This window comes from Paraburkholderia sp. RL17-373-BIF-A, assembly GCF_046030175.1.
In the GTDB taxonomy this organism is placed as follows: Bacteria; Pseudomonadota; Gammaproteobacteria; order Burkholderiales; family Burkholderiaceae; genus Paraburkholderia.
Window position 1 is genome coordinate 171559 of record NZ_JARESO010000005.1, and the last position, 57357, is coordinate 228915.

53 protein-coding genes (2 of these 53 cut by a window edge) are annotated in these 57357 nt (G+C 63.4%); 12 read left to right on the forward strand and 41 right to left on the reverse strand.

The annotated features are described in order from the left end of the window. The 5 genes from hisS to ndk form a co-directional block, all read right to left on the reverse strand. Window positions 1–1164: the 5' portion of a histidine--tRNA ligase gene (hisS, locus tag P0D80_RS08220; protein ID WP_408282708.1), read on the reverse strand. It extends 177 nt beyond the left edge of the window; the window shows 1164 of its 1341 coding nt (coding positions 1–1164); its start codon is at window positions 1162–1164; the stop codon falls past the left edge of the window. Between the two features lie 20 nt (window positions 1165–1184). Beyond that, window positions 1185–2501, reverse strand: coding sequence for a flavodoxin-dependent (E)-4-hydroxy-3-methylbut-2-enyl-diphosphate synthase (gene ispG / locus P0D80_RS08225; RefSeq protein WP_408175879.1), 1317 nt, complete (start codon window positions 2499–2501; stop codon window positions 1185–1187). Between the two features lie 86 nt (window positions 2502–2587). Then, window positions 2588–3679 carry a RodZ domain-containing protein gene (locus P0D80_RS08230; RefSeq protein ID WP_408282710.1) on the reverse strand — a complete coding sequence of 364 codons (1092 nt, stop codon included), beginning with the start codon at window positions 3677–3679 and terminating at the stop codon, window positions 2588–2590. Between the two features lie 217 nt (window positions 3680–3896). Next, a complete protein-coding gene (rlmN, locus tag P0D80_RS08235; protein WP_408175877.1) occupies window positions 3897–5048 on the reverse strand; it encodes a dual-specificity RNA methyltransferase RlmN in 1152 nt (383 codons plus the stop codon). Window positions 5049–5209: 161 nt separating this feature from the next. Beyond that, window positions 5210–5635, reverse strand: coding sequence for a nucleoside-diphosphate kinase (gene ndk, locus P0D80_RS08240; RefSeq protein ID WP_012433533.1), 426 nt, complete (start codon window positions 5633–5635; stop codon window positions 5210–5212). 296 nt (window positions 5636–5931) lie between these two features. On the opposite strand from ndk, the gene P0D80_RS08245 reads away from it, so the two are divergent. After that, a complete protein-coding gene (locus P0D80_RS08245; protein WP_106279488.1) occupies window positions 5932–6630 on the forward strand; it encodes a Bax inhibitor-1/YccA family protein in 699 nt (232 codons plus the stop codon). 127 nt (window positions 6631–6757) lie between these two features. On the opposite strand, the gene P0D80_RS08250 is transcribed toward P0D80_RS08245, so the two are convergent. The 10 genes from P0D80_RS08250 to P0D80_RS08295 form a co-directional block, all read right to left on the reverse strand. Next, window positions 6758–7531: an MBL fold metallo-hydrolase gene (locus tag P0D80_RS08250; RefSeq protein ID WP_408282714.1), complete on the reverse strand. Its 774-nt coding sequence runs from the start codon at window positions 7529–7531 to the stop codon at window positions 6758–6760. 7 nt (window positions 7532–7538) lie between these two features. Then, window positions 7539–8678 (reverse strand): NlpB/DapX family lipoprotein, encoded by a 1140-nt coding sequence (gene bamC / locus P0D80_RS08255; protein ID WP_408175874.1) that lies wholly within the window; start codon window positions 8676–8678, stop codon window positions 7539–7541. A gap of 133 nt (window positions 8679–8811) precedes the next feature. Beyond that, window positions 8812–9726, reverse strand: a complete 915-nt coding sequence (gene dapA / locus P0D80_RS08260) for a 4-hydroxy-tetrahydrodipicolinate synthase (protein WP_408175873.1) — start codon at window positions 9724–9726, stop codon at window positions 8812–8814. Between the two features lie 43 nt (window positions 9727–9769). Next, the gene (locus P0D80_RS08265) at window positions 9770–10369 is read right to left on the reverse strand and encodes a class I SAM-dependent methyltransferase (protein ID WP_408282719.1); all 600 of its coding nucleotides are present in this window, start codon (window positions 10367–10369) and stop codon (window positions 9770–9772) included. Between the two features lie 14 nt (window positions 10370–10383). Then, a complete protein-coding gene (locus P0D80_RS08270; protein ID WP_132373851.1) occupies window positions 10384–11586 on the reverse strand; it encodes a tryptophan--tRNA ligase in 1203 nt (400 codons plus the stop codon). A gap of 6 nt (window positions 11587–11592) precedes the next feature. Next, window positions 11593–12255 (reverse strand): site-2 protease family protein, encoded by a 663-nt coding sequence (locus P0D80_RS08275; protein ID WP_408282722.1) that lies wholly within the window; start codon window positions 12253–12255, stop codon window positions 11593–11595. A gap of 47 nt (window positions 12256–12302) precedes the next feature. Continuing rightward, window positions 12303–12938, reverse strand: a complete 636-nt coding sequence (locus P0D80_RS08280) for an L-threonylcarbamoyladenylate synthase (RefSeq protein WP_132373849.1) — start codon at window positions 12936–12938, stop codon at window positions 12303–12305. 141 nt (window positions 12939–13079) lie between these two features. Continuing rightward, window positions 13080–13910 carry a 3',5'-nucleoside bisphosphate phosphatase gene (locus tag P0D80_RS08285; protein ID WP_132373848.1) on the reverse strand — a complete coding sequence of 277 codons (831 nt, stop codon included), beginning with the start codon at window positions 13908–13910 and terminating at the stop codon, window positions 13080–13082. A 118-nt stretch (window positions 13911–14028) separates the two neighbouring features. After that, a complete protein-coding gene (locus P0D80_RS08290; protein WP_132373847.1) occupies window positions 14029–14913 on the reverse strand; it encodes an alpha/beta fold hydrolase in 885 nt (294 codons plus the stop codon). A gap of 82 nt (window positions 14914–14995) precedes the next feature. Continuing rightward, window positions 14996–15898: a ferritin-like domain-containing protein gene (locus P0D80_RS08295; RefSeq protein WP_408282724.1), complete on the reverse strand. Its 903-nt coding sequence runs from the start codon at window positions 15896–15898 to the stop codon at window positions 14996–14998. A 326-nt stretch (window positions 15899–16224) separates the two neighbouring features. On the opposite strand from P0D80_RS08295, the gene P0D80_RS08300 reads away from it, so the two are divergent. From P0D80_RS08300 to P0D80_RS08310, 3 genes are all read left to right on the forward strand, one after another. Next, window positions 16225–16749 (forward strand): gamma carbonic anhydrase family protein, encoded by a 525-nt coding sequence (locus P0D80_RS08300; RefSeq protein WP_132373845.1) that lies wholly within the window; start codon window positions 16225–16227, stop codon window positions 16747–16749. Window positions 16750–16811: 62 nt separating this feature from the next. Further along, window positions 16812–17762 carry an Hsp33 family molecular chaperone HslO gene (gene hslO, locus P0D80_RS08305; protein ID WP_132373844.1) on the forward strand — a complete coding sequence of 317 codons (951 nt, stop codon included), beginning with the start codon at window positions 16812–16814 and terminating at the stop codon, window positions 17760–17762. A 195-nt stretch (window positions 17763–17957) separates the two neighbouring features. Next, window positions 17958–18347, forward strand: coding sequence for a hypothetical protein (locus P0D80_RS08310; RefSeq protein WP_408175869.1), 390 nt, complete (start codon window positions 17958–17960; stop codon window positions 18345–18347). Window positions 18348–18480: 133 nt separating this feature from the next. Here P0D80_RS08310 and ftsB read toward each other — a convergent pair whose 3' ends face one another. From ftsB to P0D80_RS08360, 10 genes are all read right to left on the reverse strand, one after another. Beyond that, window positions 18481–18918, reverse strand: coding sequence for a cell division protein FtsB (gene ftsB, locus P0D80_RS08315; protein WP_408251319.1), 438 nt, complete (start codon window positions 18916–18918; stop codon window positions 18481–18483). A gap of 107 nt (window positions 18919–19025) precedes the next feature. Further along, window positions 19026–20309: a phosphopyruvate hydratase gene (gene eno, locus P0D80_RS08320; RefSeq protein WP_054038196.1), complete on the reverse strand. Its 1284-nt coding sequence runs from the start codon at window positions 20307–20309 to the stop codon at window positions 19026–19028. A 176-nt stretch (window positions 20310–20485) separates the two neighbouring features. Then, a complete protein-coding gene (gene kdsA / locus P0D80_RS08325) occupies window positions 20486–21340 on the reverse strand; it encodes a 3-deoxy-8-phosphooctulonate synthase (RefSeq protein ID WP_091792904.1) in 855 nt (284 codons plus the stop codon). Beyond that, window positions 21337–23010 (reverse strand): CTP synthase, encoded by a 1674-nt coding sequence (gene pyrG / locus P0D80_RS08330; protein ID WP_342960367.1) that lies wholly within the window; start codon window positions 23008–23010, stop codon window positions 21337–21339. Before pyrG ends, kdsA begins: the two co-directional genes overlap by 4 nt. A gap of 140 nt (window positions 23011–23150) precedes the next feature. Further along, entirely contained in the window at window positions 23151–23954 is an 804-nt protein-coding gene (locus P0D80_RS08335) for an alpha/beta fold hydrolase (RefSeq protein WP_132373839.1), read from the reverse strand. Window positions 23955–24071: 117 nt separating this feature from the next. Continuing rightward, window positions 24072–26795, reverse strand: coding sequence for a DNA internalization-related competence protein ComEC/Rec2 (locus P0D80_RS08340; RefSeq protein ID WP_408282728.1), 2724 nt, complete (start codon window positions 26793–26795; stop codon window positions 24072–24074). A gap of 111 nt (window positions 26796–26906) precedes the next feature. After that, on the reverse strand, window positions 26907–27695 hold the full coding sequence (locus P0D80_RS08345; protein WP_408282729.1) for a TatD family hydrolase: 789 nt from the start codon (window positions 27693–27695) through the stop codon (window positions 26907–26909). Window positions 27696–27751: 56 nt separating this feature from the next. Further along, complete coding sequence (lolD, locus tag P0D80_RS08350; RefSeq protein ID WP_106279458.1) at window positions 27752–28495, reverse strand: lipoprotein-releasing ABC transporter ATP-binding protein LolD; 744 nt, start codon at window positions 28493–28495, stop codon at window positions 27752–27754. After that, entirely contained in the window at window positions 28488–29741 is a 1254-nt protein-coding gene (locus tag P0D80_RS08355) for a lipoprotein-releasing ABC transporter permease subunit (protein ID WP_132373836.1), read from the reverse strand. The genes lolD and P0D80_RS08355 overlap by 8 nt, the downstream gene beginning before the upstream one ends. 376 nt (window positions 29742–30117) lie before the next feature. After that, window positions 30118–30363 carry a hypothetical protein gene (locus tag P0D80_RS08360; RefSeq protein WP_132373835.1) on the reverse strand — a complete coding sequence of 82 codons (246 nt, stop codon included), beginning with the start codon at window positions 30361–30363 and terminating at the stop codon, window positions 30118–30120. Window positions 30364–30508: 145 nt separating this feature from the next. On the opposite strand from P0D80_RS08360, the gene P0D80_RS08365 reads away from it, so the two are divergent. From P0D80_RS08365 to P0D80_RS08385, 5 genes are all read left to right on the forward strand, one after another. Beyond that, a complete protein-coding gene (locus tag P0D80_RS08365; RefSeq protein ID WP_408282733.1) occupies window positions 30509–31627 on the forward strand; it encodes a regulator in 1119 nt (372 codons plus the stop codon). A gap of 28 nt (window positions 31628–31655) precedes the next feature. Further along, window positions 31656–33362 (forward strand): single-stranded-DNA-specific exonuclease RecJ, encoded by a 1707-nt coding sequence (recJ, locus tag P0D80_RS08370; protein ID WP_408282735.1) that lies wholly within the window; start codon window positions 31656–31658, stop codon window positions 33360–33362. Between the two features lie 179 nt (window positions 33363–33541). Then, window positions 33542–34646, forward strand: a protein-coding gene (gene prfB / locus P0D80_RS08375) for a peptide chain release factor 2 (protein WP_132373832.1) whose coding sequence is annotated in 2 segments (ribosomal slippage) — window positions 33542–33622 and window positions 33624–34646 — 1104 coding nt in all. Because the reading frame shifts where the segments join, the coding sequence is not laid out codon by codon here. Window positions 34647–34768: 122 nt separating this feature from the next. Beyond that, a complete protein-coding gene (lysS, locus tag P0D80_RS08380) occupies window positions 34769–36355 on the forward strand; it encodes a lysine--tRNA ligase (protein WP_408283002.1) in 1587 nt (528 codons plus the stop codon). A gap of 321 nt (window positions 36356–36676) precedes the next feature. Then, a complete protein-coding gene (locus P0D80_RS08385; RefSeq protein ID WP_408282738.1) occupies window positions 36677–37450 on the forward strand; it encodes a glycine zipper 2TM domain-containing protein in 774 nt (257 codons plus the stop codon). A 127-nt stretch (window positions 37451–37577) separates the two neighbouring features. On the opposite strand, the gene iscX is transcribed toward P0D80_RS08385, so the two are convergent. From iscX to P0D80_RS08435, 10 genes are all read right to left on the reverse strand, one after another. Continuing rightward, window positions 37578–37775 (reverse strand): Fe-S cluster assembly protein IscX, encoded by a 198-nt coding sequence (gene iscX, locus P0D80_RS08390; RefSeq protein ID WP_007181290.1) that lies wholly within the window; start codon window positions 37773–37775, stop codon window positions 37578–37580. A gap of 15 nt (window positions 37776–37790) precedes the next feature. Continuing rightward, window positions 37791–38132: an ISC system 2Fe-2S type ferredoxin gene (gene fdx / locus P0D80_RS08395; protein ID WP_097389705.1), complete on the reverse strand. Its 342-nt coding sequence runs from the start codon at window positions 38130–38132 to the stop codon at window positions 37791–37793. Window positions 38133–38282: 150 nt separating this feature from the next. Next, window positions 38283–40154, reverse strand: a complete 1872-nt coding sequence (gene hscA, locus P0D80_RS08400) for a Fe-S protein assembly chaperone HscA (RefSeq protein ID WP_408282739.1) — start codon at window positions 40152–40154, stop codon at window positions 38283–38285. 127 nt (window positions 40155–40281) lie between these two features. Continuing rightward, on the reverse strand, window positions 40282–40809 hold the full coding sequence (gene hscB, locus P0D80_RS08405) for a Fe-S protein assembly co-chaperone HscB (protein ID WP_408282742.1): 528 nt from the start codon (window positions 40807–40809) through the stop codon (window positions 40282–40284). A gap of 149 nt (window positions 40810–40958) precedes the next feature. Beyond that, window positions 40959–41282: an iron-sulfur cluster assembly protein IscA gene (gene iscA, locus P0D80_RS08410; RefSeq protein WP_012433565.1), complete on the reverse strand. Its 324-nt coding sequence runs from the start codon at window positions 41280–41282 to the stop codon at window positions 40959–40961. Between the two features lie 167 nt (window positions 41283–41449). Beyond that, entirely contained in the window at window positions 41450–41863 is a 414-nt protein-coding gene (iscU, locus tag P0D80_RS08415) for a Fe-S cluster assembly scaffold IscU (protein ID WP_028199493.1), read from the reverse strand. A gap of 73 nt (window positions 41864–41936) precedes the next feature. Further along, a complete protein-coding gene (locus P0D80_RS08420) occupies window positions 41937–43160 on the reverse strand; it encodes an IscS subfamily cysteine desulfurase (RefSeq protein WP_132373828.1) in 1224 nt (407 codons plus the stop codon). 75 nt (window positions 43161–43235) lie between these two features. Further along, window positions 43236–43766 (reverse strand): Fe-S cluster assembly transcriptional regulator IscR, encoded by a 531-nt coding sequence (gene iscR, locus P0D80_RS08425; protein ID WP_094783140.1) that lies wholly within the window; start codon window positions 43764–43766, stop codon window positions 43236–43238. 133 nt (window positions 43767–43899) lie between these two features. Further along, a complete protein-coding gene (locus tag P0D80_RS08430) occupies window positions 43900–44397 on the reverse strand; it encodes a low molecular weight protein-tyrosine-phosphatase (protein ID WP_132373827.1) in 498 nt (165 codons plus the stop codon). 162 nt (window positions 44398–44559) lie between these two features. Beyond that, window positions 44560–44799 (reverse strand): hypothetical protein, encoded by a 240-nt coding sequence (locus P0D80_RS08435; protein ID WP_132373826.1) that lies wholly within the window; start codon window positions 44797–44799, stop codon window positions 44560–44562. 268 nt (window positions 44800–45067) lie between these two features. Here P0D80_RS08435 and P0D80_RS08440 point away from each other — a divergent pair, with 268 nt between their 5' ends. After that, window positions 45068–45625: a hypothetical protein gene (locus P0D80_RS08440; protein ID WP_408282746.1), complete on the forward strand. Its 558-nt coding sequence runs from the start codon at window positions 45068–45070 to the stop codon at window positions 45623–45625. A gap of 216 nt (window positions 45626–45841) precedes the next feature. Here the strand turns inward: P0D80_RS08440 and P0D80_RS08445 are convergent, their stop codons facing one another. Both P0D80_RS08445 and P0D80_RS08450 read right to left on the reverse strand, forming a co-directional pair. Continuing rightward, complete coding sequence (locus tag P0D80_RS08445) at window positions 45842–47257, reverse strand: lactate utilization protein B (RefSeq protein WP_408282749.1); 1416 nt, start codon at window positions 47255–47257, stop codon at window positions 45842–45844. 89 nt (window positions 47258–47346) lie between these two features. Next, window positions 47347–48069, reverse strand: coding sequence for a (Fe-S)-binding protein (locus tag P0D80_RS08450; protein ID WP_408175848.1), 723 nt, complete (start codon window positions 48067–48069; stop codon window positions 47347–47349). Between the two features lie 178 nt (window positions 48070–48247). Between P0D80_RS08450 and P0D80_RS08455 the strand changes: the two genes are divergently transcribed. Continuing rightward, on the forward strand, window positions 48248–49054 hold the full coding sequence (locus tag P0D80_RS08455) for an IclR family transcriptional regulator (protein ID WP_132373822.1): 807 nt from the start codon (window positions 48248–48250) through the stop codon (window positions 49052–49054). Between the two features lie 102 nt (window positions 49055–49156). Here the strand turns inward: P0D80_RS08455 and pbpG are convergent, their stop codons facing one another. Further along, complete coding sequence (gene pbpG / locus P0D80_RS08460) at window positions 49157–50341, reverse strand: D-alanyl-D-alanine endopeptidase (RefSeq protein ID WP_408175847.1); 1185 nt, start codon at window positions 50339–50341, stop codon at window positions 49157–49159. Between the two features lie 772 nt (window positions 50342–51113). Here pbpG and P0D80_RS08465 point away from each other — a divergent pair. Continuing rightward, the gene (locus tag P0D80_RS08465; RefSeq protein WP_095418901.1) at window positions 51114–51686 is read left to right on the forward strand and encodes a phasin family protein; all 573 of its coding nucleotides are present in this window, start codon (window positions 51114–51116) and stop codon (window positions 51684–51686) included. A gap of 358 nt (window positions 51687–52044) precedes the next feature. On the opposite strand, the gene lpdA is transcribed toward P0D80_RS08465, so the two are convergent. The 3 genes from lpdA to aceE all read right to left on the reverse strand — a co-directional run. Next, the gene (gene lpdA, locus P0D80_RS08470; RefSeq protein ID WP_408175846.1) at window positions 52045–53841 is read right to left on the reverse strand and encodes a dihydrolipoyl dehydrogenase; all 1797 of its coding nucleotides are present in this window, start codon (window positions 53839–53841) and stop codon (window positions 52045–52047) included. A 262-nt stretch (window positions 53842–54103) separates the two neighbouring features. Then, a complete protein-coding gene (aceF, locus tag P0D80_RS08475) occupies window positions 54104–55753 on the reverse strand; it encodes a dihydrolipoyllysine-residue acetyltransferase (RefSeq protein WP_408282751.1) in 1650 nt (549 codons plus the stop codon). Window positions 55754–55839: 86 nt separating this feature from the next. Further along, window positions 55840–57357 carry the 3' portion of a pyruvate dehydrogenase (acetyl-transferring), homodimeric type gene (gene aceE / locus P0D80_RS08480; RefSeq protein ID WP_132373818.1) on the reverse strand. It continues 1179 nt past the right edge of the window, so only the last 1518 of its 2697 coding nucleotides appear in the window; the start codon falls outside the window, past its right edge; its stop codon occupies window positions 55840–55842.

Here is a 57357-nt window from a genome sequence, read left to right on the forward strand (position 1 = left end):
CGCGCCGCTTGCGTCGGCACGTTTCATCTGCGATTTGAAGCTGGCCGACTGACCGTCGGCACTGCAATGCAGGATCACGTCGAGGCCGGTGTCGCGCAGACGCTCGGCGATGATGAAGGCCTGCTCTTGCGCCGCGTCGCCCTGATGGACCACGTACACGTCGCAACCTTCATCTTCCGGCACGAGCTGCTCTTCTTTCAGCAATTCGAGAATCCGCTCGACGCCCATGGCCCAGCCGCATGCCGCCGTGGGCTTGCCGCCGAGTTGCTCGATCAGCGGATCGTAACGGCCGCCGGCCGCGACGGTGCCCTGCGCGCCGAGCTTGTCGGTCACCCATTCGAACACGGTCAGATTGTAATAATCGAGACCGCGCACGAGACGCGGATTGATCGTGAACGGAATGTTGTTCGCCTTCAGAATGCGCTGCAAACCTTCGAAGTGCGCGCGCGATTCTTCGCCGAGAAAATCGATCAGCTTAGGCGCGTTTTGCGCGACTTCCTGCATGGCCGGATTCTTCGTATCGAGCACACGCAGCGGGTTCGTGTAGAGACGGCGCTTCGCTTCTTCGTCGAGCACGTCCATGTGCTTTTCGAGGTGCGCTATCAATTCCACGCGGTGCGCCGCGCGTTCTTCCGCGAGGCCCAGCGAGTTGATTTCGAGCTTGATGCCCATCAGGCCGAGATCGTCCCACAGACGCTGGCACATCATGATGATTTCAGCGTCGGCGTCCGGACCGGCAAAGCCGAGCGCTTCCACGCCGACCTGATGAAACTGGCGATAGCGGCCGCGCTGCGGACGCTCATGGCGGAACATCGGGCCGATGTACCACAGGCGCTTCGGGCCGTCGTACAGCATGTTGTGTTCGATCGCCGCGCGCACCACCGCTGCCGTATTTTCCGGGCGCATGGTCAGATTTTCACCGTTCAGCGCGTCGGTAAAGCTGTACATCTCTTTCTCGACGATGTCAGTCACTTCACCGATACCGCGCTTGAACAGCTGCGTATGCTCGATGATCGGCGTACGAATATTCTGGTATCCGTACGAACGCAGCATTGACTTGACGGTCGTTTCGAAAAATTCCCACAGCCCGGCTTCCTGCGGAAGGATGTCGTTCATGCCCTTCACGCCGGAGAGCTTTTCGAGCTTTTTCTTCTGTTCGTTCATCTGTCTTCGATAGCCGATGTTTAGTTGAGCGCTTCGGCGCGGCCATAGCGGCGCTCGACGTAGTCACTCACGATTTGCTGGAATTCTTGCGCGATGTTTTCGCCACGCAGCGTCTTCACCTTCTCGCCGTCGATGAACACCGGCGCGGCCGGGTTCTCGCCCGAACCCGGCAGGCTGATACCGATATTCGCCTGCTTCGATTCGCCCGGACCGTTGACGATGCAACCCATCACCGCGACGTGCATCTTCTCGACACCAGGATATTGATCGCGCCACACCGGCATCTGCGTGCGCAGATAGGTCTGGATTTGCGACGCCAGTTCCTGGAACAGCGTGCTGGTGGTACGGCCGCAACCCGGACACGCGATCACCATCGGCGTGAACGAGCGCAGACCCATGGTCTGCAGGATTTCCTGACCGACGATCACTTCGCCGGTGCGCGAGGCGCCCGGTTCCGGCGTGAGCGAGATGCGGATCGTGTCGCCGATGCCTTGCTGCAGCAACACGGACAACGCCGCCGTCGATGCCACGATGCCCTTCGACCCCATGCCCGCCTCGGTCAAACCGAGATGCAGTGCGAAGTCGCAACGGCGCGCCAGTTCGCGGTACACGGCGATCAGATCCTGCACGCCGCTGACCTTGCACGACAGAATGATCTGATTGCGCGACAGACCGAGTTCGACCGCCCGCTCCGCCGAGCCGATCGCCGACTGAATGAGCGCTTCGTACATCACGCTTTGCGCTTCCCACGGCGTGGAACGCGCGGCGTTCTCGTCCATCATCTTCGCGAGCAGGTCCTGATCGAGACTGCCCCAGTTGACGCCGATACGCACTGGCTTGTCGTACTTCACCGCGGCTTCGATCATCTGCGCGAACTGCGTGTCGCGCTTTGCACCGTGGCCCACGTTGCCCGGATTGATCCGGTACTTGGACAGCGACTCCGCGCACGCGGGGTAATCGCGCAACAGCAGATGGCCGTTGTAATGGAAGTCCCCGACCAGCGGCACCGACACACCCATGCGATCGAGCTGCTCGCGCACGGCCGGCACGGCCGCAGCCGCTTCCGGCGTGTTCACCGTGATACGCACCAGTTCCGAGCCGGCTTGCGCCAGTTCCTTGATCTGGATCGCGGTGCCGATGGCGTCCGCGGTATCCGTGTTGGTCATCGACTGGATGCGCACGGGTGCGTCGCCACCGATGGTGACGAGCTGGCCGCCCCAACGGACGTCGACCGCGTGCGACTTGCGCCGCGCGGCCTGCCCGCCGAACACCGGCTCGTTGGAAACGATCTTGCTACTGGATTGGGATTGAGCTTCGGATTGCATCGAAAAACCCATTTACGCCGCATGCGCTACACAAAAGACGTAGCGCCTGAATTGAAAAAGCGCCGCGGACCGGTTGGCCGCGGCGCATACCGTATCTGTCAAGGCAGCGCGAAGCGCGCCACGTTGCCTTTGGCCGCCGCATATTTTGCGGGATCGACCGGCTGGCCATCGAGCGTCAGCGAGTCGAGACCGGCCCTGTTGCCGACCGTGACCTTGAACGGCGCTTCGCCCGTTACTTCCTTGGTATCGCCCGCGTGCACGAGGCCGGAAAACACTTCCTTGCCATCTTTGCCACGCACGCTGAACCAGCTGTCCTGTTTTACGCTCAACGCAACGATCGACTGACCTGCAGCCGGCGTCACCGTTGCCGCCGACGCCCCCGCGACCACCGTCGGCGTGCTCGCGCCCAGCGTGGCGGCAGCCTTAGGCGCGGCCGCCATTGCCGTGACTGCCGGCGCCGACGAAGGCGCCGCGCCGGTGGCGAGCGGCGCGGGCATCGGCGTAGCCGACGCTGCGTTGTCTGCTGCTGCCTGCGTGTCCGGCGCCGAAGCAGCCACTTCCGCGGTGGCTTCCGAACCTGCCGATTGACCCTGCGCCACCGCGCCCGATGCGCCGGTCGCGCCGCCAGCGGCACCGCTCGCGCTCGCTTTCAATCGTGCAAGCCACGCCGACGAATCGCCGCCATTGGTATGCCACATGCCGAGCGCAATCACCGCGACGATCACCGCCGCCACACCCCACAACCATGAGCGGCTCTTCTGCCCACTGCCGCCCAGCGAGAGCGATACCTTGCCGCGCGGCAAATCTCTACCCGACGATGCCGGCATCGACAGATCCGGCGCGGGCACACCCTTTTCGCGGCGCAATGCCGCCGTGAACGGCGTGGGATCGGCGCCGAGCATCTTCGCGTAGCTGCGCACCACGCCCAACGCGAAGGTCGTGTCCGGCAAGTGGCTGATGTCGCCCGATTCGAGCGCGCGCAGCTTGATGGCGGACACCTTCAGACGCGCTGACACGTCGTCGATCGTCCAACCTTTCGATTCACGCAATTGGGTCAAGCGCGCGCCAGCCGCCGCCAACGAATCCATGCCCGGCTGCACAACAGGCTGCACCGCCGCCCGTGCGACTGGCGCCGGATGGCCTTCGTTCGTGTCTGTGTCCTGCGGCTGCGGGTGCTGCGGCTCACTCATCCCAAATCCTTTCGCGTCGATTCTTTTTCACTTGTGCAACCCGGACGGCCTCAAGCCTCACGTCCGAATCGCAGACCGTTTATAACAAAATGTGCGGCCTTGTGCGCCGCTTCCGATCGCTTCTGCAAACTTTCTTTTCAATCGACACCGGCACAGCAGGCTGTCGCACGTTCGCGGAGCTTTCTCCGAACGCCGGCACCCTGCCATCCCCGCACGATTACACGGCGCGAACCTCGATGATCTTCGCTGCCTTCCCGGTGCGCTCAGCGAGCCGTGTGCGGTCTTTCACCGCGCCGGCCAACTGACCGCAGGCAGCGTCGATATCATCGCCGCGTGTCTTACGCACCGTGGTGACGACGCCCGCGTCCATCAACACTTGTGCAAACCGTTTGATCTGTTCCGGCTTCGAGCGGATGAGGCCCGATTCGGGGAACGGATTGAACGGAATCAGGTTGAACTTGCACGGCACGTCGCGCGTGACAGCGAGCAATTCGCGCGCTTGCGCTTCGCTGTCGTTCACGCCGTCGAGCATGCAATATTCAAACGTAATGAAGTCGCGCGGCGCGACCTTCAGATAGCGCTGGCAAGCCGCCATCAGTTCGCGCAGCGGGTACTTCTTGTTCAGCGGCACCAGCATGTCGCGCAGCGGATCGCTGGGCGCATGCAAGGAGACCGCGAGCGCCACCGGCAGATCGGCGCCGAGCCGGTCCATCATGGGCACGACGCCCGAGGTGGACAGCGTGACACGGCGGCGCGACAGGCCATAGGCGTTGTCGTCGAGCATCAGGCGCATGGCCGGCACGACCGCGTCGTAATTGAGCAGCGGCTCGCCCATGCCCATCATCACGACGTTCGTGACGACCCGCTCACCCTTGCCGTCGCCACCCGTGGCGCGGCCGCCGTCCACGCCGCGCGATGCGCGCAGCGCGAACTCAGCCATGCGCAGCTGGCCGATGATTTCGCCGGTGGTGAGATTGCGGGAGAAACCCTGTTTGCCGGTCGAACAGAAACGGCAGTTGACCGCGCACCCGGCCTGCGACGACACGCACAGCGTGCCGCGCGTTTCTTCGGGAATGTAGACGGTTTCAACCGCGTTGCTGTTGCCGACGTCGATCAGCCACTTGCGTGTGCCGTCGGTCGAAATATGGTCGCTGACGATGCCCGGCATCGAGATCGCGGCGCGCCCCTTTAGCTTTTCGCGCAAGGACTTCGCGAGATCGGTCATGCCGTCGAAGTCGGCAGCGTTGTATTGGTGAATCCAGCGCTGCAATTGCTTGGCGCGAAACGGCTTCTCGCCCAGGCTGTCGCAGTAGGCGACCAGCCCTTGGGCGTCGAGGTCGAGAAGGTTGACGGTGGGACTGCTCGTCATATCGAATCCTGCCATTTCAGTGCGAGACTACGTTCATGCAACAAGCTGCATGAACGCAATGCCGTTCGCGCCCATTCCTGCTGCTTTTACCTTACTACTTTGCCGGGCGATTCGTGCGATAAATCCAGTCGGCTGCACGAATCGCGCGAGGCAAGTCCTGCTTAACGCGAGTAGACGTTCACTTGCGGGAAGAAGAACGCGATTTCGACGGCAGCCGTTTCAGCCGCGTCGGAACCGTGCACTGCGTTCGCGTCGATGCTGTCGGCGAAGTCGGCGCGGATCGTGCCCTTTTCCGCCTTCTTCGGGTCCGTTGCACCCATCAGGTCACGGTGCTTCAGGATGGCGTTTTCGCCTTCGAGCGCTTGCACGACGACCGGGCCCGAGATCATGAAATCGACCAGGTCCTTGAAGAACGGACGTGCTGCGTGCACGGCGTAGAACTTCTCCGCGTCGGCGCGCGACAGGTGAACCATGCGCGAAGCCACGATCTTCAGACCAGCGTTTTCGAAACGGCTGTAGATCTGGCCGATCACGTTCTTGGCCACTGCGTCCGGCTTGATAATCGACAGGGTGCGTTCGATCGCCATAAAAACTCCAAAAAATTAAGAGGTTACAGATTCAAATGAATCCGCTATTGTAGCATGTTCCCGTGTATGATTGCGATTGAACCCTTACAACATTGAAAGACTCCAAGCAGGAGTTTCCGAATACTGGTAGCGTAGGCGGTGTCGGTATTTTCCGGGCATTGAAACTCCCTGCCCGCGCGCCAATCTTAGGGATGAGAGCGCCGCGGCCGGCGACAGACATTCCCACCGGCGCAGCCCGACTCGCCACAACCCGCTTCACAACCATACGCATCACGCTTCTGAGGTAAGGAGAGACCATGAACGAACATCCGTATAGCTTTGGCCGCAATGGCGCGGTCAGCACGGTCGAAACGCGTAACCGCGTGCTACGGAACACCTACTGGCTGCTCGCGCTGTCCATGATTCCGACAGTGCTTGGCGCGTGGGTGGGCCTCACCACCGGTTTCTCGCTGTTCGCCGCCACGAGTCCGGCCATGAGCATGCTGGCGTTCTTCGCGATCGCCTTCGGCTTCATGTTCGCCATCCAGAAGACCAAAGACAGCGCGGCCGGCGTGTTCGTGCTGCTCGGCTTCACGTTCTTCATGGGCCTGATGCTGTCGCGCATCCTGAGCTTCGTGCTCGGTTTTTCGAACGGCCCGTCGCTGATCATGCTCGCCTTCGGTGGCACTGGTGTGATCTTTGCGTCGATGGCGACCATCGCCACGGTCAGCAAGCGTGATTTCTCGGGCCTCGGCAAGTGGCTGTTCATGGGCGTGATCGTGCTGCTGCTCGCATCGGTCGCGAACGTGTTCCTGCATCTGCCGGCGTTGATGCTGACGGTCTCGGTCATGGCCATCGTGATTTTCTCGGCCTACATGTTGTTCGACGTTCAGCGCGTCGTGAACGGCGGTGAGACGAATTACATCACCGCCACGCTCGCGATCTACCTGGACCTGTACAACGTGTTCGTCAACCTGCTGGCGCTGCTCGGTATCTTCGGCGGCAACCGCAACTAAGCTTGCTTCGGGGGGCGGCGTTCGAACGTCTCGCCCTGAAAGAAAAAGCCCATAACGAGCGATCGTTATGGGCTTTTTTCATCCGCCGCGGCGTCAGAAGCGCCGGAAATCGAGCATCAGACGCGGATCACACGCTCAGCCACGCAAACCCCTCATCCTGCGACGCCACCACCACTTCCGTCGGCGCCGCGCCCAGCACACCGGCCATGGCGGCTTGCGCCAGCTCTGGCAAATTGTTCTGCTGGCTCAGATGCGCGGCAACCAGATGGCGCAACCGCGATCGATCAAGCGAGGCCAGAATGTCAGCCGCCGCGTCGTTGTTCAGATGCCCCTGATTGCCACCGATGCGCGCCTTCAGCGACTGCGGATAGCGGCTGCCCGCCAGCATCCGCACGTCGTGATTGCATTCGAGCACCAGCGCGTCGCAGCCGCTCAGCACCGAGCTGATATGCGGCGTGGACGTGCCGACATCCGTCAGCACGCCGAGCCGGCTCGCGCCGTTCGAGAGCACGTATTGCAGCGGCTCGCGGGCGTCGTGCGGAACGGTGTAAGGGAGAATACTGAGGTCGCCGATCGCCACCGCTTCGTCGCCCCACAACACCTGCAGGTCGACATCGGCTTCGTCGGCGCCCACCGCGCGGGCGGTACCCCAGCTCATGTACAACGGAATCGACCACTTGCGCGCCAGCGTCAGCGCGCTGCCAATGTGGTCGCTATGTTCATGCGTGATCAGAATCGCGTCGAGACCTTCGACGCTCGCGCCGAGCCGCGTCAGACGCCGCTCGACTTCCTTGGCCGAGAAACCGCAGTCGAGCAGCACACGCGTGGTGGTCGCGCCGCTTTGCGCTTCCACCAGCAAGGCATTGCCTTCACTGCCGCTACCGAGACTCGCGAACCTCACGGTCCGTTTAGTTCAGTTGCGCGTGCAGCAGCGTCACGATGCGCTGCGCGTCGGACGAATTGTCGACCTGCCCGTTCGCAGTCAGCACCGCCACCTGGGTCACCGTGTCGCCCTTCGAGCGCACGTTGACGAGGAATTCCTGACCCGGCTTCTTCGACGAATTGCCGCTGTAGAACAGCTTGCCGAGCAGCCCTTCCTTCTTCAGTTCCTGCATCGAGTCCGCGTAGCGCACGTAGTAGATGCCCTTCGCGCGGTCGCGGTTGTCGACGGTGAAGTTCGTGCGGTCGAGCGCCAGGCCCACGCGCAGCCACGCGCGGTCGAACGACTCCTGCAGGTCGAGCGTGGATGCGCCCGCGCTCTGATCGATCGTGGTCGGCGCGACGGCCGTACGCGCGTCAGTCAACAACTGCTTCGATTGCGCTTCGGTCAGGCCGAACTTCTGCATCAGCTTGGTGAGGAACAGCGCCTCGAGCGCCGGATCGCGCGGGCGCTCTTCCCAACGCGACGACGTTTTGTCCTGCCCGGTCAACACTTCCTCCATGGCGCTGTGCGTAATGGAGATGTCGGTCGTGTCGCCCGGCGCACGCGACACGAGCGTGCGGAAGCTGTCACGCGTGCCCGACGAATACGCGAAGTCGATGACCTTGCCGACAGTGCGGCGGAACCAGTCGTCCGGAATGTTGGCGCGGTTTTCCGCCCAGTCGGTCGTCATGATGCCGGTGGCCGGCGCGTCGGTCTTCAGCACGAAGCCGTTCTCCTGCCAGAACTCCTGCAACTGCGGCCAGAGTTGGTCCGGCGAGCGGCCGTCGACGACCAGCCAGCGGCGATCGCCGTCGCGTTCGATATGCATGCCGAGCGGATCCTGCGCGTTCGGCTGACCTTCGGTCGAATTGCCGGCGGCCGTGACCGCGCGCGTCTGCGCACCGCCCAGCGCCAGATTGGCCGGCGGAGCGACGTAGCGCTCGTCGGTCTTGGTGGTGCTCAAATCGTTCGGAACGGCAAGCGGCGGCGCGCTGGCCGCGCCCTTGTAGTTGACGCGGTCGGAAGCAAACCAGTCGTTCAGCGTGTCACAGCCGGCGAGCGTCGTGAGGGCAAGCGCCAGCGCCGCCATGCGGGTTGCGTGGAGGGAAAGTGCGGAACGTTTCATGAGGTCCTTCGTGATGCTGGAACGCGGTGCCTTGGTTCTGTGTGCAGGGAACGTGGGCTGGATCGACGTCGGTTAAGGGAGTGCCGGTGGCAGGCTTTCGTTGGCGCTGGCGGGTGCCGCGGACGATATCCGCCTAGCCCAGCAGGCCCGCTTCGCGCAGCGCGCCGCGCACCACTTCGTGGTATTGCGCGTCGAGCGGCGTGAGCGGCAGGCGGATTCCGCCCTGCACACGACCCAGTTGCTGCAGTGCCCATTTGGCCGGAATCGGATTCGATTCGATGAACAGGTTCTTATGCAACGACAGGAGTTTCAGATGAATCTCACGCGCGGTCTTCGCGTCCGCGGCCAGGGCGGCCTTGCAGAGCTCGCTCATCGCGCGCGGCGCGACGTTGGCGGTGACCGAAATGTTGCCGTGGCCGCCGAGCAGCATCAGCGCGATCGCGGTGGGATCGTCACCGCTGTAGATGCCGAAGTGCGCCGGCGCGGATTTGATCAGATGCGCGGCGCGATCGATATTGCCGGTCGCTTCCTTCACACCGATGATGCCCGGCACCTGCGCGCAGCGCAGAATCGTTTCGTTGCTCATGTCCGCAACGGTGCGGCCCGGCACGTTATACAGAATCACCGGCAGATCGACGGTTTCGGCGATCTTCGCGAAGTGGCGGTAGATGCCTTCCTGCGTCGGCTTGTTGTAGTACGGCACGACCTGGAGCGTGGCGTCGGCGCCGACTTCCTTGGCCTGCTGGGTGAGTTCGATGGCTTCGGTCGTGGAATTGCCGCCCGAGCCGGCGATCACCGGAATCCGGCCCGCCGTGTGCTCGACCGCGGTCTTAACCATCAGCACGTGTTCTTCGACCGACAGCGTGGCCGACTCGCCGCTCGTGCCGACCACGACGAGAGCGTTCGTGCCCTCCGCGACGTGCCAGTCGATCAGTTTGCGAAACGCCGGCAGATCGAGGCTGCCGTCTTCGAGCATCGGGGTGATGATGGCAGGAATGCTGCCGCGAATCTGAACGCTGTCGTTGCTGCTGTGGTTGCCGTTAGTCATGAAACGCCATGAATTTGATCAGGTAAACCGCGATTGTAGCGGATTAGCCAGCCAACTCGTAACAAGGCGGAGATGCCGCCTGCGCGGGATCGTCTGAGCGCTCCGCTTCCAGAATTGCGCAGATCCGCTGGACGTAGGCCGGGCGCGGCTGCGCGAGAAAACCGTCCTGAAAAACGACCACCCGGAGCTGGCCGCGCACGCGCTCGAGAAGCTCGCCGGGCGCCAGCAGAAACGCCGGATTAGAGGGTTTGCCGACGCTTTCGTTTCCTTGCGCGAAGGTCTCGTAAACCAGTACGCCGCCGGGCGCGAGCGCGCGCAACAACTGCGGAAAGAGCGGCCGGTGCAGGTAGTTCGTCACCACGACGGCGGCGAATTTCGCGTCAGCGGGCAACGGCCACGCGGCGCCTTCCAGGTCGGCTTCGAGCGGGGTGACGAGCGGCTCGTCGCGTAGCGCGTCGAGCGCCGCCGTGTCGCGGTCGATGGCGGTCACCGGATGCCCCAGCGACGCAAAGAACCGCGCATGCCGCCCCGCCCCGGACGCGACATCGAGCACCGCGCCGCCCGCCGCGACCAGATGCGCCCAGTCGCGCACCCAGGGCGACGGCTCGCCCACTCCATGCATGGCGGTAGCGGGAGTGCTCATCACTTCGGCGCGGCTCAGTTGTACGACAGGCCCATGGCTTCGCGTACTTCGCGCATGGTTTCCGTGGCGAACCTGCGGGCCTTGTCGCAGCCGTCGGCGACGATCGCGCGCAACAGCGACGGATCGTCCATATACTTCTGCGCGCGCTCGAGCATGGGCTGCTGCTCGCGCAGAATGCCTTCGATCACCGGCTGCTTGCACTCGAGGCAACCTATGCCGGCCGTCCGGCAGCCCTTCTGCACCCACTCGTGGGTGGCTTCGTCCGTGTAGACCTGGTGAAGCTGCCACACCGGGCATTTGTCGGGATCGCCCGGATCGGTGCGGCGCACGCGGGCCGGATCGGTCGGCATGGTGCGCACTTTCTTCGTGATGGTCTCCGCGTCTTCACGCAGGCCGATCGTGTTGCCGTACGACTTCGACATTTTCTGGCCGTCGAGGCCCGGCATGCGCGACGCCTCCGTCAACATGGCTTGCGGCTCGACCAGAATGATCTTGCGCGAACCTTCGAGGTAGCCGAACAGGCGCTCGCGGTCGTTCATCGACAGGCTTTGCGATTCCTGCAACATGGCGCGCGCCTGTTCGAGCGCTTCGTCGTCGCCTTCCTGCTGGTAGGCGTTGCGAAGTTCGTGATAGAGCTTGGCGCGCTTGCCGCCGAGCTTTTTCGCGGCGTCGTTGGCCTTCTCTTCGAAGCCCGGTTCGCGGCCGTACAGGTAGTTGAAACGGCGCGCGATTTCACGCGTCATTTCGACGTGCGGCACCTGGTCTTCACCAACCGGCACGAGCGAGCCGCGATACAGCAGAATGTCCGCCGCCATCAGCACCGGATAGCCGAGAAAGCCGTAAGTGGACAGATCCTTGTCCTTCAGCTTCTCCTGCTGCTCCTTGTAGGTCGGCACGCGTTCGAGCCAGCCGAGCGGCGTGCTCATGCCAAGCAGCAGCGCCAGCTCGGCGTGCTCGGGCACCTTGCTCTGAATGAACAGCGTGGCCTGTGCCGGATCGATCCCGGAGGCCAGCCAGTCGATCAGCACGTCCCAGACGTTCTTTTCGATCACTTCGGGCGTTTCGTAGTGCGTCGTCAGCGCGTGCCAGTCGACCACACAAAAGAAACACGGGTACTCGGACTGCAGCCGCACCCAGTTTTTCAGCACGCCGTGATAGTGGCCGAGGTGCAACGACCCGGTGGGCCGCATGCCGGAGAAGATACGGTCTGGGAACATGGTTATCTAGAAAAGCGAAACAAGGGGAGTCAGAATGGCGGTGATCGCGCTGTAGCCGATCGTGACCAGCGGGTTCAACCAGTATCGCGTCAGCGTACCCGTCATGACCAGCGCCATCACGATGAAAAACCCGTACGGTTCGAGGCGCGACAGCGTGATGGACTGCCGCGGCGGCAACAGCGCCATCAGCACACGGCCGCCGTCGAGCGGCGGCAGCGGAAACAGGTTGAGCACGCCGAGCACGAGATTCACGCCGACGCCCGCTCCCGCCATGCGCGTGAAGAACGGCTCGTCCACGTTCGACACCGCGAGTGCGACACCAAACAGACCCCAGATCACCGCCTGCACGAAGTTGCAGCCCGGACCCGCCGCTGCGACCCACAAACTGCCCCAGCGCGGATTGCGCAGATTACCGAAGGCGACTGGCACCGGCTTGGCGTAGCCGAACATGAACGCACCGCTGGTGGCGAAGTACAGCAGCAAGGGAATCGCAATCGTGCCGAGCGGGTCGATGTGCCGCATCGGATTGACGGAGACGCGGCCGAGCACGTAGGCGGTATTGTCGCCGAGCCAGCGCGCGACGTAGCCATGGGCGGCTTCGTGCAGCGTGATGGCGAAAATCACCGGCAGCGCGTAAACCGCAATGGTCTGTATCAGGGAAGAATCCATAACTCGTTATTGTAACAACGCGATTGCGTGCGTCTGTCCGCTTTCACTCATGCCGTCTCTTCGAGGCCGAACGGCGCGAGAGAACCGCGCCCCGGCCGCACCAGCACCGGCTCCGCGCCGGTCAGATCGATCACCGTGGACGGCTCGCACACACACGGACCGCTGTCGATCACCAGATCCAGTTGCTTCTCCAAACGCTCGCGGATTTCTTCCGGGTCGTTCAGCGGCTGGGTTTCGCCCGGCATGATCAGCGTCGAGCCGAGCAACGGCTGGCCGAGTTCTTCGAGAATCGCCAGCGTGATCGCGTGATCCGGCACGCGCAGGCCGATGGTCTTGCGCGACGGATGCGACAGACGCCGCGGCACTTCCTTGGTGGCCTGCAGGACGAACACGTAGGGGCCCGGCGTCACCGATTTGATCAGCCGGTATTGCCGGTTGTCCACCATCGCGAAGTTCGCGAGCTCCGACAGGTCGCGCACCAGCAACGACAGCAACTGCTTCTCGTCGAGTCCACGAATACGTCGCAGACGCTCGACCGCGTCCTTATCGTCCAGATGGCAGGCGAGCGCGTAGCTCGAATCCGTCGGCAACGCGACCACGCCGCCATCGTTGATGATCTGTACGGCCTGCTTGACGAGGCGCGGCTGCGGGTTATCAGGATGAAGCCGAAAGTATTGAGACATGGCGACTAACGTTGGCTCACGGATGAAAGCGGATAGACGGCAAATTGAACTGCGGCTGAACACCGGTCGGAAGATCGGACGAAAGCACGCGCGGCGCACGGCCCGCTTTCGCGCATGACGTGCCGCGACGGCACGGCGCGATCACAGCCAGCGTTCCCAGACGGGCTTCAGATCGGAGGGCAGCGGCGGCAGCGTGCCGAGATCGACGCGGCCTTCGCCGGGTGCGTGGAAGTCTGACCCGCGCGACGCCTCGAAACCGAACCGGCGCGCGACATCGGCATATTCGCGGTATTGATCGGGCGTATGGCTGCCCGTCACTACCTCGATCGCCTTGCCGCCGAGATCGATGAATTCGGCGAAAAACGCGTCGAACTCAACCGGCGAGTAAGCATAGCGACCCGGATGCGCAATGATCGCTTCGCCACCGGCAGCCTGGATCCAGCCGACCGCGTCGGCCAGTTTGGCCCAGCGGTGCGGCACGTAGCCCGGTTTGCCGTCGCCGAGATAGCGGGTGAACACGTCCTGGGTGGAACTGGCGTAGCCGCTGTCCACCATGAAACGCGCGAAATGCGTGCGCGAAATCATGTCCGGGTTCGACACGTATTTGAGCGCGCCCTGATAGGCGTCGGGAATGCCGAGCGTAGCCAGTTGTTCGCCGATCGCCTCCGCCCGCGCGGCGCGGCCGTTGCGGGTGCGCGCGAGACCGTCGATCAGGATCGAACTGGTCGGATCGATGCCCAACCCAACGATGTGCACCGTGCGCGACGCCCACGTCACCGAGATCTCGACGCCGCTCAGATAGTCCATGCCGAGCGCCTCGGCGGTGCTTCTGGCTTCGTGCTGGCCGCCCAGTTCATCGTGATCGGTGAGCGCCCACAGCGTCACGCCGCCCGCGTGCGCGCGGCGCGCGACGTCGGCCGGCGCGAACTGGCCGTCGGAAACGGTGGAGTGACAGTGGAGGTCGGCGTTCATCGTTGTCTTGAAAAGGTTCTGCACTCATTTTACTGCAACGCAGTAAGCGGACGCAGAGCTATCTCACAACGGACGTCCCGAAGGTAGCCCCTCGGGAACCCTCAAACTTTTTTAAGCCCTACGCGCAGAATCCCTCGATCAGCGCGGCCACCTGCTCCGGCTGGTCGTGATGCACCATGTGCCCCGCTTCGTCGATGATCTTCTCGCGCCAGTCGGGGAACGCCTGAAAGCGCGCCTTGAATTCGTCGAGAGGAATCTCGCCGGCGATCCGCGCGAGCGTCGGCGAATTGGCGGCCTCCACGTGCAGGACCTTCGCGCTCACCTTGCGCCACGTCGCCATCACTTCGTCGAGACGGTACAGCGCCGGGCCGCGCAGCTTGTGCGCGGGATCGGCGAGCAGCATGTAGCGCCCTTCGCCGTCCGGCTTCGACCAGTGCTGCGCGAGAAATTGCGCGCGCTTCGGGTCGAGCCGCGGATTGGTCTTGATCAGGCGCGCGGCGACGTCGTCGAGCGACGCGTAGCGCTTCAATTGCGGCGGATCACGCAATTCATCGAGCCAGGTGCGCAGGCGCTTGGGCGCTTGTGCCGAGTGCGACGGCGCGAGTCCGAAGCCTTCCAGGTCGACCACCCGCCGCACCCGCTCCGGCCGCACGCCCGCATACACGCACGCGATGTTCGCGCCCATGCTGTGGCCAACCAGATTCACTTCGCCGGTCGGCGCGTAGTGGTCGAGCAAGGCGTCGAGGTCGGCCACGTAGTCCTGAATCCAGTAGTTGCCGCCGCCGCGTTCCGCCACCGGCCAGTCCGACAGGCCGAAGCCGCGCATGTCGGGCGCCAGCACCTGCCAGTCGCCGCCCAGCGCGTCGACGACGAACTGGAACGAGGCGGCCACGTCCATCCAGCCGTGCAGCATGAAGAGCATCGGGGCGTCGGGGTTGCCCCAGCGCCGCACATGCAAGCGGATGCCGCGCACCGCGACGAATTCAGACTGCGAAGTGTTCATGAACGGCACGCCAAAAAAGAATGATCGTTCGATTATAACGAGATAGCCCGCCGATGCGCGGGGTCGGGTGGTGAAGGAAGTCTCAGTCGCCGGCGGACGGCGGCTGCGCTTCCGGCGCATCGAGGCCCGCCAGGGCTGCCAGAGCGGCCAGTTCGGCTTCGTCGAAACCGGCGTCGCGGCGCGCCTCGAAATTGAACGGCCCACGTAATTTCGGTGCGTGATACTGGTCGGCGAGGCGCGTGTAAGTCTCGTGAGGGTCGAGGCCGCTGCCGTCGCACAGATGGCGGAACCAGCGATTGCCGATCAGCACGTGGCCGATTTCGTCGCGCAGGATCACGTCGAGAATCGCCGCCGACGCCTGATCGCCAGCCTGCAGCAGGCGCGCGCGGATCGGCGGCGAGGCGTCGAGGCCGCGGGCTTCGAGCGTGCGCGGCACCAGCGCCATGCGCGCCAGCACGTCGCCGCGCGTGCGCTCGCACATGTCCCACAGACCGTCGTGCGCCGGAAAATCGCCGTAGACGTGGCCGTATTCGGCGAGGCGCGCGGTCAGCAGCGAGAAGTGATAGGCCTCTTCGGCGGCAACTTTGAGCCAGTCGGTATAGAACGCGGCGGGCATGCCGCCGAAGCGCCAGACCGCGTCGAGCGCGAGATTGATGGCGTTGAATTCGATGTGCGCGAGTGCGTGCAGCAGAACCGCGCGCCCTTGCGGCGCTTGCATGCTGCGCCGCTTCAAACCGCGCGGATCGACCAGTTCGGGCCGCGCGGGACGGCCCGGCAGGCCAGCCGGTTCGTCGAGTTCGAGGTCCGCGGCGCATGCCATGCTGCCGTCGAGCACCGCGGCGTAGAGCGCGCGGGCCGCGGCGGCCTTGGCGGCCGGATCGGCTTCGCGCAATGCGGCGAGCGCTGCGGTGCGCGCGCAAGGGGCCTCGCACCCGGTTTCAGTGGCCGGTGAATGACGCGAAACGGACGAAACAGCGGACATCATGGCAAGCGGATCGGCAAGGGAAGCTATGAAGGAAGCCAACAACGGCATGGCTAAGGAAATGGCAAAGCCGGCGGCAACCGACGCTTTGGCATACTGCCGTCAAAAGCACGCGCCGCAACCGCGCGGCCGGCAGCCTGACCAACGAAGCGGCGAACGCCCCTGCGGCCAGACCAAGCGGCCCAACCACACAACCGTTTACAATACTCGATTCGACCATCCAACGCGCCCGATGCGCCGGCGAGGCGCGACAACCCGGCGTGGCAAGACGTTTCGGGCAGTTCGGCGCAATGTCCGGCACGCGCAGTGACCGATCAAGAGGAGACACCGTGACCATTTACAAGCTTGGCGAAGCCGCCCCGACCATCCATGAAAGCGTCTTCGTCGCCGATTCGGCGAGCATCATCGGCAACGTGACGCTCGGGGAGAACGCCAGCGTCTGGTTCGGCGCGACGATTCGTGGCGACAACGAGCCGATCACCATCGGCGCCGGCAGCAACGTGCAGGAAAACGCCGTGCTGCACACCGACCCCGGTTTTCCGCTGACGATCGAGCCCAATGTGACGGTCGGCCACCAGGTCATGCTGCACGGCTGCACGATCAAGGAAGGCTCGTTGATCGGAATTCAAGCGGTGGTCTTGAATGGAGCGGTAATCGGCCGCAACTGTCTGGTCGGAGCGGGCGCCGTCGTCACCGAGGGCAAGGTATTTCCCGACAATTCGCTGATTCTCGGCGCGCCCGCCAAGGTGGTGCGCGAACTGACCGAGACGGATATCGCCAACATGCAGCGCGGCGCGGCAACCTATGCCGAGCGCCGCGACTATTACAAGGCGCAGCTCGTGCGCATCGGCTAATCAGCCGGAGCGCGCGGCGCGCGGCGCGGCATTACGCTGCGTCATTCGACCGAGGAAAAGTTGTGAGCGACCAGTTGCAAAAATTCATGTTCAGCGCGGCGCCGGTGCGCGGCGAGATCGTTTCCCTGCGCAATACCTGGCAGGAAGTGCTGACGCGCCGCGATTATCCGGCGCCGGTGCGGACGGTTCTGGGCGAAATGATGGCCGCGTGCGCGCTGCTGTCGGCGAATCTCAAGTTCGACGGCACGCTCATCATGCAGATTTTCGGCGATGGCCCGGTCAAGATGCTGGTGGTGCAGTGCAGCTCCGATCTGTCGATGCGCGCGACCGCCAAGCTGTCCGGCGAAGCGGCCAACGTAATCGGCGAGACGACCAGCATGGTCGAGCTGCTGAACGCGAGCGGCCACGGCCGTTGCGTGATCACGCTCGATCCGGCCAACAAGCAGCCCGGTCAGCAGCCCTATCAAAGTATCGTGCCGTTGTCGGGCGTGGACGGCCCGCTCAACTCGATGGCCGAAGTGCTCGAGCACTACATGCATCACTCGGAGCAGCTGGACACGCGCCTGTGGCTCGCGGCGAACACCGAGCGCGCAGTCGGCATGTTGCTGCAAAAATTGCCGGGCGACGGCGGCATCGTCCCCCATCCGGGCGATCTGGACGCGGACACGTGGGAGCGCGTCTGCACGTTGGGCGGCACGCTGTCGCAAGACGAGCTGCTGAAGGAAGAACCGGAAACGGTGTTCCGCCGTCTGTTCTGGCAGGAAAACGTCCAGCATTTCGAACCGGCCACGGCGCGTTTCGAGTGCACGTGTTCGCGCGAAAAAGTCGGCGGCATGCTGAAGATGCTGGGCCGCGAGGAAGTCGACGGCGTGCTCGAAGAGCGCGGCCATGTCGAGATTCATTGCGAGTTCTGCAACCAGCGTTATGAGTTCGATCCGGTCGACGTCGCGCAACTTTTTGTCGCCGAGGCGCTCTCACAAGGTGTGACGCCCGCGGCTGACCAGCGGCACTGAACGGCTCGTTGGCGCGCGGATTCCATGCGCGCCGAGCGGCGGTTTGTCACGTCTGTATTACGGCAGTAAAAATACCGCGCCGCCCGCTGCCTTTTCAGGGCCCGGGCGGCGCAGTATCTTTCATCATTGGGTTGGATCATTGGCGGTGCGCGCGGCGCATGATTTGCTTAGGCATCCGACCGATGGAGATCGGACATGAACTACCCTACTTCGCCGATACCGCTGCTGCGCCGTGCGCGCACGGTCGCTGTGCTGGCTGTCCTCGTCGGTAGTGGCGCGCTTGCGGGCTGCGTGATGGACCCGCCGGGCCCGTCGCCGATTTATAGCCGGCTGCCCGCCGATCAGTCGGGCATGGCCGCCACCGCCCAACCGCTGACGCCTGAAGAACGCCAGCGCTATGACGCGATCGACCATCAAGTGATGGCCGAGCAGAATCAGGCGATGGCCGCTGAAAATGCGGCACAGGCGTGGTCGCGTTACTACGCGCCGCCTGTCAGCGTGTACGGCAGCTATTACGGCGGTGGATGGGGACACGGCTGGGGTACAGGTGTCGGCATCGGTTACGGGCCGTACTGGGGCTGGTAGGCGGCGGCAAACTCACGCACGCGGCGAGAATCCAGGTTCGACGGGCGGCGGCGAGCCCAAAGAAAAAGGCACGGTTCTCACCGTGCCTTTTTTGCATCCTTCGTACTGAACCGTTGTTGCGCTACGGCGAAGCTCAATGCGCAGGCTTCTTGTCTTTCTCAGCAGCCGCTTTACCACCGTGCTTGCGATCCGGCTTCGCGCGCGACTCCGGATTCGGTACCACGTGCAGCGGCGCGGTGGACATCTCACCACGCGTGGACGTCGTAACCGAAGGCGTGTTCGCCGTCGGCAACGGCGCATTTGGCGAGACGAACTGCACGAACACTTCGCTGTCCTTCACCATGCCCATTTCATAACGCGCCCGCTCTTCGACTGCGGCCGTGCCGTTCTGCAAATCCTGCACTTCGCCCTGAATGCGTTCGTTGCGCAGTTTCGAATCAGCATTCTTTTGCACTTGCTGCGCCAGTTGCTGCTGCAACTCGTGCACGCGCAACCAACCGCCGTGCCCCCACCAGAGCGGGTACTGGATCAGCGCCAGTAGAACGATCAGGACAGCAGTGACAAGCCGCATGAAGTAAGCACAATAAATACACGCCGCCCTGCGCTATACGCAGGGCGGCGGGGTCAATCAAAAACGAAGGATAACCGGCTCATCGGTCAGCGCTTGCAAACCAGCCATTAGCGCAGATTGTAGAACGCCGACTTGCCCGGGTAGCTGGCGATATCACCGAGGTCTTCTTCGATGCGCAGCAACTGGTTGTACTTCGAGATGCGGTCCGAACGCGACAGCGAGCCCGTCTTGATCTGACCGGCATTCAGGCCGACCGCGATATCCGCGATCGTCGAATCTTCGGTTTCGCCCGAACGGTGCGAGATCACGGCCGTGTAACCGGCGCGCTTGGCCATTTCGATTGCCGCGAAGGTTTCCGTCAACGTGCCGATCTGGTTGATCTTGATCAGGATCGAGTTGGCGATGCCCTTCTCGATGCCTTCCTTCAGGATGCGCGTGTTGGTGACGAACAGGTCGTCGCCCACCAGTTGCACCTTCTTGCCGAGCTTGTCGGTCAGAATCTTCCAGCCGGCCCAGTCACTTTCGTGCATGCCGTCTTCAATCGACACGATCGGGAACTTGTCGGCAAGGTTCGCGAGATAGTCAGCGAATTCCGTCGACGACAGCTGCAGGCCTTCGCCGGCCAGTTGGTACTTGCCGTCGTGGTAGAACTCGCTCGCTGCGCAGTCGAGCGCGAGCAGCACGTCTTCACCGGCGCGGTAGCCGGCTTTCTCGATGGCTTGCAGGATGGTCGACAGGCATTCGTCGTTGCTGCCGAAGTTCGGCGCGAAGCCGCCTTCGTCGCCGACGGCCGTGCTCATGCCGCGGTCCGACAGAATCTTCTTCAGCGCGTGGAACACTTCGGCGCCGCAGCGCAGTGCTTCGCGGAAGGTCGGCTGGCTGACCGGCACGATCATGAATTCCTGGATGTCCAGGCTGTTGTTGGCGTGCGCGCCGCCGTTGACGATGTTCATCATCGGCACCGGCAGTTGCATCGCGCCCGAGCCGCCGAAGTAGCGGTACAGCGGCAGGCCGGCTTCTTCAGCGGCAGCCTTCGCGACGGCCATCGACACAGCCAGCATCGCGTTCGCGCCGAGGCGCGACTTGTTGTCGGTGCCGTCGAGTTCCAGCAGGGTCTTGTCGAGGAAAGCCTGCTCGGAAGCGTCGAGGCCCATGATCGCTTCGGAGATTTCGGTGTTGATGTGCTCGACGGCCTTCAGTACGCCCTTGCCGCCGTAACGGCCGGCTTCGCCATCGCGCAGTTCGATCGCTTCACGCGAACCCGTCGACGCGCCCGACGGCACCGCTGCGCGGCCCATCGTGCCAGACTCGAGCAGCACGTCGCATTCGACGGTGGGGTTGCCTCGCGAATCGAGAATCTCTCGACCGATGATATCTACGATAGCACTCATGGTTTCCTCAAGAAATGACGTTGAATTCTTTACTGTGACACTGTACCTGGCACAGCCGGTCTCCCCGGCAAACTACCTGCGCGCCGATACGTTCGACGACCATTGCGTGCATTCGCCGCGTGCTCACGACCAGGTCCATTATGCAAAGCTCTCGTGACACGCGGTGAACACCTGAATCAGTTGAAATCGCTTTCGAGGAACGGCGCGCGCTTGACGGCCTGATCGAGCGTAACCAGCGTCTCGAGCAGATCGGCCATGCGATGCAGCGGCACGGCGTTCGGACCGTCCGACTTGGCTTCGGCCGGATTCGGGTGCGTCTCCATGAAGAGCCCCGATACGCCCACCGCCACCGCCGCACGCGCCAGCACCGGCACGAATTCACGCTGACCGCCCGAGCTCGTGCCCTGCCCGCCCGGCAACTGCACCGAGTGAGTGGCGTCGAACACGACCGGCGCGTTGGTTTCGCGCATGATCGCGAGCGAACGCATGTCCGACACGAGGTTGTTATAACCGAATGACACGCCACGTTCGCACGCCATGAAGCGGTCTTCCGACAGACCCGCTTCACGCGCGGCATCGCGCGCCTTGTCGATCACGTTCTTCATGTCGTGCGGTGCGAGAAACTGGCCTTTCTTGATGTTGACCGGTTTGCCCGAACGCGCGCACGCGTGAATGAAGTCCGTTTGACGGCACAGGAAAGCCGGCGTTTGCAACACGTCGACCACCGAGGCGACCTGCTCGATCTCATGCTCGGCGTGAACGTCGGTCAGCACCGGCAGACCGAGCTGGCGCTTCACTTCCGACAGGATGCGCAAGCCTTCGTCCATGCCCAGACCGCGGAACGACTTGCCGCTGCTGCGATTGGCTTTGTCGTACGACGATTTGTAGATGAACGGAATGTTCAGCTTCGCGCAGATTTCCTTCAGCCGGCCGGCTGTGTCGATCGTCATCTGTTCGGATTCGACGACACAGGTGCCTGCGATCAGGAAAAACGGCTTGTCGAGCCCGATTTCGAAATCGCCCAGTTTCATGCTTTCTCCCCGACTGCGACCGGCGTGCGCGCCTCGTGATGCGCGAGCGCCGCTTCGACGAACGACTTGAACAGCGGATGGCCGTCACGCGGCGTGGACGTGAATTCCGGGTGGAACTGCACGCCGACGAACCACGGGTGCATGCTGCGCGGCAATTCCATCATTTCCGGCAGATCTTCACTCGGGGTACGGGCGCTGATGATAAGGCCGCCGGCTTCGAGCTGGGGCACGAAGCGGTTATTGACTTCATAACGGTGGCGATGGCGTTCGTTCACGTCCTTGCCATAAATCTCTTCGGCCATGGTACCGGGCTTGATCGGGCAACGTTGCGAACCGAGGCGCATCGTGCCGCCCAGATCCGACTCTTCCGTGCGCTTCTCGACGCGGCCTTCGCGGTCGTACCATTCGGTGATCAGCGCGACCACACGGTTCGGCGTTTCCTGATCGAACTCGGTGCTGTTCGCGTCTTTCAGACCGACCACGTCGCGCGCGAATTCGATCACGGCCAACTGCATGCCGAGGCAGATGCCGAGATACGGCACCTTCGCTTCGCGTGCATAGCGGATCGCCGCAATCTTGCCTTCGGTGCCGCGACGGCCGAAGCCGCCCGGCACGAGCACGGCGTCCAGATGCTTGAGGCTCTCGACGCCTTGCGTCTCGACTTCTTCCGAATCGATGTATTCGATGTTGACCTTGGTCGACGTATGCATCGACGCATGGCGCAGCGCTTCGATCAGCGACTTGTACGACTCGGTCAGATCGACATACTTGCCGACCATGCCGATCGTGACTTCGTGCTTCGGATGCTCCAGCTTCTCGACGAGATCGGACCACATGGACAGATCGGCGGCCTTCGGCGCGAGCTTGAGCTCTTCGCAGATGATCGCGTCCAGACCCTGATCGTGCAGCATCTGCGGAATCTTGTAGATGCTGTCCGCGTCCCACACGGAGATCACGGCGTCTTCCGGCACGTTCGAGAACATGGAGATCTTGGCGCGCTCGTCGTCCGGAATGCGGCGGTCGGCGCGGCACAGCAGCACGTGCGGCGAAATACCGATTTCGCGCAGCTTCTGCACGCTGTGCTGCGTGGGCTTGGTCTTCAGTTCGCCTGCCGTGGCGACCCAGGGCACCAGCGTGAGATGCACGAAGCACGCGCTGTTGCGGCCCATGCGCAGGCTCATCTGACGCGCGGCCTCGAGGAACGGCAGCGATTCGATGTCGCCCACGGTGCCGCCCACTTCGACAATCGCGACGTCCGGTTCACCACACGTCGCGGAAGCCGCGCCGCGTTCGATGAACGCCTGGATTTCATTCGTGATGTGCGGGATGACCTGCACCGTCTTGCCGAGATAATCGCCGCGGCGTTCCTTGCGGATCACCGATTCGTAAATCTGGCCCGTGGTGAAGTTATTGGCCTTGCGCATCTTTGTACTGATGAAGCGCTCGTAGTGGCCGAGGTCGAGGTCCGTCTCCGCTCCGTCTTCCGTCACGAACACTTCGCCGTGTTGAAACGGGCTCATCGTGCCGGGGTCGACATTGATGTAGGGATCGAGCTTGAGGAGGGTGACTTTAAGACCGCGCGATTCGAGGATCGCGGCGAGGGAAGCGGCGGCAATACCCTTGCCGAGGGAAGATACTACGCCGCCGGTGACGAAAACATATTTGGTCATCGCTGGATGCTCGCGGGAAAAACGGATTATACCGTAAAGCAGGGCCCCAACCCCAGCAAAATCCGAGCGAGGTCGGCACGTGCGTATGCCGCGGCGGCGGCCGTTGCCGTGCTTCGATCATGCACCGTTTTCTGCGGCCGTCAGCCGCGCTGCTCCAGTTCATGCAGCATGCTTTGCACGGCGCGTGCGGTTTCGACCGGTTTTTCCATCGGGTAAAGATGACTGCCCTCGATCCATTCCACATGGCCGCCGGTCGCGCGGCGGGTAGCGTCGAGACCAGCCTGGCGGATTTCCTTCGAACGCGTGCCGGCGATGAAGCCCACCGGCACCGGCGCGCCCCGCGCGAGCCGCGAGCCGAGCGTGTGCGGCAAGGTCTTATAGATCTGATATTCGGTGCGGCGGTCGAAGGCCAGCGAGCGCGAGCCGTCGGGCGAAGTCTGCGGAATGCCGAAGTCGATGTAGTCGGAGAGCATGCGCTCATCCCAGCGCGCGAACGCCGGCTTCGAATGGAAATGGCGCCACGCTTCGTCGCGGCTCGCCCATTGAGTCCGCCGCGTGCGAGTGGCCGCCGCGGGCGAGAGCCGCTCGTCGAGGCCGGTCCATTGCGACACGCGCAGCATGCTGCTGCGCCAGCCGGCGATCACCGGCGAATCGAGCATCACCACGCCCCTCACCCACTGCGGCTTCTTGAGCGCGGCCATCAACGACAGATAGCCGCCGAGCGAATGCCCCACCAGCCACACCGGATGCTCGTACGTCCTGCGAATGTCGTCGAGCAACTGTTCGACCAGATGCGGCCAGTCCTGCGTCACCGGAAAGCGCGCGTCGTGGCCGATCCGCTCGATGTAACGCAGTTCATAGTCGTCGGAGAGTTCGGCGAAGATCGTCCGGTAGGTCGACGCCGGAAAGCCATTCGCGTGCGAAAAGTGAATGATGTTTTTCAACTGCGCTATCTCCGTTCTGTTTTTTTGCGTGCGAGTTGTCGTGCACACCTGCGTGCAGTCACCACCCCCGGCGGCGCGTTTCTTCTATCTGTGCGGCCGGCGACTCATCGACGCCCGTCAGCGATCCATCCAGTAGCGTCGCCGCGTGTCGCGATAGCGCTCGAGCGTGAGCATGGCGCTTTTGCCGGCGACGTCGGCATTCGCCTCAGTCTGTGGGCTCACCTCGACGCGTACCGCACCGTCCGCATCGCTGCGCCCGAGTTCGATCTGCCGCGCCTTGTAGCGCTCGAACACACCCGCATTCGGATGACGAAAACGGTTGCGATAGCCTACCTGAAATAGCGCGATAAGCGGGTCGATAGAGTCGAGGAACGGCTCGGTCGACGAAGTCTTGCTGCCGTGATGCGGCACGACCAGCACCTGCGCGCGCAACGCCCCGCGATCACGCGCGAGCAGAACGCGTTCGACGGGCGCTTCGATATCCGCCGTCAGCAAGGCCGTCATGCGTGACGATTCTGCTTGAATGCGGCTAAGCGGCGGGCTCGCGGCGGCGGGCAACGTGCTGACCCGCAACACGCAGCAATGCGAGTTCGGCTTGCCTTGCAGCGGACCGGCGTCCGGCCAGAGCATCGCGAACTCCACGCCGTCCCACTGCCAACGCTGGCCCGCCGCGCACGGCAGCGTGTCGGCGCGGTGCTGCCTCGCGTTCGACCACAGCGCATTCGACGGCGCCAAAGCCGCCACCATTTGATGCACCTCGATCGCGTCCAGCACGGCGGGCGCGCCGCCCGAATGATCGGAGTCGGCGTGACTGATGATCAGCGTGTCGAGCGCCGTCACGCCATGCGCCTGTAGAAACGGCACGACCACCCGCTCGCCGGCGTGAGTCGACTCCGGACCCGGCCCGGTATCGAACAGCAAGGTGTGATGCGCCGTTTCGACCAGCACCGAGGTGCCCTGACCGACATCCAGCGCCGTCAGACGGAAACTGCCGTGCGGCGGCCCGGACGGCGCCGGTATCAGAAGCGGCAGCCATGTCAGCGGCGCGACCCAGCGCAGCGGCCAGCCACGCGGCGCCAGACACCAGAGCACGCCCACTGCCGCCGCGGCCAGCGTCCACGCATCCGGTTGCGGCAGACGCCAGAGCGCCCAGGCGGGACCGGACAGCCTCTGCAAGCCCGCTGCCAGTAGCTCGAGCAAAGCGTGCGCGACGTGCCATGCGTAGGCGTCAAGCGGCGCAGGCAATGCGACGCCGGCCAGCACAGCCGGCGTCACCAGCATGCTTACCCACGGAATCGCGAAGGCATTCGCGAGCGGGCCGATCAGCGGAATCTGCGCGAACCAGTAGACAGTCAACGGCGCGAGCGCGACCGTTACGGCGAATTGCACGTGCGCGGCGCTGCGCAGCCGCTCGCCGGTACTTCGCATGCGGCGGCGCACGCCATCACGCAACCTCGACCATCGGCTCGATGCCTCGCCGCCCTCGCCCGTTTCGTCGCGGTGCTGTCGATGATCCTGCACACGGGGCCGCCCCGACATGGCGAACAGAATCGCCGCCGCCGCGCAGAACGACAACCAGAATCCCGCCGACGCGACCGCCCAAGGATCGATCAGCAGCACGAGCCCCAAGGCCCATGCGAGCACCGCCGAGCGCGCCACATTGCGCCCGCTGATAAAAGCGAGCGCGACGACCCCCGCCATCCACAGCGCGCGCTGCGCCGGCACATTGAAGCCGGCCAACGCAGCATGCAGCGCGGCGAACACCGCGCCGCCCGTGACCGCGACGACTTGCGCGGGCAGCCGCAACGGCCAGTTGCGGCCGACAAATCCGGAGCGCCGCCAGAACGCGCCCGCCAGCCAGCCCGCGAGGCCCGCGACGAAACCGATGTGCAGCCCCGAAATCGCAACCAGATGACTCGTGCCCGTGCCTCGCATCAGCAACCAGTCCGCAGTGCTGACTTCGTCCTGCGCGCCGATGGCGAGCGCCACGACGATCCCGCGGTGCGGCGCGTTGGCTAGCACCGCATCGATCCGTTCGCGCAGTGCGGCGCGCCAGCGGTCCACCGTCACGCCAACGCCGCGCGCATAGCCGCGCAATCGCACGGCATGAGCCGGCGCACTGACATAGCCGGTGGCCCGCACGTTGCGCGCGAGCAGACTCGCCTCGGCATCGCGCACGCCGAAGTTGGCATTGCCATGCGGACGTTTGAGGCGCACCGTCAGCCGCCAGCGTGAGCCGGGTTCGAGCAAAGGCGGCGGCGCATCTTCAGCGATCCACGAGAGTTGGATCACATGTGGGAAAGCGTCGATGGGTGCTTCGGCCGATTCAACGTGGAATAGAAAACGCGCGCCGTTTTCATCGCGTGACGGCAGGCCTTTGATACTGCCGACCACCTCGATATCGCGCCCTTCCCACGCGTTCGGCAAGCTCACCGCGAGACGCATTTCCGCGCGAACGGCTGCATAGCCGAAGCCCACACATAACGCCGCGCACGACACCGCGCTCCAGCCGGCGAATGAACGCACACGCTGGCTGACGCGGATCCGGTCGGTTAGTGCAGTGAGAATTGCCGCGCGTGCATACGTGATGCTCGTGGCCGCAGCCGTCGACTTCGCAGCAGCCGTAGCGCCAGCAGCGGCCGCAGTCGCAAGCATCGCTCCAGCGACCGCGTCATCCCGACCAACGCGAGCACTTCCGCACTCGCCCAAACCCCACACCGCCACCACGACCGCGGCACAAGCAACCACCACCAACCCGCACAACGCCATCCAATCCGGCAGCACCGCCTGCCGTTGCAGCCCGATCACGCCCAACGCAAATCCACACCACCATGCCCGCATCCGACCTCCGCCAGCAATCGCCGGACGACGCAACGCTCGCCGCGCGGGCGTCAGCGAGCCCGCCAGGCGTGGGTATCGCCCGGCGCGAACCACTCAAACCATCGAGTTCAATTATGCAGAGGAAAGTGCGAGCCGCGGCAGCGCGGCGAGCGCGTTAGCCGTTGTGCCTAGGGCGGCCTCGTCGGCGGCCATGCCGCGCAGTTGCGCGAGGCTCGCGCCGATCGCCGGAATCTGCTCCGGCGTATTGCGCTGTTTGTAAATCCACGAAGGCGCGATGTCCGGCGCGTCCGTTTCCACAACCAGCGCGTCGAACGGCAACTGCTCGGCGAGACGGCGGATTTGCCGCGCCCGCTCGAAAGTCAGATTGCCGCCGAAGCCGAGATGCATGCCCTGGTCGATATACGCCTGAGCCTGCTGAAAACTGCCGTTGAATGCATGCGCGATGCCGCGATGAATCTGATGCCGCCGCAGTCCCTTGATCACCTGATCCTGTGATTTGCGCACATGGCAGATCACCGGCAGATCGAACTCACGCGCGAGCTGCAACTGGCCGTTGTAGAAGAATTGCTGACGTGCGTCGTCGAGACCCTCGACAAAATAATCGAGGCCGATCTCGCCGATACCGACAAACAGCGGGTCGTCGAGACTCGCCTCGATTTCCATGCGCAACAGATCGAGGTCACTCTCCTGCGCGCCCGGCGTGAACAACGGATGAATACCGAGCGCATACGCGCCACCGTCGACCCGGTGCGCCAGTTCACGCACCGCCGCGAAATTCTGCCGGCCGATCGCCGGAATCACGATCCGTCCCACGCCCGCGCGCCGCGCCGCCGCCGCGACTTCCGCGCGGTCGGCGTCAAATTCCGAAGCGTCGAGATGACAGTGCGTATCGATCCACATGACGTGCCTCGTTATCGGCGCAAGCGGCGCAGCACCGGCTCGCGACGTCCGGCCATTTAAACCGGCACCGGCGGCTCTTCGTGCAGCACGCCGTCGCGCAGCCGCATGATGCGGTCGCAACGCCCCGCGAGTTCCGGATCGTGCGTGACGATCACGAAGCTCGTATCGAGCGTTTGCGACAGTTCGAGCATCAGGTTGAACACGGTGTCGGCGGTGCCGCCGTCGAGATTGCCGGTCGGTTCGTCGGCCAGCACGCAGGCGGGCTTCGTCACCAGTGCGCGCGCAATCGCGACGCGCTGGCGTTCGCCGCCCGACAACTCGCCCGGACGATGCTTCGCGCGATGGCCCATGCCGACGCGCTCCAGCACCGCGAGCGCTTCGCGGCGCGATGCTTCGGTCGTCATGCGGCGAATCCGCAGCGGCATCGCAACGTTGTCGAGCGCGGTGAACTCCGGCAGCAAATGGTGGAACTGATACACGAAACCCAGCGCGCGATTGCGCAGGTCGTTGCGTTCGCGCTCCGAGAGCTTGGTAAAGGGCTTGCCCATCACCGAAACATGGCCGGCGCTCGGATCGTCGAGGCCGCCAAGCACGTGCAGCAGCGTGCTCTTGCCGGAACCCGACGCGCCGACGATCGCCAGCTTCTCGCCGCGCCGCACGCTCAGTTCCGTGTTGTTGAGCACCGTCACGTTCAGACCGCCCTGCACGAACGACTTGGAAATGCCGGTTGCTTCCAGCACGTAGGGATGCGGCACGGTGTCGGAAGAAGCCATGGATAGGTTTGCGGAACGGTCATTCATAGCGCAGTGCCTCCGCCGGACGGACTTTCGCACCACGCCAGCTCGGGTACAACGTGGCCAGCGCCGACATCGCGAAGGCGATGATGCCGATTCGCGCGACGTCGGCCGGAACCAGTTCGGACGGCAGTTCGCTGATGAAATACACCGACGGCGGCAGGAACTGCACACCGATCAGATGTTCGATCATCGGCACGAGCCATGGAATGCTCCACGCGATCAGGCAGCCGAGCGCGACGCCGGTCGCCGTGCCGATAAAGCCGATCGTCACGCCCTGCACGACGAAAATCTTCATGATCGAGCCGGGCTGCGCGCCGAGCGTACGCAGAATCGCGATGTCGGCCTGCTTGTTGGTCACCGTCATGACGAGCGACGACACCAGATTGAACGCCGCCACCGCGATGATCAGCGTGAGGATGATGAACATCATGCGTTTTTCGATCTGCACCGCCGAGAACCAGGTCTTGTTCTGCTGCGTCCAGTCGCGAATGTATAAATCGCCGGACAGTGTGCGCGCAAGCTGATGCGCGACTTCCGGCGCGCGCTGCATGTCGGTCAGGCGCAGCCGCACGCCGGTCGGCGCGGGCAGCCGGAATAGCGCCTGCGCGTCCTTGATGTTGATCAGTGCGAGCGTGCTGTCGTATTCGTAATGCCCCGACTCGAAGATGCCCACCACCGTGAACTGTTTTAGCCGAGGCAGCATGCCGGCTGGCGTGATGGTGCCTTCGGGCGCGACCAGCGTGATCTTGTCGTCGACCTGCACGCCGAGATTGGTGGCGAGGTCGGCGCCCAGCACGATGCCGAAGTCGCCCGGCTTCAGCGCGTTCAGACTGCCGCCTTTCATCTCCTTACCGATATCGGACACCTCCGGCTCCAGCGACGGCTCGACGCCGCGCAGCGCCACCCCGCTCACCGCGTCCTGGCGCGTGAGCAGCGCCTGCGCTTCGACATACGGCGCCGCACCGATCACTTCCTTGTTCTGGCGCGCTTCCTTGGCGGTCAGCTCCCAGTTGGGCATCGACCCGGTCGGCGAAAAAATTTCGACGTGCGCGAGCACCGACAGCATGCGGTCGCGCACCTCTTTCTGAAAACCGTTCATCACGGACAACACGACGATCAGCGCCGCGACGCCGAGCGCGATGCCCGACATCGACACGAGCGCAATGAAGGAAATGAAGCCGTTACCGGTCGTGCGTTTGCCGGCGCGGGTGTAGCGCCAGCCAATCTGCCATTCGTAGGGAAATTTCAAGCGAATCCTTGTCTGCGTTCTTCGGCTTTGTGCCGCGCACGATGGCGTGAAGCGCCTGCCGTGCGGCCCGAGCGTCGTGATCATTGGTGTCGTTGCGACGCGGATGGTTCCGGTACGGCGTGCCGTAGCGTAGCAATGCGCGCGCCACCGCGGTCCGCGGCTGTCCGGGAGGCGGCCGTTGCTGTCGCCAACATCGCTGCCACCACTAATCAAGCGCGAAGTTTGCCATACAATGCCGCCCGCTCGCGCAAAGGCAGTGTGGACGGGACCTCGAACAGAAACGCCGGCCGCCTGCGGTCAGCTCGGCTCGGCGGCGGCCGTCCTGAACCGGCGCCGCGTCGCCGTGCGCCGCGTTCGGGCACGGCCCCGGTTCCGCCTAACGCAGGTTGTAACGGCCGCGCAGCTCGTTGATGATGCCCGCGGCGGCGCTGTTGGCGGCGTCGCGCACGTCGGCGTCCTTGCGGTCGCGGTGCAGATGGCTGATGTCCCAGTTGCAGCCGCTCTCGTCGTCCACGGTCTCGTGGAAGCCGGTCGGAATCCAGCCGGCCGTGGCCGGGTTCGCATCGAGCGCCTTGACGACCAGCGCTAGCAATTCCTGCTCGGTTTTGAGTTCACGCGACATGCCGGTCTCCCTCGTCATGTGCGCGGTGCCGCCGCGCGCGGCTGTTGCTCCGGCGGCCCGCCGGCGGCGAACCCGGAGGTCCGCTGCCGCCACGCTTCGTCGAGCGGATGCTGATGGTCGGAATACTCGCACTCTTTGCCCTACAATGCGCAGCATCATGCTCGCCAACCGTCTCCATCTTCTCCTGCCCTTCGCGCTGCCCGCCGCAGCGGACGCCTCCACCGCCCTTCACGCCATCCGCAGTCCGGCCCTCGACCGGCTGATCGCGCGCGCGACGCTGGTGGAACGCGTGATCGGCGAAGACTTTCAGCGCACGCTGCCGCACGAGCGCTGGGTGGCACGCCAATTTGGCGCGCTGCCGAGCGGCGCGGCGGCCGCCGACGAAGCGCCGCTCGCGCCGTACATGCTGCGCGCCGACGGCGGCGAACCCGGCAACGCCACATGGGCCTGCGTGCAGCCGGTGCACGTGCGCATCGCGCACGATCATCTGGTGCTGATCGATCCGGCCTCCCTCGATCTGTCCGACGAGGAAGCCGGCGCGCTGCTCGCGGTCGCGCGGCCGCTGATCGAGGAACTCGGCGTGCGTATCGAAGCGCCGCGGCCCGCGCGCTGGTATCTGTCGGGCGACGGCTTCGGCACGCTGGCCGGCGCGTCGCCGTTGCGCGCGAGCGGGCGCAACATCGAAATCTGGCTGCCGCACGAGGCCCATTCCGGCGAGCGTTCGCGCGCGTGGATGAAGCTGCAGAACGAAGTGCAAATGGCGTGGTTCGAGCATCCGATCAACGAAGCGCGCGAGGCGCGCGGCCTGCCGGCCGTCAACTCGATCTGGTTTCACGCGCAGGGCGCGGCGCAACCGGTGCGCAGTCCGTTCGCGCGGGTGCTGTCCGACGCGGCCGCCACGCGCGGCCTTGCGATGACCGCCGGGGTCGCGAACGGTGCGCCGCCGGGCTCGTTCGGCGCGCTGGCGTCGCTCGCGGACAAGGCGAACGGCGCCACGCACGCGGGCGCGAGCATCACGCTGGTCGAACTCGATCCGTTCTCCGCGCCCTACATCCAGCAGGACTGGGCGCGCTGGAACGACGCCTTCGCCGCCATGCAAACAGACTGGTTCGAACCCGCGCTCGCCGCGCTGCAATCCGGCGATCTCGCTGAACTCGGCCTGACCTTGTGCGGCGACACCGGCTCGGTGACGCTCTCGATTACGCGCGGCGACCTGCGCAAATTCTGGCGGCGGCGCGTGCTCGCCTCGCTCTTCATCGAATAATTGATCGAATGACTCACGACCTTTCCGAATGACTCGAATCGTTACGCGCGCCTGCTCTCCTGTCGACGCCGAAGTCCTCACCCGCCACGGCCTGCATCCGGTGCTCGCGCGCCTCTACGCATCGCGCGGCGTGTGCATGCCCGACGAAATCGAAACCGGCCTCGCGCGGCTCGTGCCGCCGGTCGCGCTCAAGGGCTGCGAAGACGCTGCCGCCTTGCTCGCCGACGCGATCCAGAACCAACGCCGCATGCTGGTGGTCGCCGACTACGATTGCGACGGCGCCACTGCCTGCGCGGTCGCGGTGCGCGGCCTGCGCATGTTCGGCGGCCGGATCGAATATCTGGTGCCGAACCGCTTCGAGTACGGCTACGGCCTGACGCCCGAGATCGTCGCGCTGGCTGCGCGCAGCGCGTCGGGCAAACCGGATCTGCTGATCACGGTGGATAACGGCATCGCCAGCGTCGACGGTGTGGAAGCGGCCAATGCGCTCGGCATCGACGTGCTGGTCACCGATCACCACCTGCCCGGCGACGAACTGCCGGCCGCCCGCGCGATCGTCAATCCGAACCAGCCGGGCTGCACGTTCCCGAGCAAGTGCATCGCGGGCGTCGGCGTGATGTTTTATGTGCTGCTGGCATTGCGCGCGGAATTGCGCCGCCGTGGCGCCTTCAACGACGCGTTTCCCGAACCGCGCCTCGACGGCCTGCTCGATCTGGTTGCGCTCGGCACGGTCGCGGACGTCGTCAAGCTCGACGGCAATAACCGCGTGCTGGTCGCGCAAGGCTTGCAGCGCATCCGCAAAGGCAAGATGCAGCCGGGCATCGCCGCGCTCTTTCGCGCCGCCGCGCGCGACGCTCGCAGCGCGTCGGGTTTCGACCTCGGCTTCGCGCTCGGGCCGCGCCTGAACGCGGCGGGCCGCCTGTCGGACATGTCGCTCGGAATCGAATGCCTGACGACCGACGATATCGGCCGCGCTTGGGATCTCGCGCAGCAACTCGACACGATGAACCGCGAACGCCGCGAAATCGAAGCCGGCATGCAGCAGCAGGCGCTCGAAGACCTCTCGGCGATCGACCCTGACGGCGCGACTACCATCACGCTGTTCAATCCCAGCTGGCACCAGGGCGTGATCGGCATTGTAGCGGGGCGGCTGAAGGAGAAGTTCCACCGGCCCTCGTTCACCTTCGCGCTCGCCGACGACAGCGGCCAGACCGTCAAAGGCTCGGGCCGCTCGATCGCGGGTTTCCATCTGCGCGACGCGCTCGATCTGATCTCGAAGCGCGAGCCCGGCCTGATCGTCAAATTCGGCGGCCACGCGATGGCCGCCGGCCTCACGCTCGCCGCCGCCGACGTAGCGCGCTTCACCGCCGCGTTCGAAGCGGTCGGCCGCGAATGGCTGTCCGAGGACGCGCTCTCGCGCACGGTGGAAACCGACGGCGAGTTGGAGGACGCGTATTTCACGCCGCAATTCGTCGAAATGCTCGACGCCGCCGTGTGGGGCCAGGGCTTCCCAGCGCCAGTGTTTTCGGGTGAATTCGACATCGCCTCGCAGGCGCTCGTGAAGGACAAGCACCTGAAGCTGCAACTCGTGCGCGGGCGCCAGCGCTTCAACGCGATCTGGTTCAATCACACCGACACGCTGCCCGCTCGCACCACCGTCGCCTATCGTCTCGCGAGCGACACATGGAACGGTGTATCGCGCGTGCAGCTGATCGTCGAGCACGCCGCGAACTGAGGCGATGCACTGAAGCGGTGAGTCGAAGCCGCCCGGTGCGCCAGGCTGCGGGGCACCGAAAACCTCGAAAAATCTCCGCAAAATCAACCGCAAACACGCGCCGGATCGCTGAACAGCCTCCGGCGCGGCACGCCGATCGGCTATAATTTCCCCTTTTTACGAAGCTATAAAAGATCGACATGGAAGCGGAACGTCTCAACGCGATCGAAGCCTCACTGGCGGACCTGCGCACTCGCGCGGGCGCGCTACGGGGGTATCTTTGACTACGACGACAAAGCACTGCGTCTAATCGAAGTCAACCGGGAACTCGAAGACCCGGACGTCTGGAACGACTCGAAGCACGCCCAGGCCCTCGGCCGGGAGAAGAAGCTGCTCGACGACACCGTCGGCAAACTCACGTCGCTCGATAACGACCTGCGCGACGCGCAGGACCTGTTCGACATGGCCCGCGAAGAAGACGACGAGGAAACACTCCTCGCCTGCGAATCCGACGCGCAAGGCATCGAACAGCGTGTCGCCGACATGGAATTCCGCCGCATGTTCGCGAACCCGGCCGATCCGAACAACGCCTTCCTGGACATTCAGGCCGGCGCCGGCGGCACCGAGGCGTGCGACTGGGCCTCCATGCTGCTGCGCCAGTATCTGCGCTACTGCGAACGCAAAGGCTTCAAGACCGAAGTGCTGGAACAGACCGACGGCGATGTAGCGGGCATCAAGAACGCCACGATCAAGATCGAAGGCGAATACGCGTACGGCTTTTTGCGCACCGAAACCGGCGTGCATCGCCTCGTGCGCAAGTCGCCGTTCGACTCGTCGGGCGGCCGTCATACGTCGTTTTCGTCGGTGTTCGTGTACCCGGAAATCGACGACTCGATCGAAGTCGACATCAACCCGGCCGATCTGCGTATCGACACGTACCGCGCGTCCGGCGCGGGCGGTCAGCACATCAACAAGACCGACTCCGCGGTGCGTATCACGCACATGCCGTCGGGCATCGTCGTGCAGTGCCAGAACGACCGTTCGCAGCACCGTAACCGCGCCGAAGCGATGGCCATGCTGAAATCGCGCCTGTACGAGGCGGAAATCCGCAAGCGTCAGGCCGAGCAGGACAAGCTCGAAGCCGGCAAGACCGATGTGGGCTGGGGTCATCAGATCCGCTCGTACGTGCTGGACAACAGCCGTATCAAGGATCTGCGCACCAACGTCGAAATCAGCAATACCAAGAGCGTGCTCGACGGCGACCTCGATCCGTTCATCAGCGCCAGCCTGAAACAGGGCGTCTAAGCGCAACCGGCGCGGCCTGCCCTTGCAACGCCGCGCCGTATCTTTTTACCGCCTGAGGTTTTTACTGACTGGCCACCCGCATGCGAGCCACTTCCGTGCGGGCCACCGAATACCAAATCATCATGACCGAACCGACCCAGCCGAATGCGGCCCAGCCGAATGTGGCCCAGCCGAATGTGGCCCAGCCGAACGTGGCCCAGCCGAATGTGGCGCCCGAGGTGGACGACAACAAAATCATGGCCGAGCGCCGCGAAAAGCTGCGCGAGCTGCGTGAGCAAGGTGTCGCCTATCCGAACGATTTCCGTCCCACGCATCACGCCGAAGATCTGCAGTCGCAGTACGAGCACGCCGACAAGGAAGCGCTCGAAGCGAATCCGCTCGAAGTCGCGATCGCCGGCCGCATGATGCTCAAGCGCGTGATGGGCAAGGCGAGCTTTGCGACGGTGCGCGACGGTTCGGGTCAGATCCAGTTCTTCATTACGCCCGCCGACGTCGGCCAGGAAACGTACGACGCCTTCAAGAAGTGGGACATGGGCGACATCGTCGCGGCGCGTGGCGTGCTGTTCCGCACCAACAAGGGCGAACTCTCGGTGCGTTGCACGGAACTGCGCCTGCTGTCGAAGTCGCTGCGTCCGCTGCCGGACAAGTTCCATGGCCTGTCGGACCAGGAAATGAAGTATCGCCAGCGCTATGTCGATCTGATCGTCACGCCCGAAACGCGTAAGACTTTCGTTGCGCGCACGAAGGCGATTTCGTCGATCCGCAAGTTCATGGCCGACGCCGACTTCATGGAAGTCGAAACGCCCATGCTGCACCCGATTCCGGGCGGCGCGGCGGCCAAGCCGTTCACCACACACCACAACGCGCTCGACATGCAGATGTTCCTGCGTATCGCGCCGGAGCTGTATCTGAAGCGCCTCGTGGTCGGCGGCTTCGAGCGTGTGTTCGAGATCAACCGTAACTTCCGCAATGAGGGCGTGTCCGTGCGCCACAATCCGGAATTCACGATGATCGAGTTCTACGCCGCGTACACCGATTACAAGTGGTTGATGGACTTCACCGAGCAGTTGATCCGCCAGGCCGCAATCGACTCGCTTGGCACGGCGACGATCACATATCAGGGCCGCGAACTCGATCTGGCGAAGCCGTTCCACCGCCTGACGATCACGCAGGCAATCCAGAAGTACGCGCCGCAATACACGAACGAGCAACTCGCCGACAGCGCTTTCCTGCGCACGGAGTTGAAGAAGTTCGGCGTGGACGCGTCGCAGCCGCAGTTCCTGAACGCGGGCGTCGGTTCGCTGCAACTGGCGCTGTTCGAAGAGACCGCCGAGTCGCAACTGTGGGAGCCGACCTACATCATCGACTACCCGATCGAGGTGTCGCCGCTGGCGCGCGCGTCGGACAAGGTCGACGGCATCACCGAGCGCTTCGAGCTGTTCATCACCGGCCGTGAAATCGCCAACGGCTTCTCGGAGCTGAACGATCCGGAAGACCAGGCGGCCCGCTTCAAGAAGCAGGTCGACCAGAAAGACGCCGGCGACGAGGAAGCGATGTTCTACGACGCGGACTACATTCGCGCGCTTGAATACGGCATGCCGCCGGCCGGCGGTTGCGGCATCGGCATCGATCGTCTGGTGATGATGCTGACCGACAGCCCGAGCATCCGCGACGTGATTCTGTTCCCGCATCTGCGCCGCGAAGACTGAGCGTTGCGTGGTTCGCATCCTGGAGAACGCCCGGCTCGACGCCGGGCGTTTTTCTTGCTGATTCCTTTGAAAGCACACCTGGCGGACGTCTGACGGTTTGTAACCATCGGTAAAAGCTGCGCGCCATGCGAGGATTCCGCCGTCCGTGTTCATCGCGCGAGCGCTTGCCGGAAGCGGCGCCCCGCCGCGCCGCGCGGGCTTTAACGCGACGCCGTCGCAGCGATTACCCGGAAATCGTTACAAATTGAAACCCTAACGGAATCGATTTACCAGACACTTTGTCTTACCAAAAGTCGACTCCTGTTGAAAACGGAGGCCAAAATGGACAATCCGAACACGCAACCCACCACGCAATCCGCGCAACCTGCGCAACAACGCCGGATTCACCCGCTCGTCGCGACCGCTGCCGGCGCGGTGATCATCGCAAGCCTCGTCGCCACCGCGGCGGTCACGGGCCTGTTCCCGAAGGCATCCAGCAACGGCGCGCAAAACGATCAGACGCAATCGGCGCAAGTCGCCACGCAAGCTAACCAGCAGGGCGTGGTCGACTCGGCGACGCCCGCCAACCCGACGGCGCAACAGGCAGCACAGCAGCAGGCCGCGCAGCAACAGGCTGCCCAGCAGCAAGCCGCGCAACAGCCGCAGCCTGCGCCCGCTCCGGCGCCTGCGCCCACGCAGCAGCAGCAATACGCGCAGCAGCAACAGGCCCAGCCGGCGCCCAACTATGCCCAGCAGCAGCAGCAGCCGGCGCAACCAGCCTACTGCTCGACATGTGGCGTAGTCGAGGCCATCTCGGCGGTGCGTCAGGAAGGTCATGGCACTGGTATCGGCGCGGTCGGCGGCGCGGTGGCCGGTGGCGTGGTCGGCAACCAGTTCGGTAGCGGCGGCGGCCGTACCGCGATGACCGTTCTCGGCGCGCTCGGCGGCGGCCTTGCCGGCAACTCGGTCGAGAAACATATCCGCAGCACCACGTCGTATTCGGTACGGGTGCGGATGGAAAGCGGCAAGACGCGTTACTTCACCTACCATGAAGCGCCGCCGTTCCAGCAAGGTCAGCGAGTTCGGGTTCAGAACGGCACGCTTGTAGCAAGCTAGGGCGTAACCAGGCGGAATTTGCGCCAGACGCAAAAAAGGCGACTCCATTGGAGTCGCCTTTTTCTTTGCCGCAGCCGGCAGCGGCGTGGAGCACATCGCTGACTGGCTTCGGGAAACTCAGTGACGCTCAATAATCCGCGTCTTCAATCCATGCAGCCTGAATCGCCTCGAGGATCTTTTCGTTCGACCGGTTAGGATCGTCGTCGAATCCTTCCAGCTCGGTGACCCAACGGTGCAAGTCGGTGAAGCGCACCTGTTGCGGATCGATGTCCTGGTGCTTGTCAGTCAGGGCCATCGCGATGTCTTGCGTATCGGTCCACTTCATGGCTGCATCCTCCTGTTAGTGGTTTTCCTTCGCGTGATTGATCGAGTAGCGAGGGATTTCGACAACCAGATCCTGCTCCGCCGGCACCATGGCCTGGCACGACAGACGCGAGGCCGGTTCGAGCCCCCACGCCTTGTCCAACAGATCGTCCTCGTCTTCCTCCGATGGCGTCAAGGCGGCGAAACCCTCACGCACGATCACGTGGCAGGTCGTGCACGCGCACGACTTCTCGCACGCGTGCTCGATTTCAATGCCGTGTTCGAGCAGGCTGTCGCAGATGCTCTTGCCGGGCACGGCATCGATCACCGCGCCTTCCGGGCACAGTTCGACGTGAGGCAGCACAACGATTTGAGGCATACATTTTCCGTTTGGGTCTGAGGCACGGCGGCCGCAAACAGGCTCCGTACCATTTTACTGGCGCCGCGCGGACTTTTTAAGTCCACGCGGCGCGATTCGATTCTTAGCGGCGGACCGACCGGGCGGCCCGCCCTGCCGCAACCGCAGCGCTCAGATCTCGTCGAGCTTGCGGCCGGCGAGCGCGCGGCGAATGCCCTTGTTCATGCGGCGGGCGGCGAATTCGTCAGTGCCTTCGGCGAGGGTTTTGGTGGCGGCTTCGATCGTGTCGACATCCTCGCTTTGCGCGACGTTGCGTAATGCATCGAGCAGCGTGTCGAGCTCGGCGCGCTCGCTGTCGTCGAGCAGTTCGGCGTCGGCGGCGAGCGCGGCGTCGGTGGCCTCCACGAGTCGCCGCGCTTCGACTTGCGCTTCGCGCAGCGCGCGAGCCCGCATGTCGACTTCAGCGGTCGAGAAGCTGTCTTCGAGCATTCGGGCGATGTCGTCGTCGGCGAGACCGTAGGACGGCTTGACCACCACCGACGCCTCCACGCCCGAGCCCTGCTCGCGCGCGAACACGGACAGCAGGCCGTCGGCGTCCACCTGGTAGGTCACGCGAATGCGCGCCGCGCCGGCAGCCATCGGCGGAATGCCACGCAGCTCGAAGCGAGCGAGCGAGCGGCAGTCGCTGACGAGCTCGCGCTCGCCTTGCACGACGTGGATCGCCATGGCCGTCTGGCCATCCTTGAAAGTCGTGAAATCCTGTGCGCGCGCGACCGGAATCGTCGAATTGCGCGGGATGATTTTCTCGGTCAGACCGCCCATCGTCTCCACGCCGAGCGAGAGCGGAATCACGTCGAGCAAAAGCCACTCGTCGCCGTCCGCACCGCGATTGCCCGCGAGCAGATCGGCCTGGATCGCCGCGCCGAGCGCGACCACCTGATCCGGGTCGAGATTGATCAGCGGCGGTTGGCCGAAGAGCGATTCGACCGCGCGGCGGATCACCGGCATGCGCGTCGCGCCGCCGACCAGCACCACGCCCTTGATTTCCTTCGTCGTGACTTTGGCGTCGCGCAGCGCCTTCTTGGTCGGGCCGAGCGTGCGCTGAACCAGCGCCTGCGTGATGGCCTCGAAAGTGGCTTCGTCGATCGTCAGATCGATCTGAGCGCCGTTCGAGAGCGTGGCCTGTAGCTTCGCACTCGGCGCGTCCGACAACGCCTCCTTGGCCACGCGCACGCTGTCCAGCAGCAAGCGCACGTCTTCCGGTGCGAGGGTTTGCGGCGCGATGCCGGCTTGCTCCAGCACATGGCGATACAGCGCGTGGTCGAAATCGTCGCCGCCGAGCGCGGAGTCGCCGCCCGCCGCGAGCACTTCGAACACGCCCTTGGTGAGCTTGAGAATCGACAGATCGAAGGTGCCGCCGCCGAGGTCGTACACGGCGTACAGCCCCTCGGAACCGTTGTCGAGGCCGTAGGCAATCGCGGCCGCGGTCGGTTCGTTCAGGAGGCGCAGCACATTCAGGCCGGCCAGACGCGCGGCGTCCTTGGTCGCCTGACGCTGGGCTTCGTCGAAGTAAGCGGGCACGGTGATCACCGCGCCGACCAGTTCGTCGCCGAGCGAGTCTTCGGCGCGCTGACGCAGCGTCGCGAGAATTTCGGCCGACACTTCGACCGGGCTCTTCACGCCGTCGATGGTGCGGATCTGCACCATGCCGGGTGCATCGATGAAATCGTACGGCGCGTTTTCGGCGCCCTCCACTTCCGCCTTGCCTCGGCCCATGAAGCGCTTGACCGAGACGATCGTGTTGCGCGGATCGCTTGCGGCCTCGGCCTTGGCCGTGCGGCCGATACGGCGGCCGCCCTTTTCCAGGTAGCGCACCACCGACGGCAGCAGCACGTGGCCGTCTTCGTCGGGGAGCACATCGGGCACGCCGCTGCGCACGGCGGCAACGAGGGAGTTGGTGGTGCCGAGATCGATACCGACCGCCAGACGCCGCTGGTGGGGCGCCGGCGCCATGCCGGGTTCGGAGATTTGCAGTAGGGCCATCTGGATCTTCTCGGAGCCGCTCGGCCCCGTCCTGAATTTTCGCGTTGCTGGTTGTAATGCTACGGCTATTCTCGCGGTTGCCGCTGCGCTCGCGCGCGGCGCAACACGCACGGCGCGTTCGGGCTCGCTAGTTCTCGAGCCGCTCGATCTGCGTGCCGATTTCCGACGCCACCCGCTCGATGAACATCAACTGCCGCACCGCCTCGCCCGCGGCCTGATTCGCGCCGCTGTCGAGCAAGGCGCCGAGCTTGTCGAAACGCACGCGCTCTTCGTCGCGCAGTTCGGTCAGCAAGGCGTCAAGCGCATCGACGTTCTTCGCCGCGGCCGCGTCCTCGATGCCTTCACGCCATTCCATCTGCTGCATCAGGAACGCCGGCTCCATCGCCGTATTGTTCTCCGCGCCGACGTCGATGCCGCGCAGATGCAGCAGATAGGTGGCGCGCTTCAACGGATCGCGCAGCGTCTGATACGCCTCGTTGGTGCGCGTCGCCCATTGCATCGCGATGCGCTTTTGCGCGTCGCCGGCCGCCGCGAAGCGGTCTGGATGCACTTGCGCCTGCACCGTGCGGTAGGCGTGATCGAGCGCTGATGCGTCGAGCGCGAATTGCGCCGGCAGATCGAACAGGTCGAAGTGGCTGTCGTTCAGCGAGGCCATCGGATAAAAGGAGTCCGTTCAGGAAAGCGCACCGGAGTGCAGTCTAAAAACGCGGCTCGGCAGAGCCTAGCGGCACAGGCGAATTCGCGGATGAAACTAAAAAGGCGGCCCGCGCCGCCTTTGATCCGCTGCACGCGGAATGTCCGGATTTACACGCGGAACGATTCGCCGCAACCGCATTCGTCCTTCACGTTCGGGTTGTTGAACTTGAAGCCTTCGTTCAGCCCTTCACGTGCGAAGTCGAGTTCGGTGCCGTCGATATAGGCGAGGCTCTTCGGGTCGACAATGAGCTTCACGCCGTTGCATTCGAAGACTTCGTCTTCGGGCGCGAGTTCGTCCACGTACTCGAGCTTGTAAGCCAAGCCGGAGCAACCGGTGGTGCGCACGCCGACGCGCAAGCCGACGCCCTTACCGCGACGGTTCAGATACTTCTGGACGTGCTGTGCTGCCTTTTCGGTCAACGTAATTGCCATAGCGTTTCTCATTGCGCAGTGCGTGCCAGTCATTCTTCTGCCTGTTCACGCGCTGCTACCCTGCCTGCATCAAATATCGCCCGGACCGGACGGCCCGCTGCAAATTCGCGCCGCCGCCCGTTTCGATTCACCTGAAAACCGCGCTGAAACCGCGCCGCAATCACCGCTTAAGCGTGTTGCTTGTCGCCTTCGACGACGGCTTCACCGTGGCGTTGCTTGTAGTCGGCGACCGCTGCCTTAATCGCGTCTTCCGCGAGGATCGAGCAGTGGATCTTCACCGGCGGCAGCGCCAGTTCTTCGGCGATCTGCGTGTTCTTGATCGACATGGCTTGATCGAGCGTCTTGCCTTTCACCCATTCGGTGACGAGCGAGCTCGACGCAATCGCCGAACCGCAGCCATACGTCTTGAACTTCGCGTCTTCGATGATGCCGTCCGCGCCCACGCGGATCTGCAGCTTCATCACGTCGCCGCATGCCGGCGCGCCGACCATACCGGTACCGACCGCATCGTCGTCCTTCGCGAAGGAACCGACGTTGCGCGGGTTTTCGTAATGGTCCAGAACCTTGTCGCTATAAGCCATGATTACACTCCTTGATCCGTTTCAACCTGCAATTGCAATTCGATGAATTCGATATCGTCCCAAACCCGGCGCGTCAGTGCGCTGCCCACTGGATGGTCGAAATATCGATCCCGTCCTTGTGCATTTCCCACAGCGGCGACAAATCGCGCAGCTTCGAAATCTTGGTCTTCAGCAGGTTGATCACGTAATCGACGTCCTGCTCGGTCGTGAAGCGGCCCACCGTGAAGCGGATCGAGCTGTGCGCCAGCTCGTCGTTACGGCCCAACGCGCGCAACACATACGACGGTTCCAGCGAAGCCGACGTACAGGCCGAGCCCGACGACACCGCCACGTCCTTCACCGCCATGATCAGCGACTCGCCTTCGACGAAATTGAAGCTGATGTTCAGGTTGTGCGGCACACGCTTTTCCATGTCGCCGTTCACATACACTTCTTCCATTTCCGACAGGCCGCGCAGCAGACGGTCGCGCAGCATGCGGATGCGTTCGTTTTCCGTCGCCATTTCTTCACGTGCGAGACGGAACGCTTCGCCCATGCCGACGATCTGGTGCGTGGCCAGCGTGCCCGAACGCATGCCGCGCTCGTGACCGCCGCCGTGCATCTGCGCTTCGATACGGATACGCGGCTTGCGGCGCACGTACAGCGCGCCGATGCCCTTCGGGCCATACGTCTTGTGCGCCGAGAACGACATCAGGTCGACCTTCAGCTTTTGCAGGTCGATCGCGATCTTGCCGGTGGCTTGCGCCGCGTCGACGTGGAAAATGATGCCCTTTTCACGAGTGATCTCGCCGATCGCCTCGATGTCCTGGATCACGCCGATCTCGTTGTTCACCGACATGACCGACACCAGAATCGTGTCCGGACGCAGCGCGGCCTTGAGCTTTTCCAGGTCGATCAAGCCGTCGTCCTTGACGTCCAGATACGTGACTTCGAAGCCTTCGCGCTCGAGTTCGCGGCAGGTGTCGAGCACGGCCTTGTGCTCGGTCTTCACCGTGATGATGTGCTTGCCCTTGCTCTTGTAGAAGTGCGCGGCGCCCTTGATGGCCAGGTTGTCCGACTCCGTGGCACCCGAGGTCCAGATGATTTCGCGCGGATCGGCGTTCACCAGCGCGGCGACATTCTCACGCGCTTCTTCGACTGCGCGCTCCGCCGCCCAGCCATACGAGTGGCTGCGCGATGCGGGGTTGCCGAACTGCTCGCGCAGATACGGAATCATCTTGTCCACCACGCGCGGATCGATCGGCGTCGTCGCGCTGTAGTCCATGTAGATGGGCAGATGGAGAGTGTCGTTGTTCATCAATTGCTCCGGGGACGTCATGTGCTCTGGCTTCTGGGTTTCTTATCAGGCTGCGGTGACTGCTCGATACCGCGCCTAGGAACCGGCCATGTTGAAAACGGAATTGGGCCCTTTCGGCGCCACGCGGACGGGTTCGACCGCCGGCGCTTCGTTGCGCCTGTCGCGCAGCACGGCCGGCGCGCCTTCGCGCGAACGCTGCTGGTCCACCAGATCTTTCAGCGAGACCGAATCGAGGTACTCGACCATTTTCTGGTTCAGCGTGGACCACAGTTCATGCGTCATGCAGTGGCCGTCGTGCTGTTTGGTACCCTCGCAAGAGCCCTTGCCGCCGCATTGGGTGGCATCGAGCGGCTCGTCGACGGCGATGATGATGTCGGCCACGGTCACGTCTTCAGCGCGGCGGGCCAGATTGTAGCCGCCGCCCGGTCCGCGCACGGACTCGACGATTTCATGACGACGCAGCTTGCCAAATAGCTGCTCGAGGTACGACAGGGAGATGTGTTGGCGCTGGCTGATACCCGCAAGCGTCACCGGGCCCTGCTCCTGGCGCAGTGCCAGGTCAATCATCGCCGTGACGGCGAAACGGCCTTTCGTGGTGAGTCTCATATGGTGTGGGAACCGCAATTCTCGACAAGTTTTGTCAAGTATAAATACATGAGCGATTTAGTCAAGTATCCCTACCGCGATTTGGGTCATTTGCTTAATTGTTGGATAAGCCGGCGCGCTCTCTCGCCAAACTCTACACAAGCAATTGGGGACGTAATGCCGCAATCAGGCCACGGCAGGCCGCTTCACACTGATCCAGTACCTGCTCGAAACCTTCCGCGCCGCCGAAATACGGGTCGACGACTTCGCGGGCGCCGCTCCAGCGGGCGTCCGCTTCGGGGACAAACTCCATCAGCAGACGGATCTTGTCGCGTTGCTGCGGCGGGCAGACCTGGCGCAGCGCGGCGACGTTTTTGTCGTCCATCGCAATGAGCAGGTCGAAGCGCTCAAAATCCGCAACAGCGACCTGACGGCCGCGCAAGGCGGCGAGTTGATAGCCGCGCCGGCCGGCCGCCTGCTGCGCGCGCTCGTCCGGCGGCTCGCCGATGTGCCAGTCACCCGTTCCGGCGGAGTCGATCAGAATGCGCTCCGTGAGCTTCGCCTCGCCGACCAGATGGCGCATCACACCTTCCGCGGTCGGAGAACGGCAGATGTTCCCTAGGCAGACAAAGCAGATGGATACGGTTTTCATCAAGGGGCTTTTTCAGGCGCGCGACGCGCGTAGGACGACTGTTAACAAATGGTGCCGCGATTATACAAAGCTGGCCGGAATCTCGCCCGAAGCCGGCGCGCTCGTGGCCGCGAGCGTGGCGTTCGGGTGCTGCGACCGATTCCGCTCGCGCTTAACCTTTGCTTACGACGCTTCCGCGATCGGCATCGCCGTAGCGGCGCGCATAGGTTTGGCCGGCAGCGTCGCGGTGTCGTCGATCATGCCGTACGAGACGGCACGTGCAAGTTCAGCCGTGAGTTGAGCGGCCGCGAGCGGAGCCTGCGGGGCGCGCGACGCAGCGTCGCCGCAAATATGCAGATAAGCAGCCGCAGCGAGCGGTACAACGATGGCGAGGGGCCAGTACACCGATATTGTCTTTTTCATGATGTCGTTTCTTCCGATTAGGGGCAGATGAGTTTGCAACCCACTATGCCCAGTGCAAATGCTATAGGAATTCGCAATCGGGAAAAACCCACTGGCGCGAGATAGAGCGTTGCTCCGAATGGAACAGTGAATTCACGTTTTGCGGCGCACGACGTCGACGCTCGTCATGGCACAAGAAAGAAATCCTTACAAACACATACAAAGCTCTTGTGACGGATGACGATAATAGCGGTCTTACAGAAACAAAATCTCGCACTGGTCCATCACCATGAAACGCTTCGCACCCATCGCCTGCCTCGCTGTCGCCGCCCTGCTCGGCGGCTGCGCGGTCTATCCGGACGGCACGCCGATGTACAGCAATGGCTACGGCGGCGGTTACAGCGGCTATGACGATTACGACGGCTACGCCACCGGCGTGCCGGTCGTGCCACAAACCAACGTCTACATGGGCTACAGCAACTACTCTGGCCCCGGCTATTACGACGGACCCGGCCGCTATTACGGACCGGGCTACGGCGGCTATCCGAACCGGGGCCGGCCGAACAACGGCAACTATGGAAACAACGGCAACCACGGCGATAACGGCGGTTGGCACGGTCAGCCGAATGGCGGCTCGCACGGCGGGCCGCCGCCTCAAGGCGGCGTGGGCGGGCCGCGTGGCCCGAGCGGATCGAATGCGCCCCGGCCGGGCGCTGCCAGCCCGCCGCCTCCGCCGCCGCCGTCGCAGCAGGCGGGCAATGGCGGCGGTCGTGGTAATGGCAATAATGGGGGCGCCCCCGTGCGAGGGGCACCGGGCCGACAGCCTGGCCAGATGACGGACCACTGAGCGCCGCTGGTCGCATAGTTGCGCGGTTCGCATGCGTATCTGTCAACGCACGCATACCGCGCTCCGTTTTCTGCGGCAACGTCCTGAACGGCAGACGGAGACAGCCGCCAAACGGCACGGCCATGACTTAGATAGCGCGGCGCCGGAATCACCGGCTCGCGCGCAACGCCACCAACCTCTAAAAATACGACGGCGCGCTTCGCCCAGAACGCCCGCTCAGCCGATATGACTGCGCTGCGCCGCGTACAACTCCCTGAACGTTCGACCGACCGGAGCGGGCATATCCCGCGTATTGGTCCAGCCCGCGCCGCCCAACGGCAATTTGGCAATCGACCGATTCCTTCCGCCCATGCGTTCCAGCACGCGCACGGCCAGCTTCGTGAAAAGCGCGTAAGCATCCGGATGCAGCGCGAGAAAACCCCACACGGCAAGTCCGGCACGCTCTTTCCAGGGCCGCAGATGGCGCTCCACCTGCTTCTCGCGCAGCTTGCGCAACAGATCGGATAGCGGAATGCCCACCGGGCACACGCTGTTGCACTCGCCGCACAAAGTCGCGGCCTGCGGCAAATCCAGCGCCTTGTCGATGCCGACGTAGCTCGGCGTCAACACCGAACCCATCGGGCCGGGATAGACCCAGCCGTACGCGTGGCCGCCCACCTTCTGATACACCGGGCAATGGTTCATGCACGCGCCGCAGCGGATGCACCTCAGCATTTCCTGGAAGTCGCCGCCGATCAGCCCCGTGCGCCCGCCGTCGACGAGCACCACATACATATGCGCAGGACCGTCCTGGTCGCCCTCGCCGCGCGGCCCCGTCAACACGGAAAAATAGTTCGAGGTGGTCTGCCCGGTCGCTGAGCGCGGCAAAAGACGCATCGCCGTGGCCAGATCTTCGAGCGTAGGCAGCACCTTCTCGATGCCCGTCACCGCCACATGCACGCGCGGCATCACGGTGCACATGCCTTCGTTGCCCTCGTTCGTGACCAGCACGACCGAGCCCGTTTCCGCCACCACGAAATTGCCGCCGGTCACGCCCATGTCCGCGGTCATGAAATGCGGGCGCAGCATCTCGCGCGCTTCGCGCGTCATGTCGGTAATTTCGGTCAGGCGCGGCCGGTTGTGAGTCTTCGCGAACAGGTCGGCGATCTCGTCCTTATCCTTGTGGACGACTGGGGCGATGATGTGGCTCGGCGGCTCGTTGTCGTTGATCTGCAGGATGTACTCGCCCAGATCGGTTTCAATGGATTGCACGCCCATCTGCCCGAGCACTTCGTTCAGGCGCATTTCTTCCGTGACCATCGACTTGGTCTTGATGACCTTCTTCACCTCGTGCCGGCGCGCAATGTCGCCGACGAGCCGCGCGGCCTCCTGGGTCGTCTCGGCAAACAGCACCGTCACGCCGCGCCGGGCCGCTTCGCGCTCGAAGGTTTCCAGCCACACGTCGAGATTCTCCAGCGCGCGATTGCGGCGCTCCTTCAGCGCGGCGCGCGTGGCGGGAAAATCAATCGCTGTCATGGCCGTGGCGCGGGCCGACACAAACTTGGTCGACAGCTTGGTGAGGTTCTGCTGCAGACGCTGGTCGGCGAGTTTCTGACCGGCGCGTGCCTTGAATTGCATCGATTGGACTTGCATGGCGGCCTTATGCGTATTCGAGCGAAGCGGGCAAAACAGGCGAAGCGCGACTGAAGTACGAGTCAAGCGCGCGTATCTGAAAATCAGCGCTACACGTCGCCGGCCAGCACCTGCGCGATGTGCAGCACGCGCGTGGTGGCGTCGCCGGTACGCCGCAAACGGCCTTCAATATTGAGCATGCAGCCGAGGTCGCCGAGCACCACCGTGCCGGTGCCGCTTGCACTGATATTCGCGCACTTTTCGTCGACGATCGCCGTGGAGATGTCGCCGTACTTGACCGCGAAGGTGCCGCCGAAGCCGCAGCAATGCTCGCAATCCTTCATCTCGTTCACTGTGACGCCGACCTGCGCCAGCAAAGCGCGCGGCTGCGCCTTCACGCCGAGCTCACGCAGCCCGGAGCAGGAATCGTGGTACGTGACCTGACCCGCGAACTCGCCCGGCTGCAATTGCACCTTGGCCACGTTCACGAGGAAATCGGTCAGTTCGAACACCTTGGCGCGCAACCGGCCGAAGCGGTTCATCAGTTCCGGATCATCGGCGAAGAGATCGCCGTAATGCACGCGGATCATGCCGCCGCACGAACCGGACGGGACCACGACGTAATCGAACTGTTCGAACTCGCGCAGGGTTTTCTCGGCCAGATCGCGCGCGATGCGCCGTTCCCCGGAGTTGTACGCGGGTTGACCGCAACAGGTTTGGGCGGGTGGCACCACCACCTCGAATCCGGCGCCTTCGATCAGCTTGATGACCGAAAAACCGATCTCGGGACGCATCAGGTCGATCAGGCAGGTAACGAACAATCCGACTCGCATGAGCCCTCCTTCGGGAAAACGTCCCTGATTATCCGCTGTTTGCCGCACAATACCAACGGCCGGAAGGCATAGGACGAAAGCCGCTGAAATTGGAATTGGCGTTCCAATCGCTTTCCTTCTTTTCACAATACGGGATACAATCAATTTCCGCTGTTTGACGCGTCAACCGATTCCTCCCATGAGCGATACGAACCCGGATCCCAAAACTTCGATCCAGGTGATCGAACGCATGATGCGCTTGCTCGACGCACTCGCTGCGCATAGCGACCCGGTCAGCCTGAAAGAACTCGCCATCCGCACGGAGCTGCATCCGTCCACCGCGCACCGCATCCTCAACGACATGGTGATGTGCCGTCTGGTCGACCGGTCGGATCCCGGCACTTACCGTCTCGGCATGCGCCTGCTCGAACTGGGCAATCTGGTGAAGGCGCGCCTGTCGGTGCGCGACGCGGCACTCACGCCGATGCGCGAACTGCATCGTCAGACGGGCCAGACGGTGAATCTGTCGGTACGTCAGGGCGACGAGATCGTCTATATCGAACGTGCTTATTCCGAGCGTTCCGGCATGCAGGTGGTGCGGGCGATCGGCGGACGGGCGCCGTTGCATCTGACCTCGGTAGGCAAGCTGTTCCTCGCCGCCGACGAATCCACTCGCGTGAGGGCCTACGCCACGCGCACCGGCTTGTCGGGCCACACGCAGAACAGCATCACCGACCTGACCAAACTGGAGCGCGAACTCTCGCACGTGCGCCAGCAAGCCTGCGCGCGCGATAACGAAGAGCTGGAACTCGGCGTGCGCTGCATCGCCGCCGGCATTTACGACGACACCGGCAAACTGGTTGCCGGTCTGTCGCTGTCGGCGCCGGCGGATCGGTTGCAGGATTCCTGGCTCGGCCAGCTTAGCCAGACGGCGCTGATGATCTCCGCGTCGCTCGGCTACCGGCCGCAACCCGCGCAGGACCATTCGCATAGCCATCACGCGTAAGCCCGGCGCTGGGCTTACGCTCAAGAAACAAAAAAGCCTCGCAACTGCGAGGCTTTTTGTTTTCATGCGGCCGGTCCGGAAACCGGCCACCGAGCAAACGCTTCAGGTACCCGGACCGCTGGCGTCCGCACTAGTAATCCGCGCCTCGCCGCCGCCGTTATCCAGCCACGTGCGCAGACGCGTGGCGTCCGCGAACCGCGAGTACTTACCCGACGAGTCGAGCAACACCATGATCATCGGACGGCCGTGAATGGTCGCCTGCATCACGAGGCACTCACCCGCTTCGTTGATAAAGCCGGTCTTTTGCAGACCGATGTCCCACGTCGGGTTACGCACCAGCGCATTGGTGCTGTTGTACGCCAGCGAGCGCTTGCCGGTGTACACCTCGTAGCTGTGATCGGTCGAGAACCTGCGGATCACCGGATACTGATACGCCGCGTTGACCATCTTCACGAGGTCGCGCGCGCTCGACACGTTCTGGCTCGTCAAACCCGTGGGGTTTTCAAAGTGCGTGTCGGTCATGCCGAGTTGCTTGGCCTTCGCGTTCATGGCCGCGAGGAACGCCGGACGGCCGCCCGGGAAATAACGCGACAGCGCCGCGGCCGCGCGATTTTCCGATGCCATCAGCGCGATATGCAGCATGTCTTCACGCGAGAGCACCGAGCCCACCGACAGACGCGAGCCGGTGTTCTTTTCGTAATCTCGGTCTTCGTCCGTGACTTCGATCTGGTCGGTCATCGGCTCTTTCGAGTCGAGCACCACCATCGCGGTCATCAGCTTGGTGATCGACGCGATCGGCACCACGGCGCGCGAGTTCTTGTCGAACAGCGACTCGCCCGAGTTCTGATCGATCACGTAGGCGACGCTCGAGCGCAGCATGAGCGCGTCCGGCGTTTCGTGCAGACCGAAAGCCTGGCCGACGCTCGGCTGACGCGGTTCGTACGCGATGCGGCGCACCACCGAGTGGTGACGGCCGTTCGACGTGTACGTCACGCGCTTGCGCTTGACGCCCGCGCGCGGCGCGTCGTCGTCAGCGGCTACGGTTTTTGCGGCCGCGCCTTTGGTCGCTTTCGAGGCCTTGCCCGACACCTTTTCAGGAGCGGCAGCCGGCTTCTTGGCCGCTTTGGCGTGTTTGGAGGTTTTTGCAGGTGCATCGGGCGTGGCGGCAAAAGCGCTCACGGGCGTGGCGAACGCCGCCGCGATGACCATGGAGGCGGCCACCGACAGAGCGGTGCTGCGGGCCGCGCCGTGGATCACTTTTAGCGACGAAAACATGTCGGTTTTCATGGGTGTTCGGTAGGGAGCGGCGAGAGGTTTCCGCAAGTGTAGTAAAACAACGAAAAATTAGCAATTTGAAGCACTTATACGCGCTCCTTAAACCGGCTTGTAAGCTCCGATCGCAAAAACACGAATAAGTGCCGTGCATCGATCGAAAAAAACGATCGCCGGCACGTTACGCCTCGCCGCTGCCGCCATACGCCGGAATCGAGGTGATTCTTCCAGCATAACGGCAATTTCGAGACAACCTTGATCAGGGGAAATACGGTCAGAGCACGGGCGGTCAAACTGCCAGTGCAACAGCACGCGGCAGCAGTCGCTGCAGCGAGGTTGTTAAACGCCTGCTGCAGACTGCAACGCGCATTCGACCAGCATGAAGCATTAACGTTCCGTGACACTTTCCGGTTTACACCAAATCGACCGCCGAAGACTTTTTTAACAATTGCCGGATGTTAGCGTCCCCACTTAGCCCGCGTTTGTCGGTCAAATTGACCTTACAATTCAGTAATAAATACAGCATGATTAGGCACCGGCGCGGTGCGGCGGTTAAATCGACCTGCGTCATAAGGATGTTATGCCGATCGCATAACACTATGTTTTATCAGTAGTTTCTTAATATTGTGCGACGCACAAAAAGCGCTTGACATTCTTTGTAACCATCCTAAAATGGGAACCATTGCTGCGATGCACAATACATCGCGGTCCGGCGGGACGCACCATGTGTCTCACCATTCACCCAATGCGGTCCGCACAGACAGACCGCGATCCAGGAGCGTAAACCATGACTCTGCTGACCCCTGAGCAATTCGCCGCAGCCCAGAAAGCCAACTTTGAAACGTTGTTCGGCCTGACGACCAAAGCATTCGAAGGCGTCGAAAAGCTGGTTGAGCTGAACCTGCAAGTCGTGAAATCGACGCTCGCGGAAAGCCAGGAAAATGCTCAACGCGCCCTGTCGGTCAAGGACGCGCAAGAATTGCTGGCTCTGCAAGCAAGCCTTGCACAGCCGGTGGCTGAAAAGGCGTTGTCGTACGGTCGCCACGTGTATGAGATCGTTTCGGCAACGCAAGGTGAATTCACCCGCGTCGCGGAAGCGCAATTCGAAGAGCAAAACCGCAAGGTCCAATCGCTCGTCGAAAACGTCGCCAAGAATGCACCGGCTGGTTCGGAAACCGCTGTCGCCGTGATGAAGTCGGCTATCACCGCCGCTAACACCACGTACGAAACGGTTCACAAGGCAACGAAGCAAGCTGTCGAAATCGCTGAAAGCAACTTCAATGCAGCTGCAACGGCCGCATCGAAGGCAGCTTCGCAAGCCGCCGCCCAAGCATCGCGCTCGGCCAAGAAGGCAGTCTAAGCTTCAGTCTCAAGCATCACTCTGCAGGCATCACCCAACGCCGGCACAGCTCGAACGCTGTGCCGGCGTTACCGCAAGCAACAGCGTCGTGTCGTTGCCGCTCACACGGTGTTAATTGGCCGAACGCTCCGATACGTTGAACGGCGTATCGTTTGCCCGGCGAAAGGCCGGGATTTTTTTACCCGACGCTTTTTCGCCGTCGCCTGAGTCGTTCAGCATGTATTGGTGATGCCGTCGTCGCGCGGCAACCGCCCCACTCTGCTGCCCAAAGAAAAAAACGGCGCGCCCTTTGCGGGGCGCGCCGTTTTTATTTGCATCATCGAATCCGCCTGCACGAATGCAGACGGACCGAATCGCCCTACTTCTTTTTCTGCGGCGGCAGGTCGGTACAGACGCCTTCGTACAACTCGGCGGCCATGCCGATCGATTCGCCGAGCGTCGGATGCGGGTGAATCGTCTTGCCGATATCCGTTGCGTCCGCACCCATTTCGACCGCGAGACAGACTTCGCTGATCAGGTCGCCCGCGTTCAGACCGACAATCCCTCCGCCGATCACGCGATGCGTTTCCTCGTCGAACAGCAGCTTGGTGAAGCCTTCGTCGCGGCCGTTGGCGATTGCGCGGCCCGAAGCGGCCCACGGGAACACCGCCTTGCCGTACTTGATGCCTTCGGCCTTCAACTGATCTTCCGTCTTGCCGGCCCAGGCCACTTCCGGATCGGTGTAAGCCACCGACGGAATCTGCAGCGCGTCGAAGTATGCCTTTTCGCCGTGTGCGACTTCGGCGGCGACGTGAGCTTCATGCACGGCTTTGTGCGCCAGCATCGGCTGACCGACGATATCGCCGATCGCGAAGATGTGCGGCACGTTGGTGCGCATCTGCTTGTCCACGTCGATGAAGCCGCGATCCGTCACCGCGACGCCTGCCTTGTCCGCTCCGATCTTCTTGCCGTTCGGCGAACGGCCGACGGCAACCAGCACGAGGTCGTAGCGTTGCGCTTCGGCCGGGGCCTTCTCGCCTTCGAACGACACATAGATGCCGTCGTCTTTCGCTTCGGCCGCCGTGGTCTTGGTCTTCAGCATGACGTTGGCGAAACGCTTGCTGTTGTACTTCTCCCAGACCTTGACCAGATCGCGGTCCGCGCCGGCCATCAGGCCGTCGAGCATTTCGACCACGTCGATCTGCGCGCCGAGCGTCGCGTACACCGTGGCCATTTCCAGCCCGATGATGCCGCCGCCGACCACCAGCATGCGTTGCGGAATCTGCCGCAGTTCGAGCGCGCCGGTCGAATCGACCACACGCGGATCTTCGGGAATGAACGGCAGCTTTACCGCTTCCGAGCCCGCGGCGATGATCGCCTGCTTGAACTTGACGACCTTCTTGCCGCCCTCGACCTGCACTTCCATATGATGCGGATCGACGAACGAACCCGTGCCCGTCACGACTTCGACCTTGCGCATCTTCGCCATGCCGGCGAGACCGCCGGTGAGCTTCTTGACGACGCCCGACTTGAAGTCGCGCAGCTTGTCGAGATCGATTTGCGGCTTGCCGAACGTGATGCCGTGCGAGCCGAGCGCTTCGGCTTCGTCGATCACCAGCGCTGTGTGCAACAGCGCCTTCGACGGAATACAGCCGACGTTCAGACACACGCCGCCGAGCGTCGAGTAACGTTCGACCAACACCGTCTTCATACCCAGGTCAGCAGAACGGAACGCCGCCGAATAGCCGCCGGGGCCCGAACCGAGCACGAGCATGTCGCACTCGATATCCGCGTTGCCGGAGAAGCTACCCGCTTGCGGAGCGGGCGCAGCCGCCTTGGCCGGAGCCGCCGCCTGCGGTTTTGCTTCCGCTTGAGCGGGCGCTTTCTCAGGTTCCTTGGCCGGAGCCTTCGGCGCATCTTTCGCGGGAGCCGCGTCCGCCGATGTTTCGACGAGCGCGATCACCGTGCCTTGCGAGACTTTGTCGCCGGCTTTGACGCGGACTTCCTTGACCGTGCCGGCGGTATCGCTCGGCACTTCGATGGAGGCCTTATCGGACTCGAGCGTCATCAGCGCCTGTTCGTTCTCGATGACGTCGCCCGCTTTGATATTGACTTCGATGACATCGACATCCTTGAAGTCACCGATATCCGGCACTTTTACTTCGACGAGACTCATTAGTGTCCCCTTCTCTTATTGATCGTGATGAGACGAACGCACTTCACTTCGGCCTGAAGGCTGGCGACGTCCTGGACAGAATCAGCCTTTGCTGTCCGCCCAAGGACGCGCCTTTCTTTTGCCTACTTTTCTTTGGAAGACAAAGAAAAGTAGGTGCCGCCCCGCACAGGGGCAACACTAATAGACCGACATGAATGCAAGTTCAACGAGAGACGCGGATACCAAACAAAAAACCCGCGCCCCGCGCAACCCAATCACCACATCAAAGAATCACACGCCGGAAATCGGCAAGAAGCGCCCCAAGATACGCATTGAACCGCGCCGCCGCAGCACCATCAATCACACGATGGTCATACGACAAAGAAAGCGGCAAGATCAAACGCGGCACAAACTGCTTGCCATCCCAAACCGGCTTCATCGCGCCACGCGACAACCCGAGAATGGCGACTTCAGGCGCATTGATAATCGGCGTGAAGTTCGTGCCACCAATGCCACCCAAAGAAGAAATCGAGAAGCACCCACCTTGCATCTGATCCGGCTTGAGCTTGCCATCGCGCGCAGCCTTCGACAGCTCGGCCATTTCCTTGGCGATCTCGATCAAACCTTTCTTATCCGCATCGCGAATGACAGGAACGACCAGACCGTTCGGCGTATCAGCCGCAAAGCCGATATGGAAGTACTGCTTGAACACCAGGTTATCGCCGTCGAGGCTGGCATTGAACGTCGGGAACTGCTTCAGGGCGGAAACCACGGCCTTGATCACGAAAGCCAGCATGGTGATCTTCACACCGGCCTTTTCGTTTTCCTTGTTCAACTGCACGCGCAGCGCTTCGAGATCGGTGATATCCGCTTCGTCGTTGTTCGTGACGTGCGGAATCATGACCCAGTTGCGATGCAGATTCGCGCCCGAAATTTTCTTGATACGCGACAGCGGTTTCGGATCGATCGGACCGAACTTCGTGAAGTCGACCTTTGGCCACGGCAGCAGATTCAACTCGCCGCCACCCGCGGCAGCCGGTGCAGCAGCGCCAGCCGGCGCGGCACGCTGGCCGGTCATGACGCCCTTGATGAAGGCAGTCACGTCGGCTTGCGTAATGCGGCCCTTCGGACCCGTGCCCTGCACCTGCGTCACGTCGACGCCGAGTTCGCGCGCGAACTTGCGCACGGACGGCGATGCATGGCTCGCATGGCGCGCGCCGCCTTCGCCGGCCGGAATCACCGGTGCCTGAGCGAGCGCCGACGGAGCCGCCGGAGCCGGCGACGGTGCAGCCGGTGCGTCGGACGGCTTCTCGACCTCCTGCCTAGGAGCCGGAGCCGGCGCAGCCGCGCCACCTTCCGCTTCCACGACCACGATCACCGAGCCTTCCGACACGGTATCGCCGACCTTGACCTTCAGTTCCTTGACGATGCCGGCAGCCGAGCTCGGCACGTCCATGGTCGCCTTATCGGATTCGAGCGTCACCAGCGACTGCTCTTTCTCGACGCGATCGCCGACCTTCACCGCGACTTCGATCACGGGAATGTCTTTGTAGTCGCCGATATCCGGCACTTTGACTTCCTGCAGACCACCGCCACCGCTGGCGGCAGGCGCCGGCGCGGCCGCGGGTGCGGCCGAAGGTGCCGGAGCCGGTGCGGCGGCAGGCGCCGGAGCCGGTGCGGCCGCGCCGCCTTCCGCACCTTCCAGCACGACGATCAGCGAACCTTCCGACACGTTGTCGCCGACCTTGACCTTCACTTCCTTGACGACGCCGGCGGCCGAGCTCGGCACGTCCATGGTCGCCTTGTCGGATTCCAGCGTAACGAGCGATTGCTCTTTTTCGACGGTGTCACCCGCCTTCACCAGCACCTCGATCACAGGAATGTCCTTGTAATCGCCGATGTCCGGCACCTTGACTTCGATCGCTTGACTCATTGTTAGTGTCTCCTGGGCCGCGCACGCGGCCTGCCCCTGGCGATCAGGGGCGGGCGCGCACGCCATGGCACACGGGGAATGATGCCTTAGACGGTCATCGGGTTGGGTTTGGCGGGATCAAGGTTGTACTTCTTGAGCGCCTCGGCGACTACCTTGCGTTCGATCGTGCCTTCATCTGCGAGTGCATTCAACGCGGCAACCGTGACCCAGTAGCGGTCGACTTCGAAGAAGTGGCGCAGCTTTTCGCGCGTGTCCGAACGGCCGTATCCATCCGTGCCCAGCACGACGAACTTCTGCGGCACGAACGCGCGGATCTGTTCGGTCAGCGCGCGCACATAGTCGGTCGAGGCGATGACCGGACCTTGTGCGTCCTTGAGCAGCTTCTCGACGTGCGAGAGCTTCTTTTCTTCGGTAGGGTGCAGCAGGTTCCAGCGCTGCACTTCGTGGCCTTCGCGAGCCAGTTCGGTGAAGCTCGGCACGCTCCACAGATCGGCGGCGACACCCCAGTCGTTCTTCAGCAGATCGGCGGCGGCGATCACTTCGTTGAAGATCGTGCCCGCGCCCATCAGCTGCACGCGCGGCGCCTTCTTGTCGGCTTCGGCCTTACGGAACGAGTACATGCCCTTGATGATGTCGGCCGCTACAGATTCGCCCTGCGGAATCGCCGGGTGCTCGTAGTTCTCGTTCATCACCGTGACGTAGTAGTACACGTCTTCCTGATCCGCGACCATGCGGCGCAGGCCGTCCTGCATGATGACCGCGAGTTCGTAACCGAACGTCGGATCGTAGCTGATGCAGTTCGGCACCGAAGCTGCCCACAGCAGCGAGTGACCGTCTTCGTGTTGCAGGCCTTCGCCGTTCAGCGTCGTGCGGCCGGCCGTGCCACCCAGCAGGAAGCCGCGCGAACGCATGTCGCCCGCCGCCCATGCCAGATCGCCAATGCGCTGGAAGCCGAACATCGAGTAGAAGATGTAGAACGGAATCATGATCTCGCCGTGCGTCGAGTAAGACGTCGCGGCTGCGATCCAGTCGGCCATACCACCGGCCTCGTTGATGCCCTCCTGCAGAATCTGACCGGTTTCCGACTCACGGTAGAACATCAACTGGTCGGAATCTTCCGGCACGTACTTCTGGCCTTCCTGATTCCAGATACCGATCTGGCGGAACAAACCTTCCATACCGAAGGTACGCGACTCGTCCGGCACGATCGGCACGATGCGCTTGCCCAGCGCCTTGTCTTTCAGCAGGATGTTCAGGATCCGCACGAACGCCATGGTCGTGGAGATCTCGCGGCCTTCGCCCGTGCCCTTCAACAGCGGCTCGAATGCCGACAGTTCCGGCACCGGCAGCGACTCGGCCTTCTGGCGACGCGCCGGCAGATAGCCACCGAGGTCCTGACGGCGAGCACGCATGTACTCCAGTTCCTTCGAACCTTCTTCGAACTTGAGGTACGGCACGTTGACGAGGTCTTCGTCGGCGATCGGCAGGCGGAACTGGTCGCGGAATTTCTTCAGCTGATCCACGTGCAGCTTCTTCTGCTGGTGGGTGATGTTCATCGCCTGGCCGGCTTCGCCCATGCCGTAGCCCTTGATCGTCTTCGCGAG

Excerpts from the sequence above, each read along its gene's own strand:
- pbpG (WP_408175847.1), bottom strand. The coding sequence starts at position 50,341 with ATGAAAACCGACATGTTTTCGTCGCTAAAAGTGATCCACGGCGCGGCC.
- P0D80_RS08365 (WP_408282733.1), top strand. The coding sequence starts at position 30,509 with ATGCGCAGCATCATGCTCGCCAACCGTCTCCATCTTCTCCTGCCCTTC.
- eno (WP_054038196.1), bottom strand. The coding sequence starts at position 20,309 with ATGAGTGCTATCGTAGATATCATCGGTCGAGAGATTCTCGATTCGCGA.
- P0D80_RS08340 (WP_408282728.1), bottom strand. The coding sequence starts at position 26,795 with ATGCGGGCATGGTGGTGTGGATTTGCGTTGGGCGTGATCGGGCTGCAA.
- iscA (WP_012433565.1), bottom strand. The coding sequence starts at position 41,282 with ATGGCAATTACGTTGACCGAAAAGGCAGCACAGCACGTCCAGAAGTAT.
- P0D80_RS08265 (WP_408282719.1), bottom strand. The coding sequence starts at position 10,369 with ATGAGCACTCCCGCTACCGCCATGCATGGAGTGGGCGAGCCGTCGCCC.
- P0D80_RS08360 (WP_132373835.1), bottom strand. The coding sequence starts at position 30,363 with ATGTCGCGTGAACTCAAAACCGAGCAGGAATTGCTAGCGCTGGTCGTC.
- rlmN (WP_408175877.1), bottom strand. The coding sequence starts at position 5,048 with ATGACGAGCAGTCCCACCGTCAACCTTCTCGACCTCGACGCCCAAGGG.
- P0D80_RS08245 (WP_106279488.1), top strand. The coding sequence starts at position 5,932 with ATGAACGAACATCCGTATAGCTTTGGCCGCAATGGCGCGGTCAGCACG.
- lysS (WP_408283002.1), top strand. The coding sequence starts at position 34,769 with ATGACCGAACCGACCCAGCCGAATGCGGCCCAGCCGAATGTGGCCCAG.
- aceF (WP_408282751.1), bottom strand. The coding sequence starts at position 55,753 with ATGAGTCAAGCGATCGAAGTCAAGGTGCCGGACATCGGCGATTACAAG.
- ispG (WP_408175879.1), bottom strand. The coding sequence starts at position 2,501 with ATGGGTTTTTCGATGCAATCCGAAGCTCAATCCCAATCCAGTAGCAAG.
- lolD (WP_106279458.1), bottom strand. The coding sequence starts at position 28,495 with ATGAATGACCGTTCCGCAAACCTATCCATGGCTTCTTCCGACACCGTG.
- P0D80_RS08385 (WP_408282738.1), top strand. The coding sequence starts at position 36,677 with ATGGACAATCCGAACACGCAACCCACCACGCAATCCGCGCAACCTGCG.
- iscX (WP_007181290.1), bottom strand. The coding sequence starts at position 37,775 with ATGAAGTGGACCGATACGCAAGACATCGCGATGGCCCTGACTGACAAG.
- ftsB (WP_408251319.1), bottom strand. The coding sequence starts at position 18,918 with ATGCGGCTTGTCACTGCTGTCCTGATCGTTCTACTGGCGCTGATCCAG.
- P0D80_RS08440 (WP_408282746.1), top strand. The coding sequence starts at position 45,068 with ATGAAACGCTTCGCACCCATCGCCTGCCTCGCTGTCGCCGCCCTGCTC.
- P0D80_RS08280 (WP_132373849.1), bottom strand. The coding sequence starts at position 12,938 with ATGTCTCAATACTTTCGGCTTCATCCTGATAACCCGCAGCCGCGCCTC.
- P0D80_RS08270 (WP_132373851.1), bottom strand. The coding sequence starts at position 11,586 with ATGTTCCCAGACCGTATCTTCTCCGGCATGCGGCCCACCGGGTCGTTG.
- dapA (WP_408175873.1), bottom strand. The coding sequence starts at position 9,726 with ATGACTAACGGCAACCACAGCAGCAACGACAGCGTTCAGATTCGCGGC.
- iscU (WP_028199493.1), bottom strand. The coding sequence starts at position 41,863 with ATGGCTTATAGCGACAAGGTTCTGGACCATTACGAAAACCCGCGCAAC.
- kdsA (WP_091792904.1), bottom strand. The coding sequence starts at position 21,340 with ATGAAACTGGGCGATTTCGAAATCGGGCTCGACAAGCCGTTTTTCCTG.
- P0D80_RS08450 (WP_408175848.1), bottom strand. The coding sequence starts at position 48,069 with ATGCGAGTCGGATTGTTCGTTACCTGCCTGATCGACCTGATGCGTCCC.
- ndk (WP_012433533.1), bottom strand. The coding sequence starts at position 5,635 with ATGGCGATCGAACGCACCCTGTCGATTATCAAGCCGGACGCAGTGGCC.
- iscR (WP_094783140.1), bottom strand. The coding sequence starts at position 43,766 with ATGAGACTCACCACGAAAGGCCGTTTCGCCGTCACGGCGATGATTGAC.
- pyrG (WP_342960367.1), bottom strand. The coding sequence starts at position 23,010 with ATGACCAAATATGTTTTCGTCACCGGCGGCGTAGTATCTTCCCTCGGC.
- P0D80_RS08345 (WP_408282729.1), bottom strand. The coding sequence starts at position 27,695 with ATGTGGATCGATACGCACTGTCATCTCGACGCTTCGGAATTTGACGCC.
- hscB (WP_408282742.1), bottom strand. The coding sequence starts at position 40,809 with ATGGCCTCGCTGAACGACAGCCACTTCGACCTGTTCGATCTGCCGGCG.
- hscA (WP_408282739.1), bottom strand. The coding sequence starts at position 40,154 with ATGGCCCTACTGCAAATCTCCGAACCCGGCATGGCGCCGGCGCCCCAC.
- bamC (WP_408175874.1), bottom strand. The coding sequence starts at position 8,678 with ATGAAACGTTCCGCACTTTCCCTCCACGCAACCCGCATGGCGGCGCTG.
- lpdA (WP_408175846.1), bottom strand. The coding sequence starts at position 53,841 with ATGAGTCTCGTCGAAGTAAAAGTGCCGGATATCGGTGACTTCAAGGAT.
- recJ (WP_408282735.1), top strand. The coding sequence starts at position 31,656 with ATGACTCGAATCGTTACGCGCGCCTGCTCTCCTGTCGACGCCGAAGTC.
- P0D80_RS08290 (WP_132373847.1), bottom strand. The coding sequence starts at position 14,913 with ATGAACACTTCGCAGTCTGAATTCGTCGCGGTGCGCGGCATCCGCTTG.
- P0D80_RS08420 (WP_132373828.1), bottom strand. The coding sequence starts at position 43,160 with ATGAACAACGACACTCTCCATCTGCCCATCTACATGGACTACAGCGCG.
- P0D80_RS08310 (WP_408175869.1), top strand. The coding sequence starts at position 17,958 with ATGAACTACCCTACTTCGCCGATACCGCTGCTGCGCCGTGCGCGCACG.
- P0D80_RS08430 (WP_132373827.1), bottom strand. The coding sequence starts at position 44,397 with ATGAAAACCGTATCCATCTGCTTTGTCTGCCTAGGGAACATCTGCCGT.
- P0D80_RS08465 (WP_095418901.1), top strand. The coding sequence starts at position 51,114 with ATGACTCTGCTGACCCCTGAGCAATTCGCCGCAGCCCAGAAAGCCAAC.
- P0D80_RS08295 (WP_408282724.1), bottom strand. The coding sequence starts at position 15,898 with ATGATGTCCGCTGTTTCGTCCGTTTCGCGTCATTCACCGGCCACTGAA.
- P0D80_RS08435 (WP_132373826.1), bottom strand. The coding sequence starts at position 44,799 with ATGAAAAAGACAATATCGGTGTACTGGCCCCTCGCCATCGTTGTACCG.
- P0D80_RS08230 (WP_408282710.1), bottom strand. The coding sequence starts at position 3,679 with ATGAGTGAGCCGCAGCACCCGCAGCCGCAGGACACAGACACGAACGAA.
- P0D80_RS08275 (WP_408282722.1), bottom strand. The coding sequence starts at position 12,255 with ATGGATTCTTCCCTGATACAGACCATTGCGGTTTACGCGCTGCCGGTG.
- P0D80_RS08285 (WP_132373848.1), bottom strand. The coding sequence starts at position 13,910 with ATGAACGCCGACCTCCACTGTCACTCCACCGTTTCCGACGGCCAGTTC.
- P0D80_RS08445 (WP_408282749.1), bottom strand. The coding sequence starts at position 47,257 with ATGCAAGTCCAATCGATGCAATTCAAGGCACGCGCCGGTCAGAAACTC.
- P0D80_RS08455 (WP_132373822.1), top strand. The coding sequence starts at position 48,248 with ATGAGCGATACGAACCCGGATCCCAAAACTTCGATCCAGGTGATCGAA.
- fdx (WP_097389705.1), bottom strand. The coding sequence starts at position 38,132 with ATGCCTCAAATCGTTGTGCTGCCTCACGTCGAACTGTGCCCGGAAGGC.